Origin of the sequence: Citrobacter sp. wls714, assembly GCF_005281025.1 — a bacterium.
Lineage (GTDB): Bacteria > Pseudomonadota > Gammaproteobacteria > Enterobacterales > Enterobacteriaceae > Citrobacter > Citrobacter werkmanii.
The window spans coordinates 1-57,671 of record NZ_SZWZ01000089.1; the positions used below are offsets into that span (position 1 = coordinate 1).

The 57,671-nt window shown below is 50.0% G+C and carries 57 protein-coding genes, 1 pseudogene and 1 other annotated feature (1 of these 59 running past the window's edge); of the genes and pseudogenes, 25 read left to right on the forward strand and 33 right to left on the reverse strand.

Translation table 11 applies throughout. The features are described from left to right. Positions 1-111: 111 nt before the first annotated feature. Positions 112-531: a translesion error-prone DNA polymerase V autoproteolytic subunit gene (locus FDX11_RS17565; protein WP_137398307.1), complete on the forward strand. Its 420-nt coding sequence runs from the start codon at positions 112-114 to the stop codon at positions 529-531. Between the two features lies 1 nt (position 532). Continuing rightward, positions 533-1,801, forward strand: a complete 1,269-nt coding sequence (locus FDX11_RS17570) for a Y-family DNA polymerase (protein WP_137398308.1) — start codon at positions 533-535, stop codon at positions 1,799-1,801. Here FDX11_RS17570 and FDX11_RS17575 read toward each other — a convergent pair. Both FDX11_RS17575 and FDX11_RS17580 read right to left on the reverse strand, forming a co-directional pair. Beyond that, complete coding sequence (locus FDX11_RS17575) at positions 1,794-2,465, reverse strand: SOS response-associated peptidase (protein ID WP_137398309.1); 672 nt, start codon at positions 2,463-2,465, stop codon at positions 1,794-1,796. The genes FDX11_RS17570 and FDX11_RS17575 overlap by 8 nt on opposite strands. 151 nt (positions 2,466-2,616) lie before the next feature. Then, on the reverse strand, positions 2,617-2,913 hold the full coding sequence (locus FDX11_RS17580) for a YciI family protein (protein WP_042308055.1): 297 nt from the start codon (positions 2,911-2,913) through the stop codon (positions 2,617-2,619). 224 nt (positions 2,914-3,137) lie between these two features. Between FDX11_RS17580 and tonB the strand changes: the two genes are divergently transcribed. Further along, entirely contained in the window at positions 3,138-3,854 is a 717-nt protein-coding gene (gene tonB, locus FDX11_RS17585; protein WP_137398330.1) for a TonB system transport protein TonB, read from the forward strand. A gap of 87 nt (positions 3,855-3,941) precedes the next feature. On the opposite strand, the gene yciA is transcribed toward tonB, so the two are convergent. The 4 genes and pseudogenes from yciA to FDX11_RS25540 form a co-directional block, all read right to left on the reverse strand. Further along, positions 3,942-4,343, reverse strand: coding sequence for an acyl-CoA thioester hydrolase YciA (gene yciA, locus FDX11_RS17590; RefSeq protein ID WP_038640996.1), 402 nt, complete (start codon positions 4,341-4,343; stop codon positions 3,942-3,944). Positions 4,344-4,507: 164 nt separating this feature from the next. After that, entirely contained in the window at positions 4,508-5,047 is a 540-nt protein-coding gene (locus FDX11_RS17595; protein WP_042308056.1) for a septation protein A, read from the reverse strand. 54 nt (positions 5,048-5,101) lie between these two features. Then, positions 5,102-5,845 (reverse strand): YciC family protein, encoded by a 744-nt coding sequence (locus FDX11_RS17600; protein WP_042308057.1) that lies wholly within the window; start codon positions 5,843-5,845, stop codon positions 5,102-5,104. 28 nt (positions 5,846-5,873) lie between these two features. Next, positions 5,874-5,960, reverse strand: a pseudogene (locus tag FDX11_RS25540) (YkgJ family cysteine cluster protein); the annotation flags it as partial. A gap of 283 nt (positions 5,961-6,243) precedes the next feature. On the opposite strand from FDX11_RS25540, the gene ompW reads away from it, so the two are divergent. After that, positions 6,244-6,882 carry an outer membrane protein OmpW gene (gene ompW / locus FDX11_RS17605; RefSeq protein WP_042308058.1) on the forward strand — a complete coding sequence of 213 codons (639 nt, stop codon included), beginning with the start codon at positions 6,244-6,246 and terminating at the stop codon, positions 6,880-6,882. Between the two features lie 65 nt (positions 6,883-6,947). On the opposite strand, the gene FDX11_RS17610 is transcribed toward ompW, so the two are convergent. Then, entirely contained in the window at positions 6,948-8,528 is a 1,581-nt protein-coding gene (locus FDX11_RS17610; protein ID WP_042308059.1) for a phosphoethanolamine transferase, read from the reverse strand. A gap of 699 nt (positions 8,529-9,227) precedes the next feature. Here FDX11_RS17610 and FDX11_RS17615 point away from each other — a divergent pair. Both FDX11_RS17615 and FDX11_RS17620 read left to right on the forward strand, forming a co-directional pair. Further along, the gene (locus tag FDX11_RS17615) at positions 9,228-9,500 is read left to right on the forward strand and encodes a hypothetical protein (RefSeq protein ID WP_042308060.1); all 273 of its coding nucleotides are present in this window, start codon (positions 9,228-9,230) and stop codon (positions 9,498-9,500) included. Positions 9,501-9,694: 194 nt separating this feature from the next. Beyond that, positions 9,695-11,167, forward strand: a complete 1,473-nt coding sequence (locus tag FDX11_RS17620) for a GGDEF domain-containing protein (protein ID WP_137398310.1) — start codon at positions 9,695-9,697, stop codon at positions 11,165-11,167. Between the two features lie 32 nt (positions 11,168-11,199). Here the strand turns inward: FDX11_RS17620 and trpA are convergent, their stop codons facing one another. The 6 genes from trpA to trpL form a co-directional block, all read right to left on the reverse strand. Continuing rightward, a complete protein-coding gene (trpA, locus tag FDX11_RS17625; RefSeq protein ID WP_061381237.1) occupies positions 11,200-12,006 on the reverse strand; it encodes a tryptophan synthase subunit alpha in 807 nt (268 codons plus the stop codon). Further along, positions 12,006-13,199: a tryptophan synthase subunit beta gene (trpB, locus tag FDX11_RS17630; protein WP_042308063.1), complete on the reverse strand. Its 1,194-nt coding sequence runs from the start codon at positions 13,197-13,199 to the stop codon at positions 12,006-12,008. Before trpB ends, trpA begins: the two co-directional genes overlap by 1 nt. 10 nt (positions 13,200-13,209) lie before the next feature. Continuing rightward, positions 13,210-14,568: a bifunctional indole-3-glycerol-phosphate synthase TrpC/phosphoribosylanthranilate isomerase TrpF gene (gene trpCF / locus FDX11_RS17635; RefSeq protein ID WP_137398331.1), complete on the reverse strand. Its 1,359-nt coding sequence runs from the start codon at positions 14,566-14,568 to the stop codon at positions 13,210-13,212. 3 nt (positions 14,569-14,571) lie between these two features. Next, entirely contained in the window at positions 14,572-16,167 is a 1,596-nt protein-coding gene (gene trpD, locus FDX11_RS17640) for a bifunctional anthranilate synthase glutamate amidotransferase component TrpG/anthranilate phosphoribosyltransferase TrpD (RefSeq protein WP_038640980.1), read from the reverse strand. Beyond that, positions 16,167-17,729, reverse strand: coding sequence for an anthranilate synthase component 1 (locus FDX11_RS17645; RefSeq protein WP_042308066.1), 1,563 nt, complete (start codon positions 17,727-17,729; stop codon positions 16,167-16,169). Before FDX11_RS17645 ends, trpD begins: the two co-directional genes overlap by 1 nt. Positions 17,730-17,752: 23 nt before the next feature. Then, positions 17,753-17,847 (reverse strand) — a sequence feature (Trp leader region). Further along, complete coding sequence (trpL, locus tag FDX11_RS17650) at positions 17,824-17,868, reverse strand: trp operon leader peptide (RefSeq protein WP_012905981.1); 45 nt, start codon at positions 17,866-17,868, stop codon at positions 17,824-17,826. Its footprint overlaps the feature before it by 24 nt. Before the next feature lie 135 nt (positions 17,869-18,003). Between trpL and rnm the strand changes: the two genes are divergently transcribed. From rnm to rluB, 3 genes are all read left to right on the forward strand, one after another. After that, entirely contained in the window at positions 18,004-18,882 is an 879-nt protein-coding gene (gene rnm, locus FDX11_RS17655) for an RNase AM (RefSeq protein ID WP_137398311.1), read from the forward strand. After that, entirely contained in the window at positions 18,879-19,499 is a 621-nt protein-coding gene (locus tag FDX11_RS17660) for an L-threonylcarbamoyladenylate synthase (protein ID WP_042308069.1), read from the forward strand. The genes rnm and FDX11_RS17660 overlap by 4 nt, the downstream gene beginning before the upstream one ends. Before the next feature lie 100 nt (positions 19,500-19,599). Further along, positions 19,600-20,475: a 23S rRNA pseudouridine(2605) synthase RluB gene (rluB, locus tag FDX11_RS17665; RefSeq protein WP_038640972.1), complete on the forward strand. Its 876-nt coding sequence runs from the start codon at positions 19,600-19,602 to the stop codon at positions 20,473-20,475. 83 nt (positions 20,476-20,558) lie between these two features. Here rluB and cobO read toward each other — a convergent pair whose 3' ends face one another. Continuing rightward, positions 20,559-21,149 carry a cob(I)yrinic acid a,c-diamide adenosyltransferase gene (cobO, locus tag FDX11_RS17670; protein ID WP_137398312.1) on the reverse strand — a complete coding sequence of 197 codons (591 nt, stop codon included), beginning with the start codon at positions 21,147-21,149 and terminating at the stop codon, positions 20,559-20,561. Next, a complete protein-coding gene (locus tag FDX11_RS17675; protein ID WP_042308073.1) occupies positions 21,146-21,907 on the reverse strand; it encodes a YciK family oxidoreductase in 762 nt (253 codons plus the stop codon). The genes cobO and FDX11_RS17675 overlap by 4 nt, the downstream gene beginning before the upstream one ends. A gap of 222 nt (positions 21,908-22,129) precedes the next feature. Here FDX11_RS17675 and sohB point away from each other — a divergent pair, with 222 nt between their 5' ends. Continuing rightward, on the forward strand, positions 22,130-23,176 hold the full coding sequence (sohB, locus tag FDX11_RS17680) for a protease SohB (protein WP_137398313.1): 1,047 nt from the start codon (positions 22,130-22,132) through the stop codon (positions 23,174-23,176). 54 nt (positions 23,177-23,230) lie between these two features. Here the strand turns inward: sohB and FDX11_RS17685 are convergent, their stop codons facing one another. Continuing rightward, positions 23,231-23,482 carry a YciN family protein gene (locus FDX11_RS17685; protein WP_003020616.1) on the reverse strand — a complete coding sequence of 84 codons (252 nt, stop codon included), beginning with the start codon at positions 23,480-23,482 and terminating at the stop codon, positions 23,231-23,233. Between the two features lie 398 nt (positions 23,483-23,880). On the opposite strand from FDX11_RS17685, the gene topA reads away from it, so the two are divergent. From topA to acnA, 5 genes are all read left to right on the forward strand, one after another. Then, complete coding sequence (gene topA / locus FDX11_RS17690; RefSeq protein WP_137350289.1) at positions 23,881-26,478, forward strand: type I DNA topoisomerase; 2,598 nt, start codon at positions 23,881-23,883, stop codon at positions 26,476-26,478. Between the two features lie 208 nt (positions 26,479-26,686). Then, on the forward strand, positions 26,687-27,661 hold the full coding sequence (cysB, locus tag FDX11_RS17695; protein ID WP_042308079.1) for an HTH-type transcriptional regulator CysB: 975 nt from the start codon (positions 26,687-26,689) through the stop codon (positions 27,659-27,661). 314 nt (positions 27,662-27,975) lie between these two features. After that, complete coding sequence (locus FDX11_RS17700) at positions 27,976-28,116, forward strand: YmiA family putative membrane protein (protein ID WP_213083790.1); 141 nt, start codon at positions 27,976-27,978, stop codon at positions 28,114-28,116. A gap of 3 nt (positions 28,117-28,119) precedes the next feature. Next, entirely contained in the window at positions 28,120-28,287 is a 168-nt protein-coding gene (locus tag FDX11_RS25180; protein WP_170975145.1) for a hypothetical protein, read from the forward strand. Positions 28,288-28,595: 308 nt separating this feature from the next. Further along, on the forward strand, positions 28,596-31,271 hold the full coding sequence (acnA, locus tag FDX11_RS17705) for an aconitate hydratase AcnA (RefSeq protein WP_042308081.1): 2,676 nt from the start codon (positions 28,596-28,598) through the stop codon (positions 31,269-31,271). Positions 31,272-31,324: 53 nt separating this feature from the next. Here acnA and ribA read toward each other — a convergent pair whose 3' ends face one another. Beyond that, positions 31,325-31,915: a GTP cyclohydrolase II gene (gene ribA, locus FDX11_RS17710; protein WP_038640958.1), complete on the reverse strand. Its 591-nt coding sequence runs from the start codon at positions 31,913-31,915 to the stop codon at positions 31,325-31,327. Between the two features lie 201 nt (positions 31,916-32,116). Here ribA and pgpB point away from each other — a divergent pair, with 201 nt between their 5' ends. From pgpB to yciH, 5 genes are all read left to right on the forward strand, one after another. Beyond that, positions 32,117-32,881: a phosphatidylglycerophosphatase B gene (gene pgpB, locus FDX11_RS17715; protein WP_042308084.1), complete on the forward strand. Its 765-nt coding sequence runs from the start codon at positions 32,117-32,119 to the stop codon at positions 32,879-32,881. A 149-nt stretch (positions 32,882-33,030) separates the two neighbouring features. Next, positions 33,031-33,339 carry a LapA family protein gene (locus tag FDX11_RS17720; protein ID WP_006684318.1) on the forward strand — a complete coding sequence of 103 codons (309 nt, stop codon included), beginning with the start codon at positions 33,031-33,033 and terminating at the stop codon, positions 33,337-33,339. Between the two features lie 6 nt (positions 33,340-33,345). After that, a complete protein-coding gene (gene lapB, locus FDX11_RS17725) occupies positions 33,346-34,515 on the forward strand; it encodes a lipopolysaccharide assembly protein LapB (protein ID WP_038640951.1) in 1,170 nt (389 codons plus the stop codon). Between the two features lie 189 nt (positions 34,516-34,704). Then, complete coding sequence (gene pyrF, locus FDX11_RS17730; RefSeq protein ID WP_137350304.1) at positions 34,705-35,442, forward strand: orotidine-5'-phosphate decarboxylase; 738 nt, start codon at positions 34,705-34,707, stop codon at positions 35,440-35,442. Then, the gene (gene yciH / locus FDX11_RS17735; RefSeq protein WP_061381244.1) at positions 35,443-35,769 is read left to right on the forward strand and encodes a stress response translation initiation inhibitor YciH; all 327 of its coding nucleotides are present in this window, start codon (positions 35,443-35,445) and stop codon (positions 35,767-35,769) included. A gap of 88 nt (positions 35,770-35,857) precedes the next feature. Here the strand turns inward: yciH and osmB are convergent, their stop codons facing one another. The 7 genes from osmB to fabI form a co-directional block, all read right to left on the reverse strand. Then, positions 35,858-36,076, reverse strand: a complete 219-nt coding sequence (osmB, locus tag FDX11_RS17740) for an osmotically-inducible lipoprotein OsmB (RefSeq protein WP_038640946.1) — start codon at positions 36,074-36,076, stop codon at positions 35,858-35,860. A gap of 268 nt (positions 36,077-36,344) precedes the next feature. After that, a complete protein-coding gene (locus tag FDX11_RS17745) occupies positions 36,345-37,097 on the reverse strand; it encodes a DNA-binding transcriptional regulator YciT (RefSeq protein WP_042308090.1) in 753 nt (250 codons plus the stop codon). An 81-nt stretch (positions 37,098-37,178) separates the two neighbouring features. Continuing rightward, positions 37,179-37,361, reverse strand: coding sequence for a hypothetical protein (locus FDX11_RS17750; RefSeq protein WP_061381515.1), 183 nt, complete (start codon positions 37,359-37,361; stop codon positions 37,179-37,181). 183 nt (positions 37,362-37,544) lie between these two features. Next, a complete protein-coding gene (pdeR, locus tag FDX11_RS17760) occupies positions 37,545-39,536 on the reverse strand; it encodes a cyclic di-GMP phosphodiesterase (protein ID WP_079223970.1) in 1,992 nt (663 codons plus the stop codon). Positions 39,537-39,800: 264 nt separating this feature from the next. Then, positions 39,801-41,735: an exoribonuclease II gene (locus tag FDX11_RS17770; protein WP_137398314.1), complete on the reverse strand. Its 1,935-nt coding sequence runs from the start codon at positions 41,733-41,735 to the stop codon at positions 39,801-39,803. 89 nt (positions 41,736-41,824) lie between these two features. Further along, positions 41,825-42,967, reverse strand: coding sequence for a carboxymuconolactone decarboxylase family protein (locus FDX11_RS17775; protein ID WP_137398315.1), 1,143 nt, complete (start codon positions 42,965-42,967; stop codon positions 41,825-41,827). 212 nt (positions 42,968-43,179) lie between these two features. After that, positions 43,180-43,968, reverse strand: a complete 789-nt coding sequence (gene fabI, locus FDX11_RS17780; RefSeq protein ID WP_079223977.1) for an enoyl-ACP reductase FabI — start codon at positions 43,966-43,968, stop codon at positions 43,180-43,182. 443 nt (positions 43,969-44,411) lie between these two features. Between fabI and FDX11_RS17785 the strand changes: the two genes are divergently transcribed. After that, positions 44,412-45,101, forward strand: coding sequence for an EAL domain-containing protein (locus FDX11_RS17785; RefSeq protein WP_137398332.1), 690 nt, complete (start codon positions 44,412-44,414; stop codon positions 45,099-45,101). 90 nt (positions 45,102-45,191) lie between these two features. Here FDX11_RS17785 and FDX11_RS17790 read toward each other — a convergent pair whose 3' ends face one another. The 9 genes from FDX11_RS17790 to FDX11_RS17825 all read right to left on the reverse strand — a co-directional run bounded on the left by FDX11_RS17790 (position 45,192) and on the right by FDX11_RS17825 (position 55,680). Beyond that, entirely contained in the window at positions 45,192-46,541 is a 1,350-nt protein-coding gene (locus FDX11_RS17790; RefSeq protein WP_371414800.1) for a hypothetical protein, read from the reverse strand. A gap of 28 nt (positions 46,542-46,569) precedes the next feature. Continuing rightward, positions 46,570-46,875: a hypothetical protein gene (locus tag FDX11_RS25770; RefSeq protein ID WP_371414801.1), complete on the reverse strand. Its 306-nt coding sequence runs from the start codon at positions 46,873-46,875 to the stop codon at positions 46,570-46,572. Positions 46,876-46,878: 3 nt separating this feature from the next. Further along, the gene (gene rdrA, locus FDX11_RS17795; protein WP_137398316.1) at positions 46,879-49,398 is read right to left on the reverse strand and encodes an antiviral RADAR system adenosine triphosphatase RdrA; all 2,520 of its coding nucleotides are present in this window, start codon (positions 49,396-49,398) and stop codon (positions 46,879-46,881) included. Positions 49,399-49,675: 277 nt separating this feature from the next. Continuing rightward, a complete protein-coding gene (sapF, locus tag FDX11_RS17800) occupies positions 49,676-50,482 on the reverse strand; it encodes a peptide ABC transporter ATP-binding protein SapF (protein ID WP_016153235.1) in 807 nt (268 codons plus the stop codon). Between the two features lies 1 nt (position 50,483). Next, the gene (sapD, locus tag FDX11_RS17805; protein WP_003020556.1) at positions 50,484-51,476 is read right to left on the reverse strand and encodes a peptide ABC transporter ATP-binding protein SapD; all 993 of its coding nucleotides are present in this window, start codon (positions 51,474-51,476) and stop codon (positions 50,484-50,486) included. After that, positions 51,476-52,366 carry a peptide ABC transporter permease SapC gene (gene sapC / locus FDX11_RS17810; protein WP_016156640.1) on the reverse strand — a complete coding sequence of 297 codons (891 nt, stop codon included), beginning with the start codon at positions 52,364-52,366 and terminating at the stop codon, positions 51,476-51,478. Before sapC ends, sapD begins: the two co-directional genes overlap by 1 nt. Beyond that, the gene (gene sapB, locus FDX11_RS17815) at positions 52,353-53,318 is read right to left on the reverse strand and encodes a peptide ABC transporter permease SapB (RefSeq protein WP_061381249.1); all 966 of its coding nucleotides are present in this window, start codon (positions 53,316-53,318) and stop codon (positions 52,353-52,355) included. The genes sapC and sapB overlap by 14 nt, the downstream gene beginning before the upstream one ends. Further along, positions 53,315-54,958, reverse strand: a complete 1,644-nt coding sequence (sapA, locus tag FDX11_RS17820; RefSeq protein WP_137350281.1) for an ABC transporter substrate-binding protein SapA — start codon at positions 54,956-54,958, stop codon at positions 53,315-53,317. Before sapA ends, sapB begins: the two co-directional genes overlap by 4 nt. 329 nt (positions 54,959-55,287) lie before the next feature. Next, entirely contained in the window at positions 55,288-55,680 is a 393-nt protein-coding gene (locus tag FDX11_RS17825) for a YdeI family stress tolerance OB fold protein (protein ID WP_042308109.1), read from the reverse strand. Between the two features lie 131 nt (positions 55,681-55,811). Between FDX11_RS17825 and FDX11_RS17830 the strand changes: the two genes are divergently transcribed. The 4 genes from FDX11_RS17830 to FDX11_RS17845 form a co-directional block, all read left to right on the forward strand. Next, positions 55,812-56,315, forward strand: coding sequence for a hypothetical protein (locus tag FDX11_RS17830; protein WP_137398317.1), 504 nt, complete (start codon positions 55,812-55,814; stop codon positions 56,313-56,315). Between the two features lie 9 nt (positions 56,316-56,324). After that, entirely contained in the window at positions 56,325-56,771 is a 447-nt protein-coding gene (locus tag FDX11_RS17835; RefSeq protein WP_038640925.1) for a DUF421 domain-containing protein, read from the forward strand. 10 nt (positions 56,772-56,781) lie between these two features. Further along, the gene (locus FDX11_RS17840) at positions 56,782-57,297 is read left to right on the forward strand and encodes a 2-oxo-tetronate isomerase (RefSeq protein ID WP_042308115.1); all 516 of its coding nucleotides are present in this window, start codon (positions 56,782-56,784) and stop codon (positions 57,295-57,297) included. 176 nt (positions 57,298-57,473) lie between these two features. Further along, positions 57,474-57,671, forward strand: the 5' end (the start) of a protein-coding gene (locus FDX11_RS17845) for an SDR family oxidoreductase (protein ID WP_042308117.1). Its footprint extends 711 nt past the window's final position; 198 of the gene's 909 nt are visible here — the first part of the coding sequence; it begins with the start codon at positions 57,474-57,476; its stop codon lies off the right edge, out of view.

Consider the following 57,671-nt stretch of genomic DNA (forward strand, 5'->3'; position numbering starts at 1 on the left):
AATTCCTTTTGTCATAAACGAGTTCCACGGACATGCTTTAACTCCTCTTTACTGTGTTTAATGCCAGTATATACTGTATGTATAAACAGTATAAATGTGAGTGAGTTTATTATGAAGTTTTATTCACCAGCTGAGTTGCGCCAGATAGTTGCGCTTCCCTTATTTAGTGATCTTGTTCCATGCGGTTTTCCTTCTCCAGCGCAGGACTACGTTGAAAAAGGCATCGATCTCAATGACCTGCTGGTACAGCATCCCAGCGCAACCTATTTTGTTAAATCATCGGGTGATTCTATGGTCGGGGCGGGGATCGGAAATGGCGATTTGCTTGTAGTCGACCGTTCCAGAAAGCCTTCACATGGAGATATTGTTATCGCTGCCATCGATGGCGAGTTCACGGTTAAACGTCTTCAGTTACATCCAATACTGATGCTTGTTCCTGAAAACAATGCTTATGCACCCATTACGATAAACAGCGAAGATACGCTGGATATCTTTGGGGTGGTGACGTTTATCGTGAAAGCGGCAAGCTGATATGTTTGCCCTGGTTGATGTGAACTCGTTTTATGCGAGTTGCGAGACTGCATTCCGGCCAGATCTGAAAGGCAGGCCGGTAGTTGTTCTGTCAAATAACGATGGCTGCGTGATCGCCCGCAACGCTGAAGCCAAAAGAGCTGGTGTGAAAATGGGGGATCCGTATTTCAGGCAGAAGGACTTATTCCTTCGATATGGTGTGGTTTGTTTCAGCAGCAATTACGAGCTTTATGCAGATATGTCCAGCAGAGTAATGTCCACGCTGGAGGCAATGTCTCCCCGCTGCGAAATATATTCAATTGATGAAGCCTTCTGTGATCTGACAGGTGTAAGAAACTGCCGGGTTCTGCAGGAATTTGGGCAGGAATTAAAAGATGCCGTTTATCAAAATACGGGTCTGGCGGTTGGCGTTGGTATTGCCCAGACAAAGACGCTGGCGAAACTGGCGAATCATGCAGCCAAAAAATGGCAGAGACAAACGGGTGGGGTGGTGGACTTATCTAACCAGGATCGCCAGCGCAAACTGATGGCTGCACTGCCGGTTGATGAGGTCTGGGGAGTAGGGCGCCGTATCAGCAAAAAGCTGGAGGCAATGGGGATTAAAACGGTTCTGGATCTGGCTGATACTGATATTCGTTTTATCCGGAAGCACTTCAATGTAGTCCTCGAGAGAACGGTGCGCGAACTGCGCGGTGAACCCTGTCTTGAACTGGAGGAGTTTGCCCCCGTAAAGCAGGAAATTGTCTGTTCCAGATCATTCGGAGAACGTATTACGGATTATGACGCTATGCGACAGGCCATCTGCAGCTATGCGTCGCGCGCCGCAGAAAAGTTACGTGGAGAGCATCAGTATTGCCGCTACATATCTACGTTTGTTAAAACGTCACCCTTTGCGCTGAACGAGCCGTACTACGGTAACAGCGCGTCGGTGAAGCTGCTCACCCCGACACAGGACAGCCGGGATATCATTGCAGCAGCGACGAGGAGTCTGGATGCAATATGGAAAGACGGACACCGATATCAGAAAGCCGGGGTAATGCTGGGGGACTTCTTCAGTCAGGGCATCGCCCAGTTGAATCTGTTCGATGATAATGCGCCGCGCCGGGGTAGTGAGAAATTGATGGAAGTTCTGGATTATCTGAATGCAAAGGAAGGAAAGGGGGCGCTTTATTTCGCCGGACAGGGGATCCAACAACAATGGGCGATGAAGAGAGAGATGCTGTCACCACGATACACGACCCGCTATGAGGACCTTCTTCAGGTTAAGTAACAGGCTTAATTAAATCTGCTCCCTGATTTTTCACATTCCCGACGGCACGTGTTACGGCATGCCATATAAATTTATCAGCCGACACTGAACCGTCGGCAGCAATTTCCGCAGCATCTTTCCCTCCAATGTCCTGCCTCATCCATTCGCGAGCGGCTTCTGGTGAAAGTACCAGAGGCCGCCTGTCGTGTATATCTACCAGCCCTTTGTCGGCCGCAGCTGTCACTATCAGGAAACCTTCTGCTTCATCTCCACGTTCGAATGGTGTGCTGCCGATCGCCGCCATAAAAATTGGCTGACCGTCTGCCCGGTGAATAAAGTAGGGTTGCTTCTTGTCCCCTTCCTTTTTCCACTCAAACCATCCATCAGCAAAGCAAATCGCGCGGCCATGCTGCCAGAGTGGTTTAAACATTCTGCTGGTGGCCGCAGTTTCAGACCGTGCGTTAATGAGCGGCGGTTTATCCCACCAACCGGGGGCGTATCCCCAGATCACTGGATCAAGATGCAGCTGCTCATCACGTTCGCTCAGAAGCAGAACTTTTGTTCCTGGCGCTACATTGAATCTTCCGATGGGTTCTGGATCGTATGGAATATCGCGTTCTGATTCATCAGCGAGCAAGACAAGATAATCTTCACGTGTCATTGACTGTGCAAAGCGTCCACACATAGAAACCTCCAGCCATATGTCAGACTGAAAGTATAGGCGGTAACTAAAAGAGAGGGCGCGTAGGTTAATGTGTACCTAAATGCGCCCTTAATTTGAATTTTAGGTGGGTGTTTGTTTGTATTTATTTGAATTTAATGTGAATTAGTTAAATTTAAAAAACCTTCTTATAGGGTTTCACAGAAACCTGTGCGTACACGCCAGCGGCCACATAGGGGTCGGCTTCTGCCCACGCCTGCGCGGCCTCGATAGATTCAAATTCTGCTATCACCGTCGAGCCGGTAAAACCCGCGACACCTGGATCGTTACTGTCAACGGCTGGCATCGGTCCTGCCGTGAGCAGTCGTCCTTCGTCATGCAGGAGTTGCAGACGGGCCAGATGAGCAGGGCGCACGGAAAGGCGTTTGTCGAGAGAGTCTGCGATATCTTGAGCATAAATAACGTACAGCACGGGTAGAGCTCCTTAATCGGTAAAAGTCGTTAATTACGTTATTGGAAAGGCATGTCAACTGCAACGTAAAGATAACGGATTTGTTAAGACCACATTGTCATGAAGGTTTTTTTACATAAAATCGTGTTTTAAATGCAGCTTACCGTCCAGACCTTATTGAATATGATTGCTATTTGCATTTAAAATCAGGGCCTGGTTTTTTAACTGAAACGATTATGACTTCAATGACCCTTGATTTACCTCGTCGCTTTCCCTGGCCAACGTTACTCTCCGTCGGCATCCATGGTGCTGTAGTGGCGGGTCTATTGTATACCTCGGTACATCAGGTTATTGAACTGCCTGCGCCAGCGCAGCCGATCTCCGTTACGATGGTCGCGCCTGCCGATCTCGAACCACCTCAGGCCGTTCAGCCGCCGCCGGAACCCGTCGTCGAGCCTGAACCGGAACCAGAGCCGATCCCGGAGCCGCCAAAAGAGGCGCCGGTAGTGATTGAAAAACCGAAGCCCAAGCCTAAACCGAAGCCAAAACCGGTGAAAAAAGTGGTAGAGCAGCCCAAACGTGATGCTAAACCAGCAGAGCCGCGTCCGGCGTCCCCGTTTGAAAACACGGCGCCAGCGCGTCCAACGACCAGTAGCGCGCCGGCAACCAGTAAACTGGCGGTAAGTGCGCCAGCAGGCCCACGCGCTTTAAGCCGAAATCAGCCACAGTATCCGGCGCGAGCACAGGCGTTGCGCATAGAGGGGCGCGTCAAAGTCAAATTTGACGTTACACCAGACGGGCGTGTTGAAAATGTGGAAATACTGTCCGCGCAGCCGGCGAATATGTTTGAGCGTGAAGTAAAAAATGCGATGCGCAGATGGCGCTATGAAGCCGGTAAACCAGGTTCCGGACTGGTAGTGAATATCGTGTTCCGTCTGAACGGCGCAACGCAGATCGAATAAGGCGCAAGCCGGATTTGGCGGTTCGCCGCCATCCGGCAATAAGCAATGAATTGTGAGATTGCCGGATGGCGATGCTATCGTGACTTATCAGCCCAAGGTAGGGATTGGGCGAGGCTTACCGTCTTTATCAACGGCAACATAGATAAACAGGGCTTCGGTGGCTTTATAGCGCTGGCCGATAGGTTCTGAAGCAACTTTCTTCACCCAGACTTCAATATTAATGCTGATCGAAGTCGTCCCGCGCTTCACGCAGCGCGCATAGCAACAAACCACATCACCTACGGCAACCGGGCGTAAAAAGCTCATTCCTTCAACGCGCACCGTTACCACACGACCATGCGCGATCTCTTTGGCCTGAATAGCGCCACCTATATCCATTTGTGACATCAGCCAGCCGCCAAAAATATCACCGTTCGCGTTGGTATCGGCAGGCATAGCCAGAGTGCGTAAAACCAGTTCACCCTGGGGAGTATTATTCGTTGTTGTCATTGTTGAACCGACTATAGAGAAAGATTACAGGCGCGATGCTACTAGAATTTGCGCGTTGAGAACAGAGGGATGCGGCGTGCGGAGCGGAAGTTAGCCGGGTTAATGGCAATGAGGAACGTGAGGGGATAAAAATTCGCCAGATCGGTTGATCTGGCGAGCAAGTATTACGATTTATCTTCCTGCGGCAGATGGCGGTAAATATAGACACCGCTCAGCAGCGTGAACAATAAGGTCAGGGCTGTCAGGCCGAATACTTTAAAGTTGACCCAAATATTCTGCGGCAGCCAAAAAGCGATATAGATATTCGCCAGACCACACAGAATGAAAAAGATGGCCCAGGCTACATTAAGCTTCGACCACACTGGCTGCGGCAGGGTAAGCTCTTTGCCTAACATCCGCTGAATTAGCGGCTTTTTCATCACCCACTGGCTAACCAGCAGCGCACCGGCAAACAGTCCGTAAATCACCGTAACTTTCCACTTAATGAATTCATCGTTGTGGAAGAAGATAGTCAGGCCGCCGAATACGGCCACCAGAACAAAGGTGATTAACGCCATCTTCTCGACCTTGCGATAGCGAACCCAGCTGTAAATCAGAACCACAGCCGTCGCAACAATCAGTGCCGAGGTCGCCGCGTAGATGTCGTAAAGCTTATAAAAAGCAAAAAAGACAACCAGCGGTAAAAAATCAAGAAACTGCTTCATTCATCGATTCCGTCATCAAAAGCACCAGGCATGCGCCCGGTATGCGTTCAGGGTTTATTGGCGAATCAGCATGTACAGGCGGAACAAATAGATCAGCAACACGGCGGAGATCATATTGCTCAGCGTATTCGCCAATACCGCGCCTACGTTCGGCGTAAGTACCGCAAAACTTGGCGCAAAAAGCAACAGCAGCGTTTTTGCCAGCAGCCAACCGATCACTGCCGGCGCTACCAGTCGCATATTAGACCATGCCAGACGCACACTGTTGCGCATAGCGGCAAAGACACCCATTTTATCCTGTACCAACATCACCGGTGCGAGTGCTAACAGGATGGCCAGCAGAATACCGGGCACAACCACCAGCATAATACCGATTTGTACCAGCAGAGTAGTCAGAAAAATCAGAATAAACAGCTTAGGCAGTACTGGCGCACTGGCGCCGATGGCGCGTAACGCGCTGACCCGATGACCTGCTGAAATCAGCTGAATCATCAGGATGATACCTCCCGCGAGGATGGCATTACCAATCAGGCCTGAAAATGTCGACGCCGCGGAAGCGCGTAGCAGAATTTGCTGTTGCTCCGGGGTCATATTTTGTACCAGATCAAACAGACCCACGCTACTGGTTAACTGATCCCCTTCACTGAGTTGCGCAATTTGGGCGTCGGTGGGAGAAAAGGCATGCCCTAACACCACTGTGATAAACGCGCACAACAACGATACCAGCAAGATGGTAATGAATTGATTACGGAAAAAGTTTCCCGTGTCACGGTAAACGGATTTCGCCGTGATAGACATGCACTCTCCTTGAGTTTTGCAGGTGTTCATTTGCGGGCAATTGTACCCTGGATAACTCTACAGTGGCAGCATCGCACGATGTATGGAAAGGCATATCTTTGTAAAGCTCCGGTAATTTTTGGCTATGACTTCAGCGTTATGCAAGAACGCTGGTTGTTCTCTGCCCATCATGAGCAAATAAGCAACGCTTATCATCAGCGGGTGTCGGACACTTGCATGGCGAAAATATATCAAAATTGATCTGAATTAATTTAACCAGGATTTTGAATGCAAGTTCTAACTTAATCTGGATCAATAAATGTTAAATTATCAAAGTCAATGTGATCCAGGTAAGATCACTTATTACTCCAATGTGGGTATATTTGTTCCGCTTTTATAACCATAACGATGGAGCGGACATGAAAAAATTAACAGTTGCAGCATTGGCTTTAACAACTCTTCTCTCTGGTAACGCATTCGCGCATGAGGCTGGAGAATTCTTCATTCGTGCGGGTTCTGCCACCGTCAGGCCGACGGAAGGTGCGGGGGGAACGCTGGGAAGTTTAGGCGGCTTTGATGTCAGTAATAACACCCAGTTGGGGCTAACATTCACTTACATGGCAACCGACAATATCGGTGTTGAATTACTGGCTGCGACGCCCTTCCGTCATAAAATTGGGACTGCCACGACGGGCGATATTGCCACTGTGCACCACTTACCGCCGACGTTAATGGCACAATGGTACTTCGGCGACTCCAGCAGCAAACTGCGTCCTTACGTTGGCGTCGGTGTGAACTACACCACCTTCTTCGATGAGGGCTTTAATGATAACGGCAAAAAAACCGGCTTATCGGACCTGAGTCTGAAAGATTCCTGGGGTGCGGCAGGGCAAGTCGGTATGGACTATCTGATTAACCGCGACTGGCTGATTAACATGTCGGTCTGGTACATGGATATCGATACCACAGCAAGTTACAAACTGGGTGGCGTCCAGCAGCGAGACAGCGTACGCCTCGATCCGTGGGTGTTTATGTTCTCTGCGGGTTATCGTTTTTAAATTTTTCTGTAAAGCCATTCTGCAAAACTGGTCGTTTTACGACCAGTTTTGCTAACTCTTCAGCATTAACGAACATCATTCCAGTTGTATTTTTTTCCTGTGGTATCCATGACGAAAATCTCCTTTTTGTAGTTTATTAACCAGGATTTCATAGACTTTTTCGCATTACCCTGACGATGGATGCCAAGCCACAATTCTGCAAGCGAATTAAGATCATCGGAAGACCACGGAGTATTATAATCTCCGGTGAACTTTGTTTTTTCATCAACTAACTGGCTGTACCAAATATACATGGGGATTTGTAATGCCTCTTTAGGCGGTCTGACACCACCGTGGGAATAAACCACAGAGCGTGCAGGATCGCGGATCAGCGCATGGTCGGAAAAATACATTACTGATGAGCGAGTGTTTTCCAGTTCATTGAATATATTACCCATAAGTTTATCGGTATAGCGAATTGAATTGTCATAACAGTCATCGGCTTTGCTTTGACCAAATAAGACAGTATCACTTTCTGGAAAACGTTGACAGGAAGGCTCATGACTGCCATATAAATGCAGGACAATAAGTTTCTTACCTGGTTTCTGTAATGCCTGATGCAATAACGGTAGCAAGGCCTCATCATAGCCATATTCTACCCATTCATGTTGATGTGCATTCATGGCAATCCCGGTAATTATATTGTTATGCGCACCTCCATTTCCCTGGCGACTGTACCAGTATGTATCATAGCCAGCCTGGTTTGTGATATTAATAATATTATCGCTGTAGTTACGAGGGTTACGGGTTTGCACTGAGTCAGCAGTAAGTGCCAGGGGGACGGCCATGATTGTTACCGGTGCAGGCGCAATCGCGTTCTGAAACAGTAAAAGTTGCTGCTTTTGTTTGATAAGTTCAGGTGTGGTATCCCTTGCGTATCCATAAATCCCCATGTTTAACGTACGCGCAGATTCCCCGATTATCAATATATAGTTTTCGATTCCTGTATCAGTTACTGTTATCTTATAATTGGGAATGTTTGTACCGATATCAGAAATTATGGCGTTATCTTGCATCGCCTGCATAAACTCTTTTCCGGTACTTACCGGAGTGGAACGGATCACTCGTTGTACCAAACTTTCAACATTACTTTTTCTTATCTGGTGGAGATAAGCTTGCGAAAATAAAAGAAAAATTATTAATCCCAAAATAACCATTGGGTAGTGGCGAAATCGATAGGGTACAGGTCTCGCGCCAGTGTTTATAGAGTAAATAAAAAATATTACAAGTGTAAAGAACGTAACACAGTCACGCCAATATAATCTCAGCATCGCCACTGCTTCGCTGGGCGTTGTATTCAAAATACTTAACGCAAATCCATAACTAAATTCTGAACTGTAATTATTCCAGGCATGCAGTTGAAGAGTAATGTCACCTGCGACGGGTATTAAAATTAAAGCGGCCAGAATATTTCTGAAAAAGACATACTGTATGCATCGCAATGAAAGCATGATCATGAAAAACACAAGCGTCCGATTAATTACAGCGTTATATTTTGCACTCAAAACATTAACGACTGCAATAATTAAAACGGAAATGATTAGCGGGGTAATATTAAGTGGGCGCAAACCACTTCTGACCATTTGAAGGTTAAGCTGGATAGACATGATTTTTAATTTACGGACCCAAATATCCTGGCAAAGAAAATATTTTTAAGCATAAGAATTTCCTTCTTATGCGCTTTTATTGTTTATTCATGTAATTATTAAGGGTAAATAAGTTACATGTGGCAACCTCACAGACCTGTCCAGGGTGTGATTGCCTTTATGTCGCTTTATTCAATGCTATTTAGTCGTTGTCCTGTGGTTTGATTCCTTTGGCTATTGAAAATTGTACGGAGTAGATTTGAGTTAAGTAAAAATAGCATTTGCTATGCTTTATATCTGCATAACAATTAAGTTACGATTTGGTAACATAACCTAACTGAAATTATGATGGCCTTGTAAAAAATAACTGCATAACTCTGACACTATAATGATTTTAGCCTTGATGAGCCAATGCAATATTCATATTTAATATGATTTACCTGCAAATCATCACCAAAACTTTATGATATTGCTGCGTCAGCGTTTCTATGCTCATCTCTTACACATTAAAAACAACGACCACATCTGAGATCAAATGTGGGTTGGGCCAGAGTCATTCGCTACCTGCGGATATGGACCTTAAAAGCACGAGGAAACCGCGCTCGGTCACAGCCATAACTGTGGCTGTGGTCAAGATTTGCCGCCAGAATCCTCAGCGCGTACTTCTCCTTTTCGATGTAATGCTATTCTTTAAGCAAACTGGCTTTAAGAGTATTGACGATGTTAACCCGCCATCAGCTCCAGCAAAAAATCACACTTCTGGAATCATTCACCGGCGATGATACGGCTGAGTTTGCCCTGACTGTGGCGCGTGAGTTGCTGAATTGCATGAATAAAATTGAGATTATAGAGAAACGTATTGCCACTCCGGTTAAACTGCCCTATTGCAGCGCCAGTCCAGTTTGTGAGATCGAAGCAGGGTATGCCGCCGGTGTGAACGACTGTAGAGAGGCTATTCGTCGGGCAGGGTATCCCATTGAAGGGGAGGATTAGTTTGCATTTATGTTAACAAAAATGTGCTTTTATTGTATAAGGTTGTAACTTTAATTCACGCCCAAGAGCGACGCTATTTCAAATCATCATTAGTCTCAGGAAGGTTAACATTCTCTATCAACATACAGCATCGTTATGCAGCAACATAATCGGATAACCGGTTTGGCAATACTGTTAACTATCAGGGTGGGCTCGTGAAGATTGTGCAGGATAAGCTCAGAAACAGGCAGGCACTGCTGGTATCGGGGCTGATTACTCTGGTATTTACCTCGTTGTTTCTGTTTATCATCTACGAACAGCGTATAGCCACCACCAGTGAAGGCATTAACCGCCTGCAAGCTCGGATGCTGGATATTTTCAATGACAATGAACTGATCGCTGATGCGATTGGTGAACGTTATCATCACATCAAAAACGACGATCAATGTGGCAATATATCGCAATTCACCCCCAGGAATAAAGATGAATGGGGAATTAACGCCGACCCAAAGCGGGTGCATTCGGCAACGGGGACAATCATTACCCAGCAAACCAGCCGTGGCGCTTTGTGTATGTATGCGGCGGCGGAGTTTATACGTGGCATGGTGAATGAGTTAAACCCGGGCAGTTTTGATGCGCATCGTTACATCATTGCTAAAAACTCGGATTATTTTTACTGGTTCATGGCGTCTGACTCGCGCCATTTCAGCTTCTCCAGTTCTGACATGGCGCGGGATATCACCAACTTTTTCTATCCGCCCGTCGATTTCTATACCCGACTGTTGCAAAAAAACGTCAAAAACAAAGCCCTTAGCTCCACGAACTTCTATACCGATAAAATTACCGGCGAAAAAGCTTACAGCGTGGTGAGCTATATCTACGATCTGTCTGGCAAAGAAATATCAGATCAAATCGTGGCCTATCTGGTCTATGACCATTCAAAGCCTGAGTTGCAGGAGGCGCTGGCTAATGCATTTGACTATCAAATGCCACAGAGTCTGAACGTGGCGCTGGTGAATTTAACCAACAATGAAAGCCTCTGTTTATCCGGTAAATGCGTGGATAAAACGCGCCTGATGGTGCGCAAGTTATCAGATAAATATGCATTGCACTATTCGCTGTCATTAGGCCGTTTTATGACACGCGACACACAGGCTGGGATCGTGATTCTGCTGGCGCCGTTCTTTTTTATCATGATCAGTTTCTCACTAAAATCCTGGCTGAATGAAAGCGACCTCAAGGTTTATATAGACACGCTGACCGGCTGCTTTAACCGCCGAATTCTCGATATCATCAAACGTCGTGATTTATCGCACTGCTCGGTGGTGCTACTGGATTGCAATAAGTTCAAGACTGTAAATGATACCTGGGGTCATGCGGCAGGCGATCGGGCGCTGCAAATTATCGCTAACAGAATGCTGTCTAACACTCGAACCAGTCACGATATCGTGATTCGTACCGGCGGGGATGAGTTTATGATCCTGTTGTTTCGCTCGCAGGCAAGTGACGCTACGGCAATTGCGCAACGCATTAGCGGGCAGGTGACCAGTCATGTGTTTGTGGTGGACGGTCATACTGTGCCATTGTCAGTATCGTGGGGGATTGCGGAAGTGAACGGCGAGTTGGATGTGGCAATTCAGAATGCGGATAACGCCATGTATAAAATGAAGCACAAGAAAGAAGGGTAAAACCGCCAGGAGTCTCTGGCGGTTGATTTAGCTTAGTAAGGCGTGGCCGCTTTCATCGCGCTGACAAAGGCTTTCAGCTCCGCCAGCATCTGCTCAGGTGCGGCAACATTCTTCTCAATGATTTTCACAATCGCTGAACCGGAAATTGCCCCGGCAGCACCGGCTTCAATCGCGCCGGTCACCTGGTCAGGTGCAGAGATACCAAAGCCCTGTAATGACGGAGGAGCACCATATTCTTTCAGCTTTTGGACCAGATGATGCAGCGGTAACGCCGCACGATTTTCAGCGCCAGTCACGCCGGCACGCGAAAGCAGATAGGTATAGCCGCAACCGTAAGAGGCAATCTGGCGCAGCAGTTCTTCATCAGCGTTCGGCGGGCAGATAAAAATAGGCGCAATGTTGTGGCGGAGCGCCGCAGCTCTGAATGGCGCAGACTCCTCAACAGGCACATCTGCCACCAAAACAGAATCCACGCCGACTTTCTCGCACTGAGCGTAGAATTCGTCAATACCCTTGCTGAACACCAGGTTGGCATACATCAGCAGACCAATTGGAATGGTGGGGTGTTTCTGACGAATCAATGCCAGCATCTCAAAGCATTGTGACGGTGTCACGCCCGCGGCAAATGCCCGCAGTGTAGCTTCCTGTATGGTCGGACCGTCCGCCAGCGGATCGGAGAACGGAATGCCGAGTTCAAGCGCATCAGCGCCAGCTTCAATCAGCGTATCAATGATTTTCAGTGACTGTTCGACCGACGGATCGCCCAGGGTTACGAAGGGGACAAAAGCACCTTCTTTGCGGTCCTTCAGCTGTGCAAAAAGATTTTCGTAACGTTCCATCAGATTTCCCCTCGCGCTTTCAGAATATCGTGTACGGTGAAAATGTCTTTGTCGCCGCGACCGGAGAGATTAACCACCAGTAACTGCTCTTTTTCCGGATTCTCACGCATCATTTTCAGGGCGTGTGCCAGGGCATGGGAGGATTCCAGCGCCGGGATGATCCCCTCGTGCAGACACAGCGTTTTAAAGGCTTCCAACGCTTCATCGTCAGTGATTGAAACATAATCGGCGCGACCGATGCTGTTCAGGTAGGCATGCTGCGGCCCGACAGACGGGAAATCCAGACCTGCGGAAACAGAGTAAGACTCTTCAATTTGTCCTTCTTCAGTCTGCATCATCGGGGATTTCATGCCAAAGTAAATCCCGACACGACCATGTTTCAGCGGTGCGCCGTGTTCACCGGATTCGATCCCGTGACCGCCTGGCTCTACGCCGATCAGACCGACGCTGGTTTCATTAATAAAATCGGCAAACATGCCGATGGCGTTAGAACCACCGCCCACGCAGGCGATAACAGCGTCCGGCAAACGACCTTCTTTTTCCAGAATCTGCGCTTTTGTTTCTTCGCCGATCATGCGCTGGAACTCACGTACAATGGTCGGGAAGGGATGCGGTCCCGCCGCTGTCCCGAGCATATAGTGTGCGGTATCGTAGCTGCCAGACCAGTCGCGCAGGGCTTCGTTACAGGCGTCTTTCAGCGTTGCAGAACCGCTATGAACAGGAATGACTTCTGCTCCCATCAGACGCATACGGAAAACGTTAGGCGACTGACGCTCAACGTCTTTCGCACCCATATAAATACGGCATTTCAGACCCAGCAATGCACTGGCCAGCGCCGATGCAACGCCGTGCTGACCCGCGCCGGTTTCGGCGATGATTTCCGTTTTCCCCATACGCTTCGCCAGTAACGCCTGACCCAACACCTGGTTAGTTTTGTGCGCACCGCCGTGCAATAAATCTTCACGCTTAAGATACAGCGTGGTGTTGGTCCCGTTAGTAATGTTCTGGCATTTGGTCAGCGCGGTTGGACGACCAGCATAGTTTTTCAGCAGATCGGTAAACTGCGCCTGAAACTCAGGATCTTTTTGCGCGCTGACGAAAGCTTCTTCCAGTTGACGCAGGGCAGGCATCAGAATTTGTGGCACATACATACCGCCAAATTCACCAAAGTACGGATTGAGTAATGTTGTCATGTCCTTTTCCTTAATATGCGCGCAGCGTCTGAAAGACCGAAGCCAGGAGTCGTGCATCTTTGATGCCCGGCTGTGACTCTACGCCAGAATTAAAATCGAGCCCGGCACAGCCGGTTTTTGCCGCGTTGACACAGTTATCGGCGCCAAGTCCGCCAGCCAGTAAAACGTTATCCAGCGATTGCCCGCCTAAAAGCGACCAGTCGAAGCGTTGACCGCTACCGCCCTGGCCGTTGTCGAACACGTACTTATCGACATGCTGATAATCCCTGGCTGGCAATGTTTCGCTCACGCTCAGCGCTTTCCAGATTTGCACCTGTTTGGGCAGCGCATCGCGCAGGGCGTCAACATAGGTCTGATCTTCGCTGCCATGCAATTGCACTGCACTCAGTCCCAGGGCCAACGCTTTGTCGCACACCTCGGTAATCTCGGTGTTACGGAACACGCCGACATACTGCAATGGCGCACCGCTTATCACTTCTCGCGCCTGCTCAACGCTAACCGCGCGCGGAGATGAGGGCACGAAAATCAACCCGCCATATATTGCGCCCGCTTCATATGCCGCGTTTGCATCCTGAGCCCGGGTCAAACCGCAAACTTTGTTCTCGCCAAGCAGAACCCGACGCACGGCGGCGTGCAGGTCATCATGCGACATCAGCGCAGAGCCAATCAGAAAACCGTTGGCGAAGTGGCTGAGTTCGCGTACCTGGCCGTAGGTATTAATACCGGACTCGCTGATGACGGTTACGCCATGACCCAGACGAGGCGCCAGTTGGCGGGTGCGATTCAGGTCAATCGACAGATCGCGTAAATCACGGTTATTGATACCAACAACTTTGGCGCCCAGAGCGATAGCACGCTCCAGCTCTTCTTCGTTACTGACTTCGGTCAGAACACCCATCTTCAGACTATGGGCCACGGCGGCGAGTTGACGATATTGCTCATCGTCCAGCACTGACAGCATCAGCAGGCAGGCGTCCGCCTGGTAGAAACGCGCCAGGTAAATCTGGTAAGGATCGATAATAAAGTCCTTACACAGGATGGGCTGCGACACGATACGGCTGACGATGGGCAGGAAATCAAAGCTGCCCTGGAAATATTTTTCATCGGTCAGCACGGAAATCGCAGATGCGTAATGTTTATACACGTCCGCAATCAGTGCCGGGTCGAAGTCATCACGGATCACGCCTTTCGATGGCGAGGCTTTTTTGCACTCCAGAATAAAGGCGGTACGCGCGCCTTGCAGCGCATCGTAGAAATCACGAGCGCTGGGTTGTACGTCATTTTGAAAGCTGGTCAGCGGTTGTTGTTGTTTCCGGGCTTCTACCCAAATCGCCTTGTCAGCGACAATTTTCGCTAAAACGGTTTGCATCATTTACCCTCTTGCTGCCAGCGCAGTGACACGGTCATAGGCCGCGCCGCTACGCAGCACATTAATCACGGTTTGCGCATTGGTTTTTAAATCTTCTTCACCGTGCAGGCGCATTAACATGGCGACATTCGCGGCAACGGCTGCTTCATGAGCGGCTTCACCTTTACCTTGTAACAAGCGACTAAGAATGTCACGGTTTTCTTCCGGCGTGCCGCCCGCCAGCTGTTCCTGATGGTAAGGCGTCAGGCCAAAGTCTTCCGCCGTCAGTTGATAGCTCTTGATTTCGCCATCATGCAGCTCTGCCACAATAGTCGGCGCATGCAGCGAAACCTCATCCATGCCGCCGCTATGTACGACCGCGGCACGCTGATATCCCAATACGCGCAGCGTTTCGGCAATCGGCAGCACCAGTTCCGGGCTGTAAACGCCGATCAGCGCCAGCGGTGGATGCGCCGGGTTAATCAACGGACCGAGTACGTTAAACAGCGTGCGGGTTTTCAACTGTTGGCGTACCGGCATGGCGTGGCGAAAACCGGTGTGGTATTTCGGTGCAAACAAGAAGCACACACCAAGATCGTCAAGCGCCTGACGGGATTTATCGGCGTTCATGTCCAGATTAATGCCAAATGCCGCCAACAGATCCGAAGAGCCAGATTTGCTGGAGACGCTGCGGTTGCCGTGTTTGGCCACTTTCAGTCCACAGGCCGCCGCAACGAAAGCGCTGGCCGTGGAGATATTGATACTGTTACTACCGTCACCGCCGGTACCGACAATATCGGCAAACAGATAATCAGGGCGCGGGAACGGGGCGGCGTTTTCCAGCAGCGCGGTTGCCGCACCGGCAATTTCATGCGGGTGTTCGCCACGAATTTTCATGCTCACCAGTGCCGCAGCGAGTTGTTCCGGCTTCAGTTCACCGCGTACTACGGCAGAGAACAGCTGGTGGCTTTCCTGTTGGGACAGCGTCTGAGCCTGATACAGTTTCTCCAGAATAGGTTGCAGCGTATTGGTCTGCTCGAGTTTCTGTTGCGCCCAGGCCAGCGTTTGCTCCAGCAGAAGCGCGCCCTGGGTGGTGAGGATCGATTCCGGATGGAACTGGAAGCCACACACGCGATCGGTATCGTGACGGACCGCCATCACCATGCCGTTAAAGTGGGCGTTGATGGTCAATCCGGCCGGAACGTTGCTGCCTACAAGCGAGTGGTAACGCGCTACCGGCAATGGATTCGCCAGACCGCTGAACATTGCCTGACCGTCGTGTTCAATGCTGGACGCTTTACCGTGCAGGATCTCGCCTGCCTGACCGACATAGCCGCCGTAGGCTTCAACAATCGCCTGATGCCCCAGACAAATACCGATAATCGGTAACTTGCCGCGCAGGCGAGTTAACAGCTCCGGCATGCAGCCCGCTTCGCTTGGCGCACCGGGCCCCGGAGAGAGCATCAGCACCGGGTTTTTCATGGTTGCTAAGCGGTCAATTAACGTCTGGGCCGGAATATGGTTGCGGTAAATCACCACGTTATGACCGTTAGTACGCAGCTGATCCGCCAGGTTATAGGTAAATGAGTCGATGTTATCGAGCAGCAGAATGTCAGCCATTAGAAAGTCTCCTGTGCGTGGTGCGCGGTGGCGATAGCACGCAAAACCGCACGCGCTTTATTACGGGTTTCATCGGCTTCAGACTGCGGAACAGAATCCAGAACAATCCCGGCACCGGCTTGTACGGTGGCAATACCGTCTTCCACGAGGGCGGAACGAATCACAATACAGGTATCCAGATCGCCATGGGCGGTAAAGTAGCCTACCGCGCCGCCATAGCTGCCACGGCGACGACCTTCGGCCTCGGCGATAAGCTGCATGGCGCGAACTTTCGGCGCACCGCTTAGCGTGCCCATATTCATACAGGCGCGGTACGCATGCAGCACATCCAGATCGCTACGCAGTTCGCCGACTACGCGGGAAACCAGGTGCATCACGAAGGAGTACCGATCCACTTTGGTGAGGTCTGCAACGTAGCGGCTACCCGGCGTGCAGATGCGCGCCAGGTCGTTACGCGCAAGGTCAACCAGCATCAGGTGCTCGGAAAGTTCTTTATGATCGGTACGCATCTCCAGCTCGATACGGCTGTCGAGATCGCGGTCCAGCGAGCCATCCGCCCGGCGACCGCGCGGACGCGTTCCGGCAATCGGGTAGATCTCAATCTGCCGGCTGGTGGCATCATATTTCAGCGAGCTTTCCGGAGAGGCGCCGAACAGCGTGAAATCGTTGTCCTGCATGAAAAACATATACGGGCTGGGATTACTTTTCTTCAGCACATAGTAGGCCGCCAGCGGTGACGGGCAGGGCAATGAGAAACGGCGGGACGGAACTACCTGGAAAATCTCGCCTGCGCGAATGGCTTTTTGCATCCCGCGCACCACAGCGCCAAATTCTTCATCGCTCTGGTTACATTCGCAGCGCATCTGCGGAATTTCTGTCACGGGCAGCGGCGGTGCAGGCTCGGTAAGCTGCTGACTCAGTTGCGCCAGACGAGCGTTCAGACGCTGTTTTTCGCCATCGCTGGGGGTAAACACGCTGGCCTGAATGCGGGTACTTTTCTTCTGGTGGTCGATGACCATCAGCGTCTCTGCCAGATAAAAGCAGTAGTCCGGGCAACGATTGCCCGCCTCAAGCTGAGGTAAATCCTCAAAACCGGCAACCAGGTCATAGGAAAACAGACCGCCGAAGAACATCGCTTCACGTTCTTGCGCAGGGACATTGACCAGTTCCTGTAATAAACGAAAAGCGTCAAATACGGAAAGGGAACATAAGCGGGCGTCCTCATCCAGCAACGGGCTTACATTGGGAAATTTCAAATGGCGAATGTTCGGCTGTTGTTCGTTTTCAACGCCAGCAGGCAGCGCAGCATCCAGCAGGGGTAGCAGCGATGCGCCGTTCGCGGATAGGGCCTTGATAGTGACAGTGTCACCCAGAGCGGTGATGCGCAACGCGCTGTCGACCAGCAACAAGCTCTTCAGATCATCTTTGCTATTAATATCTGCGGATTCAAGCAGCAGCGTCGCTGGACGCGCGCCACACACCTGATGAAACAGCGCTGTTGGATTCTCACGGTAGGCGGCATCGCAGGTAAGCAGTTCGAGTGTCGGTTTTTGTGTTTGCATCGTTGTTCTCATTAATTTTGTTCAAAAAAAAGCCCGCTCAGTTGGCGGGCCGGGTATCTGGTTGCATATTGCAGACGTAAGACACTGCCCGAAATCAGGAAGTGCGCCACCAACCGTGCAGGACAAATGTTGCTTTCATCTCAGATACCTTCTTCATGTGAACTTGCGTACTAGTTAACTAGTTCGATGGAGTAAAGTCAACACCTGATTTCAGTAAATTTGTCGAAACCGCTATGATGGGCGCGTTACGACATTTATTTAAACGGGAGCCGCCTTGAGCGACACGAATTACGCAGTGATTTATGACCTGCACAGTCATACTACAGCCTCTGATGGGCGATTAACCCCTGAAGCCTTAGTACACCGTGCGGTAGAGATGCGAGTCGGTACACTGGCGATCACCGATCATGACACCACGGCTGGTATTGCGGCGGCAAGAGAAGAAATTTCACGTTCGGGTTTAGCGTTAAATCTGATCTCAGGTGTTGAGATTTCTACGGTGTGGGAAAATCATGAGATCCATATTGTGGGTCTGAATATTGATATTTCTCATCCACTGATGTGCGAGTTTTTGGCGCAACAAACGGAACGTCGTCAGCAGCGCGCGCGCCTGATTGCTGAACGACTCGATAAAGCGCATATTCCCGGCGCATGGGAAGGCGCGTTGCGTCTGGCTGATGGCGGGGCGGTCACTCGGGGTCATTTTGCGCGTTTTCTGGTGGAGTGCGGAAAAGCCACGACAATCGCGGATGTTTTTAAAAAATACCTTGCCCGTGGGAAAACCGGTTACGTTCCGCCGCAGTGGTGTACAATAGAACAAGCTATTGATGTCATTCATCATTCTGGCGGTAAGGCAGTTCTGGCTCATCCTGGGCGGTACGATCTTAGCGCTAAGTGGCTGAAAAGACTGGTTGCATACTTCGCTGAACACCGTGGTGACGCGATGGAAGTGGCGCAGTGCCAACAGTCTCCCAATGAACGCACCCATCTGGCGACGCTTGCGCGCCAGCATCAATTGTGGGCATCGCAGGGATCTGATTTTCATCAGCCCTGCCCGTGGATTGAACTGGGTCGTAAACTCTGGTTGCCCGCGGGCGTAGAAGGCGTCTGGCAACTTTGGGAACAGCCTGAGATTACAGAGAGGAAAGTATGAGCCAGTTTTTTTATATTCATCCCGAAAACCCGCAGCAGCGGCTGATCAATCAGGCCGTTGAAATCGTGCGTAAGGGCGGGGTGATTGTCTATCCAACCGATTCCGGCTATGCGTTGGGCTGCAAAATTGAAGATAAAGGTGCAATGGAGCGCATTTGTCGCATTCGCCACCTGCCGGATGGACACAACTTTACGCTGATGTGCCGTGACCTGTCCGAACTGTCGACCTATTCGTTTGTCGATAACGTGGCTTTTCGTTTGATTAAAAATAATACGCCAGGCAACTACACCTTCATCCTGAAAGGGACGAAAGAAGTGCCGCGCCGTTTGTTGCAGGAAAAACGTAAGACCATCGGCCTGCGTGTGCCGTCGAATCCGATTGCGCTGGCGCTGCTGGAAGCACTGGGCGAGCCGATGCTCTCTACATCGCTGATGCTGCCGGGCAGTGAATTTACCGAGTCTGACCCGGAAGAGATTAAGGATCGTCTGGAGAAGCAGGTGGAGCTGATTATCCACGGCGGCTATCTCGGCCAGCAGCCGACCACGGTCATCGATTTAACTGACGATTCCCCGGTGGTCTTGCGTGAAGGCGTCGGCGACGTTAAACCTTTCTTATAAGGGCGCGAACCGCTATACTACGCGGCCTTAAAATGGCGCTGACTGGCGCCGTTGATTCTCCTGTTCGACGCCTGTGAAGGCGACATCTAAAGGAAGCTCTATGAGCGAAAAGTTACAAAAAGTGCTGGCGCGCGCCGGCCACGGTTCTCGCCGTGAAATTGAAACCATTATTGCCGCGGGCCGTGTGAGCGTTGATGGCAAAATTGCCACGCTCGGCGATCGCGTTGAAGTGACGCCGGGTCTGAAAATCCGTATCGACGGTCATCTGATTTCAGTTAAAGAGTCTGCGGAACAAATCTGTCGCGTTCTGGCCTATTACAAACCAGAGGGTGAACTGTGTACCCGTAACGACCCGGAAGGTCGTCCGACCGTATTTGATCGTCTGCCAAAACTGCGCGATGCGCGCTGGATTGCCGTGGGACGTCTGGATGTGAATACCTGCGGTTTATTGTTGTTCACTACCGACGGTGAACTGGCAAACCGTCTGATGCATCCAAGCCGTGAAGTTGAGCGTGAATATGCGGTGCGTGTGTTTGGTCAGGTTGATGACGCGAAACTGCGCGATCTGAGTCGTGGCGTACAGCTGGAAGATGGTCCGGCGGCGTTTAAAACAATCAAGTTCAGCGGTGGTGAAGGGATCAACCAGTGGTACAACGTCACGCTGACTGAAGGACGTAACCGTGAAGTACGTCGCCTGTGGGAAGCTGTAGGCGTGCAGGTAAGTCGTCTTATCCGTGTCCGTTACGGCGATATCCCGCTGCCGAAAGGCCTGCCGCGTGGCGGCTGGACGGAGCTTGATCTTGCGCAGACCAACTATTTACGTGAACTGGTGGAGCTGAAGCCGGAAACGACCTCTAAAGTTGCCGTCGAGAAAGATCGTCGTCGTATGAAGGCGAACCAGATCCGTCGTGCGGTGAAGCGCCACTCACAGGTCGGCAGCAGCCGTCGTCCGGGCGGTCGCAGCAACAACGGTTAATCATAACCAGGCCTGATAAGCAAAGCGCCATCAGGCGTTAGCGTGGAGCCGGATGCGGCAAAAGCGCCTTATCCGGCCTGGTGTCAGTAATCAATTCCCATCTGAGCCTTCACGCCCGCTTCAAACGCGTGCTTAACCGGGCGCAGTTCGCTCACCGTATCCGCTAACTCCAGAATATCGCGATGACATCCCCGACCGGTGATAATCACCGTCTGATGGGCAGGACGCGCATTTAAGGCATTGATAACCTCTTCAAGCGGCAGATAGTCGTAGGCCACCATATAGGTCAGCTCGTCCAGGATAACCATATCCAGTTCAGCATCAGCCAGCATTCGCTTTCCATGTTCCCATACGGCCATACAGGCTTCGGTATCCGACTCGCGGTTTTGCGTGTCCCAGGTAAATCCTGTCGCCATAACCTGAAACTCTACCCCATGGGGTTCGAGTAAGTTTCGTTCACCGTTTGGCCAGGTACCTTTAATAAACTGCACCACGCCGACTTTTTTACCATGGCCCACCGCGCGCGTGGCGGTCCCGAACGCAGCGGTGGTTTTACCCTTACCGTTTCCGGTGAACACGATAATGATCCCGCGTTCATCCTTTGCAGCGGCAACGCGGGCATCAACCCGCTCTTTAACGCGCTGCTGGCGCTGCTGGTAGCGTTCTTCACTCATTGAGCTATTCCTGGTTTACGGCCCGGCTGGGCATCGAAAGTCATACCGGTTTTACGGCGGCTGTCATCGCCCATCAGCCACAGGTAGAGCGGCATAATATCGGCGGGGGTTTTCAATTTTTGCGGATCTTCAGTTGGAAATGCACTGGCTCGCATCCCGGTACGCGTACCGCCTGGATTGATACAGTTTACGCGCAGGTGACGGTTCTGATATTCATCTGCCAGAACCTGCATCATGCCTTCGGTAGCGAATTTGGAGGTAGCATATGCGCCCCAATTGGCGCGTCCCTGGCGACCGACGCTGGAAGAGGTAAAGACCAGCGATCCGGCATCGGATTTCAGCAATAGCGGCAGCAATGCCTGGGTCAGCATAAAGGTGGCATTCACATTTACCTGCATGACATCTTGCCAGATCTGCGGATTTTGTTCACTCATTGGGCAAATATCGCCGAGTAATCCGGCGTTATGCAGTACGCCATCCAGACGCGGGAATTGTGCGGCAATGCGCTGCGCAAGCTGGTGGCATTCTTCAGAGGTACAGGTCAGTAAATCCAGTGTAAACCACTGTGGGTGTGTTCCGTTTTCATCGGCGATAGTGCGGGCAACCTGACGCAGTTTTTCTTCGTTACGCCCAAGCAGGATAACGGTCGCGCCATAGCGTGCATAGGTCTGCGCGGCTTCGCGTCCGATACCATCACTGGCACCGGTAACCAGAATAATGCGGCCCTGTAAAAGGTCTTGTTTAGGTTGGTAATGCACGGCTACTCCTCGGCGACGCCCTGGCCATCTCGTTCGCAATAACTTTTGGGCTTTATGCCTTAAACCCTGTTCTTTTTCAATCAGCCAAAGGCAATAACACCGCAAAATGAACGCTTTGTCATGCTTTTTGCTGATTCAGCACCAGGATGGATGAAGCAAGACGGGTTAAGCAGCCTGTTGTACACTGAGCGGGAATAGCGTTGTTTAACCAAGGTGGGTCTCGTGGAATTGTTGTCTGAATATGGGCTGTTTTTGGCAAAAATTGTCACTGTCGTGGTGGCTATTGCGGTAATTGTGATGCTGATTGTGAACGCGACACAACGCAAGCGTCAGCGCGGGGAGCTGCGGGTTGTTAACCTCAGCGAGCAATATAAAGAGATGAAGGATGATCTGTCGCTGGCATTACTGGACGGGCATCAGCAAAAATTCTGGCATAAGGCGCAGAAAAAGAAACAGAAACTGCAAGCGAAGGCAGCCAAGGCAAAAGCGAAACTGGGAGACAGTACGTCATCTGATAAACCACGTGTATGGGTGCTGGATTTTAAAGGCAGCATGGACGCCCATGAGGTCAGCGCGTTACGTGAGGAAGTGACGGCAGTGCTGGCAGTGGTTAAACCGCAGGATCAGGTGGTGGTTCGTCTGGAAAGCCCGGGCGGCGTGGTTCATGGTTATGGCCTGGCTGCGTCGCAGTTACAGCGTCTGCGCGATAAGCAGATCCCGTTGACCGTAACGGTGGATAAAGTCGCCGCGAGCGGTGGGTATATGATGGCCTGCGTAGCCGATAAAATTGTCTCGGCACCGTTTGCTATCGTCGGGTCGATTGGCGTCGTGGCGCAGATCCCGAACTTTAACCGCTTTCTGAAAGGGAAGGATATTGATATCGAACTGCACACCGCCGGACAGTACAAGCGTACGCTGACGCTGCTGGGTGAAAACACGGAAGAAGGGCGGCAGAAATTCCGCGAAGATCTGAATGAAACCCATCACCTGTTTAAGGATTTTGTGCAGCGCATGCGTCCGACTCTGGACATTGAGCAGGTTGCCACCGGCGAACACTGGTTTGGGCAACAGGCGCTGGCGAACGGGCTGGTGGATGAAATCAATACCAGTGATGAAGTGATCCTCGGGCTAATGGAAGGGCGCGAAGTGTTGAGCGTTCGCTATATGCAGCGCAAAAAACTGATGGATCGCTTTACCGGGAGTGCGGCCGAGAGCGCCGATCGTTTGCTGCTGCGCTGGTGGCAGCGGGGACAGAAACCGCTGATGTAAAATTGTCATTGCCGGATGGCGTGAACATCGCCATCCGGCAAATCATTTCTTGTATTAATCGATCAAGTGATACTTTTCAGAAAGTACGTGTGCCAGGTGCTTAAACATATTAAACACTGCCGTACTTTTGGGCGTCGGAAGCCCTTGCTCGTCTAAAAAGTAATCGCCGCTGAAAACCAGCACGCCATTTCGCTGCGTAACGCCGGTGGCGACAATCCCCGCCAGCGTGTCCTCATGCTCACGAATGATTTTGTTGGCTTCAATCAGCAGCGTTTCGCGGTCGATAGGTTGCGTGTCTTTATGCATTATTTACTCCTTAAACAAGGACATTAGTCTACGCCGAGCCCGGCTTATGGGCAAATATTCCCTGACATAAATGAAGGTCTTACGTCAGGGTTGCAACTGGCGAGATTTGTTTTTGCATGCTAATAAAGTTGCGTAACGCATTTTATCAGGTACAGTGTGACGCTTTCGTCAATCTGGCAACAGATTTGCTTGACATTCGACCAATACTTCGTCGTGCTATAGCGTTTGTGAGCAAAAAAGCCTGTCAACTCAGTTACATGAGAGTTACATTACAAGCGCGAATCAGTTTAAGGGGTTGATATCCGCCGACGCAGAGACCATATCGATGTCTCGTCGCCAGTGGAAGGTGAATCAACGTGCGACGCATTCTGGAAGAATCAAATTAGGTAAAGGTGAATATGGGTAAAGCTCTTGTCATCGTTGAGTCCCCGGCAAAAGCCAAAACGATCAACAAGTATCTGGGTAATGACTACGTGGTGAAATCCAGCGTCGGTCATATCCGTGATTTGCCGACCAGTGGCTCAGCAACTAAAAAGAGCGCCGACTCAACCTCCACCAAAACGGCTAAAAAGCCCAAAAAGGATGAACGTGGCGCTCTCGTCAACCGCATGGGTGTTGACCCATGGCACAACTGGGATGCGCGCTATGAAGTGCTGCCTGGTAAAGAGAAAGTTGTTTCTGAACTGAAGCAACTGGCTGAAAAAGCCGACCACATCTATCTCGCAACCGACCTTGACCGCGAAGGGGAAGCCATTGCATGGCACCTGCGGGAAGTGATCGGCGGCGATGACACCCGCTACAGCCGCGTGGTGTTTAACGAAATTACCAAGAACGCTATTCGTCAGGCGTTCGAAAAACCGGGCGAACTGAACATCGACCGGGTTAACGCGCAACAGGCGCGCCGCTTTATGGACCGCGTGGTGGGCTATATGGTGTCGCCGCTGCTGTGGAAAAAAATTGCGCGTGGTCTGTCTGCAGGTCGCGTACAGTCGGTTGCTGTACGTCTGGTGGTTGAGCGTGAACGTGAAATCAAAGCATTTGTCCCAGAAGAGTTCTGGGAAATTGGTGCTGACACGACCACGCCTGGTGGCGATGCTTTGCCGCTTGAGGTGACGCATCAGAATGATAAACCGTTCCGCCCGGTCAACCGGGAACAAACGCTTGCCGCTGTTAGCCTGTTGGAAAAAGCGCGCTATAGCGTTCTGGAACGTGAAGATAAACCGACCAGCAGCAAGCCGGGCGCGCCGTTTATTACCTCCACGCTACAGCAGGCTGCGAGCACGCGTCTGGGCTTTGGCGTGAAGAAAACCATGATGATGGCACAGCGCTTGTACGAAGCGGGTTATATCACCTATATGCGTACGGACTCAACAAACCTGAGTCAGGACGCCGTCACCATGGTTCGCGATTACATCAGCGATAATTTTGGTAAAAAATATCTGCCGGAGAGCGCGAACCAGTACGCCAGCAAAGAGAACTCTCAGGAAGCGCACGAAGCTATCCGTCCCTCCGATGTCGCCGTACAGGCGGAATCACTGAAAGACATGGAAGCTGATGCGCAGAAACTGTACCAGTTGATCTGGCGCCAGTTTGTTGCCTGCCAGATGACGCCGGCGAAATACGATTCCACCACCTTAACCGTGGGCGCGGGTGATTTCCGCCTGAAAGCGCGTGGTCGTATTCTGCGTTTCGATGGCTGGACCAAAGTGATGCCTGCGCTGCGTAAGGGCGATGAAGACCGTATCTTACCGGCGGTGGATAAAGGCGATACGTTGACGCTTGTCGAACTGACGCCAGCGCAACACTTTACCAAACCGCCTGCGCGTTTCAGTGAAGCCTCGCTGGTTAAAGAGCTTGAAAAGCGTGGTATTGGTCGTCCATCAACGTATGCGTCGATTATTTCCACGATTCAGGATCGCGGCTATGTTCGCGTTGAGAACCGTCGCTTCTATGCTGAAAAAATGGGTGAAATTGTCACCGATCGTCTGGAAGAAAACTTCCGCGAACTGATGAACTACGATTTTACCGCGCAGATGGAAGACAGCCTCGACCAGGTGGCAAATCACGAAGCCGAATGGAAAGGCGTACTCGACAACTTCTTCACCGATTTTACTCAGCAACTGGATAAAGCTGAGAAAGACCCTGAAGAAGGCGGTATGCGTCCGAATCAGATGGTGCTGACCAGCATTGATTGCCCGACCTGCGGACGCAAGATGGGTATTCGTACCGCCAGCACCGGCGTTTTCCTCGGCTGTTCCGGCTATGCGCTGTCGCCGAAAGAGCGCTGCAAAACCACCATTAACCTGGTGCCGGAAAACGAAGTGCTGAACGTGCTGGAAGGCGACGACGCGGAAACGAACGCTCTGCGCGCCAAACGTCGTTGCCAGAAGTGCGGCACGGCGATGGACAGCTATCTTATCGATCCTAAGCGTAAGCTGCATGTATGTGGTAATAACCCTACCTGCGACGGCTATGAGATCGAAGAGGGTGAATTCCGTATCAAGGGTTATGACGGTCCTATCGTTGAGTGCGAGAAATGTGGCTCTGAAATGCACCTGAAAATGGGACGTTTCGGTAAGTACATGGCGTGTACCAACGACGAGTGCAAAAACACCCGTAAGATCCTGCGTAACGGTGAAGTCGCTCCGCCGAAAGAGGATCCGGTTCCGTTGCCAGAACTGCCGTGTGAAAAATCTGACGCGTATTTCGTGTTACGTGATGGTGCTGCGGGTATCTTCCTGGCGGCAAATACGTTCCCGAAATCACGTGAGACCCGCGCGCCGTTAGTGGAAGAGCTGTACCGCTTCCGCGATCGTCTGCCGGAAAAACTGCGTTATCTGGCAGACGCGCCGCAGACGGACCCGGACGGCAACAAGTCCATGGTCCGTTTCAGCCGTAAAACCAAGCAGCAATACGTTGCCGCTGAGAAAGACGGTAAGGCGACCGGCTGGTCCGCGTTCTTTGTTGACGGTAAATGGGTTGAAGGGAAGAAATAACGGCATTCCGCCTGAATTTCTCCTTAAAGGGTCGCGTAAGCGACCCTTTTTGTTTCTGGCGTATTATTTTTTGTCATGCCTATACAGCTTACATAGAAATGATATAGTGGTTATAGTTAACACGTTTTTTATTATTAAATCGTATTAGCAGCGCTAACGAGCCTGCTTTGAAACGATGATCTGATGGCATAAATCGGGATGGCTTAACATGAAATTACAGCAGCTTCGCTACATTGTTGAGGTGGTGAACCACAACCTTAATGTCTCCTCAACGGCGGAAGGGCTTTATACCTCCCAGCCAGGCATCAGTAAGCAAGTTCGTATGCTTGAAGATGAACTTGGCATCCAGATTTTTGCCCGTAGCGGTAAGCACCTGACGCAGGTTACGCCAGCGGGGCAGGAAGTCATCCGTATTGCGCGTGAGGTACTGTCGAAGGTGGATGCCATTAAGTCCGTTGCCGGCGAACATACCTGGCCGGACAAAGGCTCGTTATACATCGCGACGACCCACACACAAGCACGTTACGCACTGCCAAACGTGATTAAAGGTTTTATTGAGCGATACCCTCGCGTCTCTTTGCACATGCACCAGGGATCGCCGACGCAAATCGCCGAAGCCGTTTCGAAAGGGAATGCAGACTTTGCCATTGCGACAGAAGCCCTGCATCTGTATGACGATTTGGTGATGCTGCCTTGCTATCACTGGAACCGCTCGATCGTCGTGACGCCGGATCATCCGCTGGCGGGAAAAGCGTCCGTTTCTATTGAAGAGTTAGCGCAGTATCCGCTGGTCACCTACACCTTCGGTTTTACCGGGCGTTCGGAACTGGATACCGCGTTTAACCGTGCGGGTCTGGAACCGCGGATAGTTTTTACCGCGACCGATGCCGATGTCATTAAAACCTATGTCCGTCTGGGCCTCGGCGTGGGGGTGATTGCCAGCATGGCGGTTGATCCCGTCTCCGACCCTGATCTTGTACGTGTTGACGCGCACGATATCTTCAGTCATAGCACCACCAAAATTGGTTTTCGTCGCAGCACGTTTTTACGCAGTTACATGTATGATTTTATTCAACGTTTCGCGCCACATCTGACGCGAGATGTGGTGGATACTGCGGTGGCGCTGCGTTCTAATGATGATATCGAAGCCATGTTTAAAGATATTAAATTGCCTGAGAAATAATACCAGCTGTTACCTCGTCGGTATCCTCCGGCATAAAGCGATACCGACGGGAAACACTGAACTAATTGATAATTTACAGTGAATAAATTAACCATATATAGTTTATGGAAAAGATTCTCTAAAGTAGTTTCAAATTAGTCAGCTTGCCAAAAATTCCTTTCAAATATTTATAACCGATCAAACAATCGATTTATTTATCAGGACGAGTCAGAAAATTAACTGGCTTTTTTTCATCTTTTTTATTAGGATTTCTCCTATCTGATGATTAATTGTACCGATTGTTTGGTGCCTAAATGATAAGTGATTTCGATAGTATGAGGTTAGCGATGCCTTCAGGAAACCAGCCTGCACGCAGGGATCCCGCGATGAAACGTAAAGCCTGGTTTGCTGTTTTTCTCGGCTCCGCTGTGTTCTGGATTGTCGTCGCGCTCGTGGTCTGGCAAGTGTGGGGGTAGGTCATGTCCGCACCGGAACAACACGCCACCGTAACGCCATCTCCTCATGAAAATGAACAAGAGAGCAATAGCGGCGCAGAGAATGGGCCGGAAATCCCCACCTCCTGGACGCTTTCCCCTGAACAACGCGCGTTTATTGATCTGTTTACTGATGATGAACAGAAACAGTAATTAATACGAATTTTATTGTCATTATTATTTGCCCTCTGTCTGATACTTCGTATGACTTATTACATGCAATCGCGATGTCCCCGCTAATCAGCATATTATCGATTGCATACATACCTGTTACACATTAAGCCTCATAGCCTTCGCTCTCGAACCTTCTCCTCGTAATTTACGCCACACTCCGCTTTTCCTATGTTTTCCACTTTTATCAATTTGAGTTGTTATCAAAGCGTTACATTTTGTTTGTGTTATCTTTAATACTAACCCTGAAGAAAATCAGGGGATCCAACCCTGTCATTTAAGGAGGAGCTATGTCGTCGACCCTACGCGAAGCCAGTAAGGATACATTGCAGGTTAATGATAAAACCTACCGTTACTACAGCTTGCCTCTGGCCGCACAAACACTGGGTGATATCACCCGCCTGCCTAAATCGTTAAAAGTTTTGCTGGAGAACCTGCTTCGCTGGCAGGACGAAAATACCGTTACCGAAGACGATATTCATGCCCTGGCGCGTTGGCTGGAAACCGCGCATGCCGATCGTGAGATTGCCTATCGACCCGCTCGCGTTTTGATGCAGGACTTTACCGGCGTACCCGCAGTGGTCGATCTGGCCGCTATGCGCGAAGCGGTAAAACGTTTGGGCGGGGATACGGCAAAAGTGAATCCGCTTTCGCCAGTTGATCTTGTCATAGACCACTCCGTAACGGTGGATCGTTTCGGTGATGATGACGCTTTCGAAGAGAACGTCCGTCTGGAAATGGAACGTAACCATGAGCGCTATGTGTTTCTGAAATGGGGACAGCAAGCATTCAGTCGCTTCAGCGTTGTGCCGCCGGGAACGGGGATTTGTCACCAGGTTAACCTTGAATATTTGGGTAAAGCCGTCTGGAGCGAATTACAAAACGGTGAATGGGTGGCTTATCCAGATACGCTGGTCGGTACCGATTCCCATACTACGATGATAAATGGTCTCGGTGTGCTGGGCTGGGGCGTCGGGGGCATTGAAGCCGAAGCCGCGATGCTGGGCCAGCCGGTCTCAATGCTTATCCCTGACGTGGTGGGCTTCAAGCTGGTAGGTAAACTGCGGGAAGGTATCACCGCAACCGATCTGGTGCTGACCGTCACCCAAATGCTACGTAAGCACGGTGTGGTTGGGAAATTTGTTGAATTCTATGGCGATGGTCTGGACACCTTACCTCTGGCCGATCGGGCAACCATTGCGAACATGTCGCCGGAATATGGCGCAACCTGTGGTTTCTTCCCGATTGATGACATCACTCTTGAATATATGCGCCTGAGCGGACGCAGTGAGGAACAGGTCGAACTGGTCGGCGCTTATGCTAAAGCGCAGGGGATGTGGCGTAACCCAGGCGATGAACCCGTATTTACCAGCTCGCTGGAGCTGGATATGGGGAGTGTGGAGGCGAGCCTTGCCGGGCCGAAACGTCCGCAGGATCGGGTTGCACTCGCTGATGTCCCGAAAGCGTTCTCGGCGAGTAACGAGCTTGAAGTGAATAGCTCGCTAAAAGATCGTCAGCCAGTGGACTATACTATGAACGGGCATCAATACCAGTTGCCGGATGGCGCGGTAGTGATTGCGGCGATCACCTCCTGTACCAACACCTCTAACCCAAGCGTATTGATGGCGGCGGGGCTGCTGGCGAAGAAAGCGGTTACGCTCGGTCTGAAACGTCAACCCTGGGTTAAAGCTTCACTGGCGCCTGGCTCTAAAGTCGTTTCTGACTATCTGGCGCAGGCCGGGTTCACACCGTATCTCGATGAGTTGGGCTTTAACCTCGTGGGTTATGGCTGTACCACCTGTATAGGTAATTCCGGACCGTTGCCCGATCCTATTGAGACGGCGATCAAAAAAGGCGATCTCACGGTTGGCGCAGTGCTTTCCGGCAACCGTAACTTTGAAGGACGCATCCATCCGCTCGTCAAGACGAACTGGTTGGCGTCTCCGCCGCTGGTAGTAGCTTACGCGCTGGCGGGGAATATGAATATCAACCTGACGAAAGATCCGTTAGGTCATGACAGAAAAGGCGATCCCGTTTACTTGAAAGATATCTGGCCAACTGCGCAGGAAATCGCCCGAGCCGTTGAGCAGGTGTCTACCGCTATGTTCCATAAAGAGTATGCCGAAGTGTTTGAAGGCACGCCGGAATGGAAAGCGATTCAAGTTGATCGGGCTGACACCTATGGCTGGCAGTCGGACTCGACCTATATCCGTTTGTCGCCGTTCTTTGATGGTATGCAGGCTACGCCGGATCCGGTGCAGGACATTCATGGCGCCCGCATTCTGGCGATGTTAGGCGACTCGGTGACCACCGACCATATTTCTCCGGCAGGTAGCATTAAAGCGGATAGCCCGGCCGGTCGGTATTTGCAAAGCCACGGCGTTGAGCGCAAAGACTTTAACTCCTACGGCTCCCGACGCGGAAACCATGAAGTGATGATGCGCGGTACTTTTGCCAATATTCGTATTCGTAATGAGATGGTGCCAGGCGTGGAAGGCGGGATGACGCGGCATTTACCGGGGACGGAAGTGGTGGCAATCTATGATGCCGCCATGCAGTATCAACAGGAGAATGTTCCACTGGCGATCATTGCCGGTAAGGAATATGGTTCTGGCTCCAGTCGTGACTGGGCTGCGAAAGGCCCACGCTTGCTGGGGGTGCGCGTGGTTATTGCTGAGTCCTTTGAGCGAATTCACCGTTCTAACCTGATCGGCATGGGGATTCTACCGCTTGAGTTCCCTCAGGGGATTACGCGTAAAACGCTGGGATTAACCGGTGAGGAAGCGATTGATATTACGGACCTGCAAAACATTAAACCGGGGGCGACAGTTCCGGTGAGTTTGTCTCGGACTGATGGGCGTAAAGAGGTGATTTTGTGTCGTTGCCGCATCGATACCGCGACGGAGTTAACGTATTACCAGAACGACGGTATTCTCCACTATGTCATTCGTAATATGTTGAAATAACATGTAAAAAAGCCTGCGTGAGCAGGCTTTTCTCTGTACCGGGTAAACGGAAATTATTTATTTAACAAATGGCCCATCTTCGCGGCTTTGGTATCCAGATAATGTTCATTATTCGGATTACGACCCACAATCAGCGGCACGCGTTCAACGATATTGATACCCGCTTCGGTCAGAATTTCCACTTTCTTCGGGTTATTGGTCAACAAACGTACCTCGTCAACGCCCAGCAGCTTGAACATGTCCGCACACAGCGTGAAATCACGCTCGTCTGCCGCAAATCCTAACTGATGATTGGCTTCAACCGTATCATAACCCTGGTCCTGCAACGCATAGGCGCGGATTTTATTTAGCAGGCCAATGTTGCGTCCTTCCTGACGATGATAGAGTAGAATGCCACGCCCTTCTTCAGCAATGTGGGACAGGGCCGCTTCGAGCTGGAAACCGCAATCGCAACGTAGGCTAAACAGCGCATCGCCAGTCAGACACTCAGAGTGGACACGCGCCAGGACAGGCGTTTGGCCTGTAATATCGCCAAAAATCAGCGCGACATGATCGTGTCCGGTTGCCAGTTCTTCAAATCCCACCATCAGGAAATCGCCCCAGGGGGTTGGCAGTTTGGCTTCTGCCACACGTTTAAGCTGCATGTAATTCTCCAGATTATGCTGGCACTGTCGTGCCGTCGCCTGTTGGCTTCTGTTCTGTATTGCACTATTTTGCCATAAGCCAGCGATGTTCACCTAATTGCGACAACGGATTCGCTTTTGGAATGGCACAAAATTGTCAATTTTTCCGGCGTGCGCATTTTTCAGTTATGATTGTGAGACTTATCGACGAAAGGAGAGGCAATGCTTTCAATTGCAAAGCGCACCGCAGTCGGCGCCGGGCTGCTGCTTATCATGCCGGTTGCTGTATGGGTATCAGGTTGGAGTTGGCAACCAGGGCATAATGTCTGGTGGTTAAAATCCTTGTACTGGGTAACGGAAACGGTGACACAGCCATGGGGAATTATCACTCATGTAGCGCTCTGTGCATGGTTTTTGTGGTGTTTGCGTTTTCGTCTGAAAGCAGCGGTAATGCTGTTTGCGATCCTGGCAGCAGCGATTTTAGTTGGGCAGGGCGTGAAGTCCTGGGTTAAAGACAGGGTGCAGGAACCGCGGCCATTTGTCGTATGGCTGGAAAAAACGCACCATATTCCGGTTGATGAGTTCTACACTTTAAAACGTAAAGATCGTGGGAACTTAGTCAAAGAACAATTAGCCGAACAGCGGGACGTGCCAACGTTTCTACGTAAGCACTGGCAAAAAGAAACAGGGTTTGCTTTTCCATCCGGACATACGATGTTTGCTGCCAGTTGGGCTTTGTTGGCGGTAGGATTGCTGTGGCCACGCAGACGTACGCTGACTATTGCATTCTTGCTCATCTGGGCGACGGGTGTGATGGGGAGCCGTTTGCTGCTCGGAATGCACTGGCCCCGTGATTTGGTGGTCGCAACGCTGATTTCCTGGCTGTTGGTGACCCTGGCAACCTGGCTTGCGCAGCGGATATGCGGGCCTTTAACACCGCCAGTACAGGAGACAAAAGAAATTGCGCAGCGTGAACAAGAAAGTTAGCTATGATTGATTTTTCGAATTTTGCCCTTAAATCAGAAGGCATAAAGCGCTTTTCCATTTCGCACTCGGTGTGAAAATGGTAATTTAAAGGGCTCAACGCGGTAAGTTGGACACGATTTATTCGCTCAAACCACATAACGGGAAGTAATGTGAAATATTTACTCATTTTCTTACTGGTGTTGGCGATTTTTGTTATTTCGGTGACATTAGGTGCGCAAAACGATCAACAGGTTACGTTTAATTACCTGCTGGCTCAGGGTGAGTATCGTATCTCTACGCTGCTTGCTGTATTGTTTGCCGCAGGTTTTGCGATTGGTTGGCTAATTTGCGGCCTTTTCTGGCTGAAGGTTCGAGTGTCTCTTGCGCGCGCCGAACGTAAAATCAAACGACTGGAAAACCAGCTTGCGCCTGCGACCGACGTTGCGGTATCCGCCGATTCGTCGGTTGTAAAGGAATAATTATTTATGTTGGAGTTGTTGTTTCTGCTTTTACCTGTAGCCGCTGCCTATGGGTGGTATATGGGTCGCAGAAGTGCGCAACAAACAAAGCAGGATGAAGCTAACCGACTTTCCCGTGACTATGTCGCCGGGGTTAACTTCCTCCTGAGCAACCAACAAGATAAAGCGGTGGATCTGTTCCTCGATATGCTGAAAGAGGATACGGGCACCGTTGAGGCTCATCTCACCCTCGGAAACCTGTTCCGTTCGCGCGGTGAAGTCGATCGTGCAATCCGCATCCACCAAACCCTTATGGAAAGCGCCTCGCTGACCTACGAACAGCGTTTGCTGGCAGTGCAACAACTGGGCCGCGATTACATGGCCGCCGGCCTGTATGACCGTGCGGAAGATATGTTCAATCAGCTGACCGATGAAACCGATTTTCGCGTTGGCGCATTACAGCAGTTGCTGCAAATTTATCAGGCAACCAGCGAATGGCAAAAAGCCATTGACGTTGCAGAGCGTCTGGTAAAGCTTGGCAAAGACAAACAACGCATTGAGATAGCGCATTTTTACTGCGAACTGGCGTTACAGCAAATGGGCAACGACGATATGGATCGTGCCATGACGCTGTTGAAAAAAGGGGCGGCAGCAGACAAAAACAGCGCCCGCGTTTCCATCATGATGGGGCGCGTATATATGCTGAACGGCGATTACTCCAGGGCGGTTGAAAGTCTGCAACGGGTGATTTCTCAGGATAAAGAGCTGGTCAGTGAAACGCTGGAAATGCTGCAAAGCTGCTACCAGCATTTGGGCAAAAACGATGAGTGGGCAGAGTTTTTACGCCGTGCGGTTGAGGAAAACACAGGTGCCGCCGCTGAACTGATGCTTGCAGATATCCTTGAGGCGCGTGAGGGGACTGATACCGCTCAGGTTTATATCACTCGTCAGCTGCAACGCCATCCTACGATGCGTGTATTCCACAAGCTGATGGATTATCATCTTAACGAAGCAGAAGAAGGGCGCGCTAAAGAGAGCCTGATGGTGCTGCGCGATATGGTCGGGGAGCAGGTACGTAGTAAGCCGCGCTATCGCTGTCAGAAATGTGGGTTCACGGCTTATACGCTGTACTGGCATTGTCCATCCTGTCGTTCATGGTCAACCATTAAACCTATCCGCGGGCTTGATGGACTGTAATTTTTAAAAAAACTTCAATTTAGTTACAACATCCTCATGATGTATAACCATCCCATCATCAACCTCCGCTGCCAATTCGCTGGGCAGAAATGTAATCGTGCCTGTTAATTTTCTATTGCCGCAGGTAGAATGCTCGCCGTTTACCCATTTTGCGCCGCCGGTGGCGCCCATCCTCAGGAAGGTCTGGTCATGACGTTTACTGCTTCATCTTCTTCTCGTGCTGTTACTGATTCTCCTGTCGTTGTCGCTCTTGATTACGCAAATCGTGATAAAGCATTAGCTTTTGTCGACAGAATTGATCCTCGTGATTGCCGTTTGAAAGTGGGCAAAGAGATGTTCACGCTTTTTGGGCCTCAGTTGGTTCGTGAACTACAACAACGTGGTTTTGATGTCTTTCTGGATTTGAAATTTCATGATATTCCCAATACAACTGCACATGCCGTAGCTGCAGCTGCCGACCTCGGCGTGTGGATGGTTAACGTACACGCCTCTGGCGGGGCGCGCATGATGACGGCTGCCCGTGAGGCCCTGGTGCCTTTTGGTAAGGATGCGCCATTGCTAATTGCTGTGACGGTTCTGACCAGCATGGAAGCCAGCGATCTCGCCGATCTCGGTGTGACGTTGTCACCTGCGGAGCATGCTGAAAGACTGGCGCGTTTAACCCAACATTGCGGGCTGGACGGAGTCGTATGCTCTGCCCAGGAAGCGGTACGTTTCAAACAGGCGTTTGGACAGGCATTTAAGTTAGTGACCCCGGGTATTCGTCCTGAAGGCAGTGAGGCGGGCGATCAGCGTCGTATTATGACGCCAGAGCAGGCGCAGTTAGCCGGTGTGGATTACATGGTGATTGGTCGTCCGGTCACGCAGTCTGCTGACCCGGCGCAGACGCTGAAGATGATCAATGCCTCTCTGAAACGAGGTGTGTAAATGAGCGATTCAAACTCTCGCCTGGTCTATTCAACCGACTCCGGGCGCATTGAAGAACCGAAGGCCGCCCCTGAGCGTCCAAAGGGTGATGGTATTGTCCGCATTCAACGCCAGACCAGTGGCCGCAAAGGCAAGGGCGTGTGCCTTATTACCGGTATTGATCAGGATGATGCTGAACTGGCTAAATTAGCCGCGGAACTGAAGAAAAAATGTGGTTGCGGTGGGGCGGTAAAAGATGGTGTGATTGAAATTCAGGGCGATAAACGTGACCTGATAAAATCATTGCTGGAAGCCAAAGGCATGAAAGTTAAACTGGCTGGCGGTTAATAAAAAGCCACGGAGATAATCCGTGGCTTTTTAAAATACAGAGCTGAAAAAGTAAACGTTTAATTATATCGAGCGGGTCAACCGTAAATTATTTACCTACCTGATGGCCAATAATACCACCGACAGCAGCACCACCCAGCGTACCCAGCGCGCTGCCATCCGTCAGGACTGCACCACCTACTGCACCCGCACCAGCCCCTATAGCGGTGTTACGGTCGCGTTTGGACCAGTTAGAGCAGGCGCTCAGAGACATTGCCAGAGTAAGCGCCAGAATGGCTGCGGTCATTTTTTTGCTCGTTACTAACATAATACTTTCTCCTGAATTATTGATTCACGGAATCCAGTGTTCTTTAAGGATAGCGCTAAATCGTGACTATCAAAGATATTTCCGTGTAACCGTTTAGCGAAAGCATGACAACCAATATCCTGCAGTTGGATGTTCGCTCCTGTTATATCGCTAACATTAATTTTACGAGTTTATCCTGTTAACAACAGGTAAAAAGTCTTAATTGGGTTGTCAGATAACTCTCAGAGAAGAGATGATTTGCCTGCCGACAAATCATCTTGCGCAGGTATTATGCGTTGGTATCAATGATATTGACGGTTAATCCTGAATGCTCAAGCTGCATTTGTACGCTGGCGCTGAGCTTAGAGTCCGTCACGACGCGGCTGAACCGCTCTAAAGGCCCCAGGGTGTAAGGGTGAATAGCGTCGAATTTTGAGCTGTCGGTAAGCACAATAACCTCTGCGCCTTTTTCCAGTACCGCATTAACCACATCAGAACGCATCATATCGCGTCCGGTGAAGCCGGTATCTGCCTGCCAGCCATCAATGCCGATAAAGGCCTTACTGAAGTGTACCTGCTGGATAAACTGGCGAGTTAAGGGGCCGACCATGCTCTCACTTTTTTTCTGATAAATCCCACCAAGGAGAATCACTTCACAGGGCGTTTCTTTGAGCAGGTGAGCGATGTAGCTGCTCACCGTAATGATAGTGACATCTTTTTGCTCCGCCAGCGTTCTGGCCAGGAGCGCGTTGCTGCTGCCGTTCTCAATGAATACAGACTCGCCGGGGCTGACCAGAGATGCAGCGAATTCAGCCAGCTCACGTTTTAGCGTGAAATTGGTCATCATACGCGTTTCCACATCATCGCTGTTTAACGAAACAGCAAATCCGTGCGCACGGCGTAAATAACTCTGTTTTTCCAGCGTATTCAGATCCTGTCGAATCGTCACTTCTGAAACGCCGGTGATCTTTGCCAGATCGGCGACGCTCATCTGACCTTTATCGGTCACCATCTGCAAAATAGATTGTTGTCGGGAATTCATAGTATTAATTTTTATAGCAATGTCGTATCGGAAAATAAACGGAAGTCTGCTGATAGCAGTAACATCAAGAGAGCGATGTCATCAGATCTCCCACGGAGCTTTGTGTTTTGTTGACAAAGATTGAGTATCTTCTTTGACCGTGTTTAACAGTTCAGCCTTCAGAATTTCGAGATTGTGGATGGCTGAGTGGTAATCACCTGCAACGAGGATATCCAGCACGGTATCAATGCGTTCGGCCAGACGCTGAGCGTCGATATCAGACATGATCATCATCCAAAGGGCAAATAGAGTTTGAATTTCATGATGCAGAATTTCATGGCAAAAGAGAAGGGAAAAATAGTATTAACCTGAATGATTGAAGAATATTATATATTCTGTGATTACATACAGATAGGAACATCACGAATTGTCCATTTATGGCTATTTTCCTCGATCAATCTTTCTGCATTATCGCGTATTTTTGTTCAGGTGTCGTCGATACCATCGTTCAAACGCCGCTGCAGGCATTGGCTTGGCGAATAAAAATCCCTGACGCTCATTGACGCCATTCTTGGTCAGAAACGCATCCTCTTTTGCACTTTCAACGCCTTCGGCGATGACCTGTAGGTTGAGCGCCTGCGCAACCGCGACAATGGCCCGCACCAGCGACTGCGAAATAGGTTGCTTGTGCACATCTCTGACAAAGGTTTGATCCAGTTTTATGGCATCAAGCGGGAAGCGGGCCAGTTGAGACAGCGACGAATAGCCGGTGCCAAAATCATCCAAATGGATTTGTGCCCCCAACTGGCTAAATTGCTGAATGACGGATAGCGCCAACTGCTCATTTTCAATCAAACTGCTTTCCGTTAATTCAACATCGATGGGGCAGTATTCAAAGTTGAGATCGTGAAGCACCTGCTTGAGAGCGGTAAAAAGCGTCTGGTCGGCGAGCTGGCGCGCAGACACGTTTACCGCCACGCGTAGATTTATTCCCTTGGCACGCCATTTTGCCACCTGGCGCACAACGTCCAGAATAACCCATCGGCCGAGTGGAACAATGAGCCCTGATTCTTCGGCGTAAGAGATAAACTCTAACGGCGGTATGAGGCCACGTTCCGGGGACTGCCAACGAACCAAAGCCTCAAGACTCCGTACTTCACCGCGCCAGGTTATCTTGGGCTGATAGTGGATAACCAGTTGATCGTTTTCCAGCGCCTTACGCAGATTGGTATCCAGCCACAGATATTCAAAAACCCGCTGATTCATTTCCGGAGAGAAGACGCAAAACTGACCACGACCGCCTTCTTTTGCCGTATACATGGCCGTATCCGCGTTACGGATGACGCTCTCGCCATCCTGTCCATGCTGTGGTGCGAGAGAAATACCGATTGAACATCCGGTATAGACCTCTATTAGTCCAATGCGAAAAGGTTGACGCAGGCGCGTCAGAATACGCGATGCCGTAGCTTCCAGCGCGCCCTGAGACGTTTCGGTGGCAAGGACAATAAATTCATCACCGCCAAACCTTGCCAGTAGTTGGTTGTCGTCGAGGCAACTGAGGATTGCCAGCGATACACTCTGTAACAGCTGATCGCCAAACATATGTCCGTAGGCATCATTAACTTTTTTAAAGTTATCTAAATCGAGATATACAATCCCGACCTGGGTATCACCCGCGTTTTCGATGGCGTTGCTGATCAGCTCGTGAATTGCGTTGCGATTCGGTAAACCGGTGATGGAGTCGGTATTTGCCAACACCCGTAGACGTTCCTGCGCGCGGCGCTCTTCAGTGATATCGGTACCGGAACAGATCAGAAATATTTCGTTCTTACCGCTACCGTTATGCACAAACTTATTGCGGAACAGAAACAGACGCTGGCCTTTGCAGGTTTTAACCCAGCGTTCGACCTCATAAGAATTACCATCGCGAAAAAACACCTCAATGTTGCGTCTTGAGGCTGCGGCTTCGCGCCGGCTCATAAATAGCGTGAAAACGCTTTGGCCAATCACTTCACGCTCTTTGAGACCGGTGTACTCTTCGCACAGGCGATTAAAGCGCTGGATGTTGCCCATACGGTCAAGAATGACAATGACGGCGTTAGCTTCAGAAACAACCTGCTCAGCGAAGGAGAGGCCGTGAGCCAGGTCGCGCGCGACGGAAGGGGTGTCATCCCAGGCGGATGCGCTACCGGCCCATTCGCGCTTATTGATTTTCCTGCCGACCAGATGGACGGGAATGTCGTCATCTTCAATTGGGAGTGTCATCAACAGGCTCGACGTAATCACCGTCATTTCACGAATGCGGTCGGCTTGCTCAACTGACAATTCGACGGTCTGATCGGCTGCTGACGCTTCGTCGATAGAGAAATGCAGGATGTTGCAATCCTCTGACAGGCGCCAGTAGGGGTTATGAGTGCCCACATAGCTATACAACGTAACCCGCTCCCGGACGTCTTTCATGATGTGTACTATCCCGCTTAAAGCGCATAGAGCCTCAAAAGTATAGGTAGCCATGATTCATACAGGGTGATTATGGCTGAACGTATTGTTTTATTTATATATTGATATGTAATCCAGAATCTAAAAAAAGCAAAGCTAGCGGAACTGAAAATAGTAAAAAAATAAATTAGACCGGATGAAAGAAGTGTAGTGCGTGGTGGAGATTTGGGAGAGAAAAGAAAACGACCTTTCACAAGAAGAGAAAGGCCGTTAGCTTCATCGATGTTACGCGGCTGGACGAGCGATAACGCTGCGGGTTTCCATCCGCACTTCAGCAATGGTGACATCAATCACATCTGTGACTTTGTAAACCACTTCACCTTTGATTTGTACGGTACCGCTTTCCTGGCTGCATACCAGTTCGTCACGAACAGCATGCAGGAACGGGGCTGGAATAAATGCGACTGCACCATTATCCACTAAACGCACTCGCATACCGCCGCGGCTGACGTCAATGATCTCGGCAGCGAAGCGGGCATCGGTGCCTGCTTTGTCGCTCAGGAAGCGGGCGTATAACCAGTCACCCACATCGCGTTCGGCCATGCGGTTCAGGCGACGACGTTCGGCCATTTGCAGGGTCGTATCATCCTGCGGACGGGCAATTGTTTCGCCTTTGATGACCGCCTTAAGCAGACGGTGGTTGATCATGTCGCCATACTTACGAATAGGAGAGGTCCAGGTGGCATATGCTTCCAGACCCAGCCCAAAGTGCGGACCTGGCTCGGTACTGATTTCAGCATACGACTGGAACCGGCGAATACGGCTATCGAGGAAACCGGAAGGCTGCGCATCCAGTTCTCGGCGCAGTTTGCAGAAGCCTTCCAGCGTCAGAACCTCTTCGGCATCTACGTGCATACCATGGGTTTTCAGCAGTGCAGCCAGTGCGTCGGCGTTTGCCGGATCAAATCCCATATGGACGTTATAAATGCCGAAGCCCAGCGTGTCGCGAAGTACGCGTGCAGCACAAATATTTGCCGCAATCATTGACTCTTCCACGATACGGTTAGCTATGCGACGCGGTTCCGCCACAATATCCAGCACTTCGCCTTTTTCACCGAGGACAAAACGGTAATCCGGACGATCTTTAAATACCAACGCGTGGTTGTGACGCCATTCACCACGGCTCAGACAAATACGATGCAGTAGACGGATTTGTTCAGCAATTGCGTCATTTTCAGGCTGCCAGTCGCCGGTGCCTTCCAGCCAGTCTGAGACGTTATCATAGGCCAGCTTCGCTTTAGACTCGATAGTCGCTGCAAAGAAGGTGATGTTATCCTCAATCGTACCGTCGGCGGTAATGTTCATACGGCAAGCCAGAACCGGACGCACTTCGTTCGCGCGCAGAGAGCACAGATCGTCAGACAGCTCACGTGGCAGCATCGGGATATTGAACCCCGGAAGATAGTTGGTAAACGCACGAATTCTCGCCGTTTTATCCAGTTTGCTGCCTTCTGCAATCCAGGCGGTAGGATCGGCAATAGCGACGGTTAACTGTAGCTTGCCATCGGCCAGTTCTTCGGCATACAGCGCATCGTCCATATCTTCGGTGCTGGCGCTGTCGATGGTGACGAAATTAAGGGCAGTTAAGTCCTGACGCACCAGACCTTCGTCCAGCATTTCAGTTGCTACGCCGTCCGGTGCTTCTTTTTCGAGATTATGGCGCGCCAGCGTGACCCACCACGGGACAAAGTGATCGTCCGCAAAGGTGATAAATTGGGTTAATTCAGCGTAGAAGGTGCGATCGCCTTTTAGCGGATGGCGGCGCATTTCTGCCACGGCCCAGTCACCTTCTTTAAATTCATGCTCAACACCACGGGCGGCGCGACAAGGGATCGCATCTTTCAGTAACGGATGATCCGGCACAATGGACAGACGGTCATTTTTGCCCTGAATTTTACCCACGAAGCGCGTCAGGAAGGGTTCGATAAGTTCTTCCGGCTCCGCAGACTCACGATCTTTTTCCGTATGGATCACCGCAACAATACGGTCCCCATGCATGACTTTTTTCATCTGCGGCGGTGGAATAAAATAGCTTTTTTGTGCATCGACTTCCAGGAAGCCAAAGCCTTTTTCCGTGGCTTTTACCACCCCTTCAGCACGCGGCGTCTGGGAATGTAGTTGCTGTTTAAGCTGCGCTAGCAGCGGGTTGTCCTGAAGCATAATTGTCTATTTTCGTGGCTAAAAGAGCGGCTGACAGTTTTACGCGATTCTGCCAGTTGCAGCAAGCGCTCTTTAAGTAAGTGGATCGGTTAATACGTCTCGCCCAGCGCGATTTTCAAGCGATTTAACCATCCGCATAATCCACTCCAGGCCAGCAGGTTAATCGCCTGTTCTGAAGAGATACCCTGATCGAACAACGGTGTTAACAGTGCGGCGCTAAAGCGGTCGGGCGCTCGGGTAAGCCATTGTACCGCCTGCAGGGTGACGCGCTCAACCGGATGTCGTTGTTCCCAGCGCTGCAATTCACGTTCATCCTGACGAAGGACAGTGATGATGTCAGTTAATTCATGTGCGGTATGCGCGTGTTCATTAAAGCAGGCCACGCTGCCGTTAATGCGTGATGTCATCAGGGTCGTCAGAGAAAATGCCCGCGCCGGCTTATCGCTGCGTTGTATGCTGGAAATCAGTGAACTGAGTACATCTAATGCGTCAGGTGAATGTGTTAGCAAGGGGAGCAGCGCGTGCAGTTCGTTGGGGTAACCCGCTATTGGTTCAACGTAGGCATGCTGTTTTTCGAGCGATAATGGCGCAGGGTGCCAGATTGAGTTTGCGGCGCTAAATGGCGAAGCGTACGCGAATTGCTGTATATCCAGGCCCGGTATTCGACGTACCGGGTGGGCGCACCAGGCCTGAAGTAATGCGACTACCCGCGCCTGAAAACCAACAAAGCCGATGATTTGATTCATCAGAATGTTATCGCAGGTGGTCAGCCCGACCGCATCAAGGTGCTGACGATCGCGCTCGCCAATCACAGCAGGTGAGCTGGCGAGCTGGCGCGCATATTGGGTAATTTGCGCCAGTCGGTGATTACTTTCACGAGACGAATCAGGGCCCGGCAGCGGCGTTAAACGTGCGGCATAGTGATTACACAGTCGCTGCACGCCATATACCTGAGCGACGGTCAGGGCGGTACTCATCCGTTCATAGGCGTTGAATGTATGCATCTGATCCCTGTCTACGTGAGCAGGGAAAAGAAGTTGGGCAAGTTTACGGGCAGGGGGTAACCAGGATTGAAAGGGCAAAAGTACGTCATCAGATATCGCCAGGTCCAGTAAAAAGCTGTCGTCAACATGAGCGGCCTCCGGCACCAGCGGCAGAACATCTTGCGGATACGTGCTGGATTGCGTCTCATGATACCAGTGGCTTTTGCCTACAATTCGGCGTTGTTCCATGGGCGTTCCTTGGTCTAAAAAGTGGCGACCCGGACACGTCGTCATACACCTACGCCGGATCGTTTGCGCTGCAATATCCTGACGTAAGCCGATGGGGGGATGAAAGATTGTTACGTGATAATAAATATCGGAAAAGTATATATGGCGCAGGGCAGTAGCGGAGGCGGTGAAAATCATGGGCGACGGTAGGCCGCCCATAGAGGACTAAACGATTATTTCAGATCCAGCTCGTTCATCGCTGCAATGCTGAAGCCACCATCAACGTGAACGACTTCACCAGAGATGCCGGCAGACAGATCGGAGCACAGGAATGCTGCGGAATTGCCCACATCTTCAATCGTCACGGTGCGGCGAATCGGCGTCACCGCTTCACAATGCGCCAGCATTTTACGGAAATCTTTGATGCCGGAAGCGGCAAGAGTGCGGATTGGACCTGCGGAGATGGCGTTCACTCGTACACCTTCAGGACCCATTGCGTTAGCCATGTATCGGACGTTTGCCTCCAGAGAGGCTTTCGCCAGACCCATCACGTTGTAGTTAGGGATCGCGCGTTCTGCGCCCAGGTAGGATAGCGTCAGTAGCGCAGAGCCTGGGTTCAGCATAGAGCGGCAAGCTTTTGCCATCGCAACAAAGCTGTAAGCGCTGATGTCATGAGCAATTTTAAAACCTTCGCGGGTGACCGCATTCACATAGTCGCCATCCAACTGGTCAGCAGGCGCGAAACCGATGGAATGCACGAATCCGTCGAATTTCGGCCAGGACTGGCTCAGTTCAGCGAACATCGCATCGATGCTGGCGTCTTCGGCAACATCACATTGTAGTACGATGCTGGACTCCAGTTGAGCGGCAAATTCTTCCACACGGCCTTTTAGTTTGTCGTTCTGGTAGGTGAACGCCAGCTCAGCGCCTTCGCGATGCATGGCCTGAGCGATTCCCCAGGCAATGGACAATTTACTGGCAAGACCTGTCACCAGAATACGCTTACCGGAAAGAAAACCCATAGCTTTAATCCTTATGATCAGTGCTTCTTCGTAGCAATCAATGCGTGATGATTGCCATCTCAAAAACACGCGAAATTGGTCTGAAATTATATCCTACTCATTGTTCCTTTTTGAATGGTTATCAACCCTAAATGACTCTTGCCATTCATTGCAAATGGCGAGGATATTACTTCCTCTGGTTGTGCCTTGCCCGACCCGTATTCCATTGAAGACAATGAGAAAATACAAGGCTTTAAAGGCATTAAAATGGTATTATTAAGGCGCTAGCTGATGTTAATAAACATAGCAAGGTAAGAACTTTCTTAAAACAAAAAACATGCATATATTCAGTTTGTTATGATATATTGTTTTTATCGATCAATATCGATACATTGATCGATATTATTGATTGATTGTGATTAAAAGTGCATTATCAGGAAGTTATGATCAATTGGAGTGGTCTTATGCACTATCATTTCATCGCGGAACCGATGAGAGACACAACAAATAAGTTGCTGGGTGTGGAGATGATCGCCCGGTTTGCTGCAGATACGGTTCGCCCATTGCATGCAGATATCATCGTTTCAGCGTGGGATAGCGAACAAAAGCGTAATTTCATGCTCAAGCAAATTCAATTAATTGCCGAAAAGCGTGATTGGTTTGAGAGCAACAATCTGCTCTGCACCCTTCATCTTATTGATGAAATGGCGCTTCTGGCGATAGGTGATCCGGTCATCAAGTCGGCCCTACACGCAATGCCCTTTATTGCACTGGAGCTGTCAGAGCGTTTTCTGTCGAGTACGATTTGCCTGAATAATCTGCTGATTAATTCACTCTGTGATGGCCCAAACGCGCTATGGCTGGGCGATCTCGGCTCCGGTAACGTCGGGGCAAGTCCGCTGGTTTGCGGTCATTTTGACGTGGTTAAATTGGATCGCGGTTTTTTCCTTGAGCAGGTAGAAAAGCCGATGTTTCCGGTGCTTATCAAAAATATCCGGGAATATTGCGATCGCGTCGCGATGGAGGGGATTGACGACGCCTGGTTAAGCGATGTGCTGATCAATGCGGGCATTTGGGCCGTGCAGGGCGGTATTTTCCCGTCCGTTGCGTTTAACGATATAGAAGCATTGCTACCAGCAGATATTTTCCACTGACGTTATCAGAAGTCCTCCATTAGAGGAGGACTTCTGCCACGCTTGCGATCTTGTCGCCGGGCATCCACCCAAGAGAAATGGAACGTCTGGTTAGCGCCTATCCTGTTTTATATGGTTAGCTTCAAATATTGAAATCCCTTTCTGACGAATAGAATCAATCCACAAATCTGCCATCCATGCGCCAATAGCAAAATGCTGAATGGTACATTCACGCATAAGACGGTGCTCGTTCGCTATTGTTGTTGGCATCAACGCACTGTCATCCGTGTTCAGACATACCGATAGCGGGCCGGAGCGCAAGCCATATTTGTTGAATTTATCACCAGGTTTTAACCATTCTGGATTAGGCGGGTTCCAACGAAACAGGGGATGCTCATGGTATTTTTCAAACCGCCCGATGTAAATATTTGAGGTGGGGCAGGCTTCAATGACCAGCCCGATTCGACTGTATTTCTCAATGAGATAGTCCTGGATGGCTTCGTATAATCGGAGTTCGCCTGGCGAAATAATGTCCTCATCGTCGCAGGTATGTGCCACAAAACTTTCAGTGTCGCCCGGTAGACAGTTGACGGAAATTATACGATTAACGGACGGATTTTTATCGCTATCTAAATAACGTTCCCATAGCTTCTTTGCTGTCACTTTAGTTAGTGGATTTTGACCTTCACAAGCAAACATATTCCAGTCCGGAACCCATTCCTGTTGGGTGGCTATTTCAGTTTCCAGGAAAGAATAGTCGGGCCAGTTTCGGCGGAGTAACCATGCCCGGTACAAAAGGTCGGGAGTATAAATATCTTCATGCAACAATTGAGACCAATAGTGGATCTTATCCCTTAATTCATGCATCACAGGGATATGTTCAACGGTATGCTGTGAAAGTAAAACAGCCTGGTGATATGCCCAGACAAGATTATCAAGATGTTGTCCTGCGGTAATGTAGGCACGACGTTGCCGTTTTGCCCAATCGTAAACATCTACCCCTAGTGCTAATCCATGTCCTATTCGATCCCCTTCACTGAGCTGACAAAATTCGACTGCTTCATCCATTGAACGCAGCCCACATAACAGGTGGCTGTAATCTTCTCCGGCATGAACGGTGATAAATGGTCTTGGTAATCTTACCGACCAGTGTTCTCCGGCACGATACTTGGCGGCACGTAATACGCGTAACGCTGGAGCAAACACCTCAACAGGTACGTCGTTTTCATTACCCGCAACATCATAACCACGAATCAATTTACGCACATCAATCTTTTGTTCGGGACTACCGAGATTGGTCTGGTAATCCGTTTCCTGAATGGTGACCGATGCGGAAAAACTCTCTAGCGCGCGTACCTGCGCCAGTAACTCATTACGCAGTGTTTCCAATCGACGATCGTTACGCGGGTGCTTACCGTATCCCCGACGAAAGTGCACAACGATATGCGCTTGCTCAGACATTGCCCGCTGATCGTGGCGCATAAAGAAGTCAGTGAGTATTGCCGCGCCAGACTAAGAAATCATCCGCTAACTTGGCAATGAGTTTTAGATAGTCGCCATCTGCACAGGGGATCTGCCAGAAGCGCATATTGTTCTGAATATCTTCTTTACGAAGATGTCCGCCGAAGTAGAACTGGTAGTCCAGCGCAGCTTGAGAAACAATTTTTTCCTCTGTATCTGTAGGACTTCTTGTGACTTCCTCTTCGCCGTGGTGGCGCATGAGCTGGTGATAGAACACCCGGTCAGATGCGAGCAATACGGAAGGTATCAGCCAGTGAGGATCTTGGTTATACATGATTTAGTTATTGACCTCTTCTCCGACGCCCTGGATAAGACCACGATAGAACCATGAAACTTGGTTATTTTCTTTAAGTAGCGACTGCATTACGCGTGAGGAATGCATGCATTTAAGAATATTATGGGCAATTTCGATATTGCTACTTGCCCACAGTTTAACTTCCTGTGTTTTGATTGTCGTATTGCCCGTCTGTTTATAGTAAAAATCGCGAATGTCAGTAAACGTCATTTTTGAAAAATAGTTTTCATTAAAGAGATCCGTCGCGTTGTTATCGCCAATAGGATAACATTCCGGAGGGTCGATATTGAATATGGGATGGCACCACATAGAAATAACAAGTTCAGCATGTTCACTTTCGTTGATTGTTTTAAGATTTAGAATGTTATCATCATCAACAGTCAAATCGACAACTCCACTGAGATTGCGTGATAAAGTACGGTCATATTTTGTGAACTCAGTGTAATCTCTGACTATTGATGCTCTGGCGCCAGTGGCTACGTTAGTATTAACAACAAGTCCATCTTTAGTGAATGTTAATAACGCATTGATAAATATATACTCAAAGCGCCGCGCCAGATCTGACAGAAGTTCTTCCCGTGACTTTTTCTTATCTATCAAATTCATCCTAAGCACGGACAGTTGAGAAAAAACTTTATTAAAAATAACGCTGAGTAGCGGTATTAGGTTTTTACCTTTAAGCTCTGTTATTTTTCTGTTTTCACACCAGTTATAAATTTTTTCTATTAACTCATTGATATTGCTGGAGTAGTCGATAGGATTGTCGGGGCGATTCAGACCATCATCACTTTCTTCTATTTCCCGGGTGTGATTCATCGCGAAAATTGAATAGAAGGGGGCTCGTAAGAAAGTATCCTGAAAAAGGGCTGTAAATTTATCTTTTTGATAAAAGGTGTCTGGCAAATTTCCGGTTATAGCCAGTAGGGACCATCCAATGATTTCAAAGGCCCGGCTAAAAAAGATATGATGTCGTCGATTTAGCTGCCGGCTATAGTAATCATGGTGTGTATAGAGTGCCAGCAGCAGAGAATTACCATTTTTAGCCTCTGACACCGATTTGCTTATAAACATTGGCTCCATGATAAATTCTAAGGCTGGCATACTGCGTAAAATATCCGAACTATTTTTTACTGATTCTAAGATACTTTGGTTGGTGTCATGGGCTTTCATGTCCGCGGCTATATCGCATTGCTGACTAATAAATTCTTTGCTTGCCCAATGGCATCGATTCATTTGTAAGACTGGGTTGAATGCGATCAACTGGCTAAAATTAAGCTGTGCCACTTGTTGTGCCAGTTGAATATGTAGATAGGTTTCCATATTCGTGAGGGCAACACCATCGTGATGTATTTCAGCCCAGTAAGCATATTTCTGCCAGATGTCAGGCGTGGTGTGTTCTCGTTCCTGTAGCAATGAAGGCGGTAAGCTTCTAATTAGTTGGGTGACTTCTCTGGCGCTAATAGGGTGAACCCATTCAGTACTGCGTTCTTGCCCATTGCATAAACTATAGAAGGTGTTTTTTAATAGATCTTCATATTGCGGGAAGGTCAGGTTTGATATTTTTCTGGTGTTTTCTATTTCTGAATATTTATAGCGAATTTCCAGTTTTGGTAATATTTGTTCAATGGGTTGTAAGGGCAGGCGAATATGATTCGGGAAGACTTTTGTCAGATAGGCATCGGATAAACTCTCTGCCATATAACCAACACCGAATATATTATTAGGACCCTTAGAAAATGCTTTTTGCGTAATGTGACGATAGAGTTGATCGTCACCGCTGACTAATGGGAGGATTAGCGGACAGGAGAGTAAACAACGGATGTCATCCAACACGGCGAAACCATTGTCAATTTTCATGTCAACATCATCAATGGGCAATACTAACGCATCACAACCCAACAGGTTTACAGTGGCAATCAAGAAACGATGAAAATCCCGTTCGAGATGAATACCGGAACGGTACTTTTGAATTCTATCAATACCCCGAAGTTCATCTATTTCTTGTGGCTTTCCTAATGCACCGGCCAATGTTCTTAAAGCCTGGAAAAAAGCCTCTTTTATTGACTGGCTAATCTCAGGTTGGTTCAGTTTACCTTCAACGGAAGCATAAATAGAGGCAATAATGACTTCGGAGAAGCGGTCATCAATGTTCAATAATGTTGGATCAATAACATCGATAAAGTGCAAGTCGGGGAATTGTGACGATTTTGCGGTGTAGTTAGCCCATGCGGCGCTGGCATTGCGTAAGAAGACGGTTTTTCCCGCTCCACGTGGACCATTGATAAAAATGGCATGATGGTAACTGGTGAGCCGGGCTGTTTTGGGATCTTGTAAATCATTTTTATACTGTCGAGCCTCCAGTCCCATACGAGCCAGGTTCTCAAGCATTTTTTGAGTCGCCTGCTGTTGCCACAGGTTATTTTTCTCGCCTTTGGTGCCATCGCCACAAAAATCATCACGGTATTCGGGTAAATCTAGATCGAGTATTATCTCACTGGCCATAAGTCCCTCATGAAATTAAATCCCAAAGCATGCCGCTGTGGTTAACTAAAAGTATGCAGGAGGTGACCAGATATAACTAAAAACTGAATGGCGCATGCTTAACTAAGAGATCGATTATGTCCAGTTAAGGCCGTCTACACCTCCGTATGATGAGGCAATACTAGCATAGGTATTATGCCTAACCTACTGTTTTGGAATAGTAAAATCAATCCGTCAAGCGGTGAAGAACTTCAGGCCACAGGAAACAGAAGGTTCCTGTGCCCAAAGAGGATGTCAGTTAGCGATCTTTCCGCCAGGCGTCGGCGGTAAGCGCCTCGCCAAAATGCCCTGCAATCAGACGACGAGTCAGCTCATGTAGTGGGGAGGCCAGAACATCCGCGGTACTGCCGCGCTCAACAACTTCCCCCTGATGCATGACTAATACTTGATCGCTAATGTGCTTCATCATGCCGATATGCTGAGTCACATAGATATATGAAATCCCCTGTTTTTCCTGTAATTCCAGCATCAAATTGATGAGCTGCGAACGCATCGACATGTCGAGAGAGGCAAGGGCTTCGTCGGCGATAATCACTTTAGGTCGCAAAATGAGCGCGCGGGCAAGCCCCAGGCGCTGTTTTTGCCCCGGCGCTAACATATGCGGATAATAGCTCACATGGTCAGGCAGCAGGCCGACCATGCGCATCGTTTCTATTATCTGTTTGCGACGCTGTTCAGGTTCCAGGTCGGTGTTCAGACGCAGCGGGAAATCAAGGATCTGTGAAATACGCTGACGAGGGTTAAGCGATGTTGACGGATCCTGAAAAATCATGCGGATCCGCTGACTACGGAATGAGTAATCACCATACTTTAGCGGGTGATCGTCAATCAGCAGTTCACCGCTGGTGGGTTCAATCATGCCAGCTAACATCTTTGCCAGTGTGGACTTACCGGAACCATTTTCACCAATGACGGCGAGCGTCTGACGTTCGCGCAGGGTAAAGCTGAGTGGCTTAACGGCCTCAACGGTCTGTCGGCGAAATAAACCCGTCCGGTAGCGAAAGGTTTTGCTCAGATTGCGAACTTCGAGCAGGGTTTCTACCATCTCACTCTCTCTCCATATTCAGCGGGAAATGACAGGCGTAGAGATGATTCTTTGCTCCGGTCAGTCGTGGGGTTTCAATACATTCACGTTGAGCATAAGGGCAGCGCGGCCCCAGACGGCAGCCGATGGGTAATTGTTCCAGCAATGGAATCGCTCCTGGCATGGTATTCAAACGACTTTTATGCGGCATGGCGCTACCAAAATCAGGAATGGCGCGGATCAACGCCTGCGTATAAGGATGATGTGGAATCGTCACCAGATCTTTACTGGGCGCGGTTTCCACCGTTTGTCCGCAGTACATTACGTTGATTTTGTCTGCCCACTGGCTGAGCATTTGCAGGTCATGGCTGATCAACAAAATGGTGGTATTGCTGTTTTGGTTCAGCCGGGTCAGCAGGCGAAATATTTGCGCCTGGGTCGTTGGCTCCATCGCGTTCGTCGGCTCATCAGCAATCAGCAAGCGCGGCTGATTAGCCAGCGCGATAGCGATCATTACCTTCTGACACTCGCCGTCGGTCAGTTCATACGGGAAGCTGCGCATGGCATCTTTATGGTCTTTTATCCCGACGCGGTGCAAAAGCTCAATCGCCCGGCGTTTGCGCCAGCCGATGCGCTGCCACCAGCGGCCCTTGTAGGTCCAGGCTGGAATATTTTGCATCAGCTGTCGTCCAATACGCTCGGACGGATCAAGGCACGATTGCGGTTCCTGAAAGATCATGGAAACGTTATGACCGACCAGCTTGCGTCGTTCACGCGCGGAAAGGCGCAGGAGATCGATATCATCAAAGCGCATACGGTCGGCGGTTACGCGCCAGTTATCTTTAGCGACGCCGCAAATGGCCTTGGCGATCAGGCTCTTGCCGGAGCCAGACTCGCCAACCAGTCCGCGGATTTCACCCTCATTGAGGGTCATGCTGACGCGGTCAACTGCTTTTACCCAGTCGTCACCGGTTCTGAATTCAATGGTCAGGTTGCGGATATCGAGTAATGGCATTATTCCACCCCCGCAATAATTGCGCGGCGCACGCCATCACCCAGCAGGTTAACCAACAGCACGCTTATCATGATCGCCGCCCCTGGCAGCATGACAGTCCACGGTGCGACATAAATCAGTTCCAGCGCGTCGCCGAGCATGGCTCCCCATTCCGGTGATGGCAATTGTGCGCCCAGGTCGAGAAAACCCAGCGCGGCGATATCCAGGATCGCCATCGACAGCGCACGGGTGATTTCAGTGATAAGCCCGGCGGTAATATTGGGCAGAACAGCGAACCACAGGATATTGAGCGTGGTTGCGCCATCAAGGCGAGCGGCGATGACATATTCTTTTTCCAGCTCGTCATGCACCATGCTGTAGACGGAGCGAACCATCCGCGGTAACAGCGCCAACCAGACGGCAAACATCGCGTGCGTCAGATGCGGCCCGGCAAAAGCCACCACAATAATCGCCAGCAACAGCGAAGGGATCGACAGCAGGGTGTCCAGAATGTGATTGAGCACCGCGGAACGCAAACCGTGTGTTGCCCCGGCAACCACGCCAAGCAATAAACCACACAGCGTGGCGGCAAGGGTGACGACAAACGCGCCGCCCACGGTTGGGGCCGCACCGCTGAGCAGGCGGCTTAAAACATCACGCCCCAGATCATCAGTCCCGAGGAAGAAAGAGACTTCGCCATAGCGCGACCATGACGGTGGCAAAAGCTGGTAGCCGAGAAACTGTTGGTCGATGCCATAAGGCGCGAACCAACCACCAAAAATACACAGAATCGCCAGTCCCGCACAGCCATACAGGCCGATCATTGCGGTTGCATCGCCGTAAAAATTGCGCCATGCGGTGCGCAGCGTACCTGGCGGGCGCTTTTCGCTGTAGACGCTATCGTAAGGCATACCATTCCTTATGTTTCAGAGGGTTAGCCATAGCACCCAAAATATCAGAGATGACGTTAACAATGATAACCAATGAGCCTATTACCATCACACCCGCCGAAATAGCCGCGTAATCTTGCTGGCGAATCGCGTTAATCAGCCAACGGCCAAGACCTGGCCAGCTAAAGACCATCTCGGTGATCATCGCCAGCGTCAGCATGGTGGAAAACTGTAACCCTAGGCGCGGGATAACCGGTGGGAGAGCGTTGTGCAGTACGTGACGGCGTAAAATCGTTAACCGTGACAAACCGCGAGTAGCCGCCGCTTTAACATAGTTTTGATCAAAGACCTCAATGGTGCTGATACGCATCAGACGAATAACTTCCGTCGTCGGTGCCACGGAGAGCGTTAATACCGGAAGCACCATATGACGGATCGCACTGACCAGCATTTCGTCGCGCCAGGGCGAGTCGGTGATCCACGCATCAATAATGGCAAATCCGGTAACGGGCTTAACTTCGTAGAGCAGATCAAAACGCCCGGAAACGGGCAGCCAGCCGAGGGTCAGTGAGAAGAGCAACGTCAGCAGCAGCGCCAGCCAAAAAACCGGAATAGAAAAGCCCATCAGAGCCAATGCGCTGATGCAACGATCCTGCCATTTATTACGTGTAATGCCCGCCAACATGCCGATGGGGATCCCGACCATAAGTGCAAAACCAAAGGCCAGAATGCACAGTTCCATCGTCGCCGGGAACACCTCTTTCAGTTGTTCTGAGATCAACTGACCGTTAATACTGGACACACCAAAATCCCAGTGAATCAGGCCATTGAACCAGAATACCCAGGCGTTCCACAGCGATGCGCCCTGTAACGGCGCATGAGGTGTGAAGTAGCTCAGGCTGAACCCAATAAAAGTCAGGAAGAACAGGGTGACCAGCAGTAATAAAAAACGGCGCAGGGTGAAGATAATCATGGTTTTTTCACCTCTTCAGCCTTTTCCCTGGAAACCCCGGCAAAAGAAGCGTTGCCGAACGGACTGAGCACCAATCCTTTGATGTCATAGCGATAAGCCTGCAAACGAAGCGAAGAGGCCAGCGGCAGGATCGGCAACTCGCGCGCGAGAATATTTTGCGCTTCGTCGTAGGCATCAATTCGCGAGGAGAGTTGTTGCGAAGAGAGGGCTTTGCGCAAAATGCTGTCAAACTCCGGATTGCACCAGTGGGCAAAGTTGGTCTGTGAGTTAATGGCGGCACAACTGAGCATCGGTCGGAAAAAGCTGTCAGGATCGTTACTGTCAGTTGCCCAGCCGGACAACGTCAGATCATGGTTCATATCCATTAATCGCGCCTCCTGAAAACGACCCTCTACCGGGATGATCTTCACTTTCACACCCACCTGAGCCATATCAGCCTGAATCAGCTCTGCGGTTTTCAGCGGACTGGGGTTCCAGGCCTGAGAGCTTGTGGGGACCCAAAGTTGTAACGTCAGATTTTCCAGCCCCAGCGCTTTTAACTGCTCGCGCGACTTTGCCGGGTTGTACTCAGTAATTTTAGCTTCGTTGTCATAAGCCCACGAGGCGCGGGGCAAAATAGATGCCGCGGTTTCCGCCGTACCGTAGTAAATAGATTGCATTAACCGTTGGTTGTTAATAGCCAGCGCTAACGCATGTCGTACGGCAGGGTTGTTCAATGGCGGTTTATCCGTGTTGAACGCCAGATAGGCGATATTCATCCCCGGACGCAGCGTCAGACGCAGTCGAGGATCATCACGCAATATGCTGAGCTGGCTGGCAGCGGGCCAGGCCAGGACATCGCACTCGCCGGTCAGTAATTTCGATAAACGTCCGGTTCCGCCAGAGCCGAGATCCACCACGACCTGCGGCATCAAGGGGGTACCACGCCAGAATTTTTCATGCCGTTGTAGGCGAATATATTGGCCTGCACGATTTTCTGAAAGTTGGTACGGTCCAGTGCCGACGGGTTGTCTGTCGAGTAATTCCTGGCGATCCTGTTTTGCTAATTTGGCAGCATATTCTGCCGACATCACAGAGGCATAATGTGTGGCAAGGTGCCACAAGAAAGAAGCGTCGGGTTGATTTAAGCGAAATTCAACGGTGTTGTTGTCCAGCTTGCGCACGCTTTGGACGTTATCGGCGAACTGCAGGCTGTCAAAATAAGGAAAACTGCTGCCATTGACATTGTGCCACGGATGCTGGCGATCAAAGATGCGCTCGAAGGTAAATACCACATCGTCCGCATTCAGTTTGCGGGTGGGCGTGAACCAGGCTGTCTTTTGAAACGGAACATCGCGACGTAAATGAAAGCGGTAGGTTGCGCCGTTATCCATGACTTCCCAGCTTTCAGCCAGTTCTGGCACCAGGCGATAGGTATAGGGATCGACATCAAGTAGTCGGTCATACAATTGGGCCGCTAATGTGTCTACGATGAGACCGCTGCTCGCTTTTTGCGGATTGAACGTATTGACCTGCCCACTAACGCAATAGACAAAGCCACTGTCACGAATATCAGCGTACGGGGCCTGCTCAGGCGCAGCTACAGCCTGACCACTCAGAAATCCAGCCATCACGATCAGAGATGATAAAACCAGGCGCATAATTTTAAAGGGTTATATATAAAGAAGCTATCTTACTAATACTTAATGACATTTGCCATTACCGTTTGTGTTTGGGGCTGCAGGGGTGATGACCGCGAATTCAACATCGTCAGTTGGTCAAAATTCATACCTGCTATCCACGTTGCATATACTCTATTAGCTATCTTAGCATTTTCATGGCACCTCTGACTCGCTTAAACGCCGGATTCAATGGCGGGAGGTGTCTGACGGGAAAAATGAGTCTGTTGTGTGGGAGGAATGTCTGCAGAATCAGAGGAAAATAAACAAGAATGAGGCCGGGAAGAGTGAATATCTTCCCGGATGTCGAATTACTTCTGGATTTTATTAACGCGTACCACCGGCGGTTGCATTTTAGCGTCAAGGCTACCGTTAATCCTGATCATTTGATCGGGTTTTACCGTTCGGCCATCAAAGACGGCAAGCGGGATTAGCGTATTGATAGTGCCGGTTTTGTCCCGGAAGATAAACTTATCTCCTCCTTGAGCCTCAATGAGATTACCTCGTAAAGAGATGGTCGCACCGTCATGCATGGTTTTAGCTTGTTGGACGGTCATGATTCTTGCATCTTCAGTGCCACGATACCCTTCATCCAGTGCGTGCGCAGGTGGCGGGGCGGTATCTTTTTTTAATCCGCCATTATCATCGGCAAACGCTGTGGGCAATAAAAAACAACACAGTAAGGGGGCGAGAGATATTTTCATAGAGCCTCCATTAAAATTGATTTGACTTATTAAGTTTTGTAGCTATTTATTAATTTGGCGAGTGGGATAAGTCTCAAATTGTAATTTTTCAATAAAACAACGGCTTGGTGTTATATAAGCGAGGCGGGGAGATGAACAGAGAGAAAGCCCATTTGCAAGGCGTAAAAGAGAGCCAGCGTTTTCTGAATTTTGAATCTGGCTTTCACAAGATTGGTTTTATCTGTTTGCTCTGCATTGTTTTACTTGCTATGGCGGGATCGTTTTCCAAGGGATATTTAAGTGAGGTAACGAGAAAAAATAGCTTAAAGACAACAGAGTTACAATACGAAAGGTTTGGGCGTTTGCAAACGGAATTTAAAATTAACATCTCTGCACAAAAGTATGATTCTGTGAACAAGGCGTTGCGCATTGGCGGCGATTTCAACAAATTTTATGAGATGGAAAATATTTGGCCGCAGCCAGACAGCATGTACAGCAAGGGTAATGATCTTTACCTTGTCTACAATGATTCTGAAGCAACGCAGGACTTTACTATCTGGCTGCAGGTTACGCCCGTGAAGCCAGGAAGTGTAATGAGTTTTCTCCAGCTAAATGGCGAACCTGAAATCCGCTTCAGACAATTTATTTATCCCTAGGAGGTGAGTATGGAGATGGTCTTCCGGGCATTAGCCATTTACCTTATTTTGCTGGTAGTTTTCAAAATTGCAGGTCGCCGGGCATTGTTACAAATGACCAGCTTCGATCTGATTTTATTACTGATTATCAGTGAAGCAACTCAACAAGCCTTATTGGGTAATGATTTTTCGCTAACCGGCGCCATGATCACGATTGTCACACTGGTTACTATTGATATTCTGTTTGGTTTCATTAAGAAAAAGGTAGGTGGGGCAGAATCCGTGCTGGATGGCTCTCCGGTTATCCTGCTTGATCACGGGATACCTTTGTTGGATAAAATGAAGAAAGTGGATGTTTCTCTTGACGATATATTAGTCGCTGCACGACAAAATCAGGGGATTACCGAATCCAGTAAAATCAAGTATGCCATTCTGGAACGTAACGGACATATTTCTGTCATTCCTGAAGAGAATTAGCGAGGCGGTAATGAACACGGAGTACAATGACGCAAAAACACGCAATGAACTGACGAAACGGGTTGCAAAAACGCTTATTGATCGCGGTTTAACGTTGACTACCGCAGAATCTTGTACAGGAGGAAACTTGGCCGCCGCGCTTTGTGCACAGGCGGATACCGCAGAATTTTATGATATCGGCGTTATAACCTTTAGCGATCGTGCCAAGCAGAAAATGCTCGGCGTGCGGGCCAGTACGCTGGAGAAATATAGCGCCGTTAGTGAGCAAACGGTCAGTGAGATGTCTGTAGGGATACGTGAGCAAGCCGGAACCGATATCAGCATAGCCATTAGCGGATATGCGGGGCCGGAGGGTGGGGAGGATGGTACTCCCGCAGGAACGGTGTGGTTTGCGTGGAATTTCCGCGGGCGGATAATAACAAAACGGGAATATTTTTCCGGTGATTGCCAGGACGTTATAGAAAAGGCGGTACGTTTTAGCCTGGCGGTATTGGTTGAAGAAGTTTCAGTCTGGAAGAACAAATAAATAAACCAGGACTTATCCGAGTAAATATCTCAACGCAATGTGAAGTTATCATCGTAAGGACCAGGTTAATATTTGGCAAAAATGAAGTTGTGGGTAAATTATAAAGGTCATGTCATTCATTTTGTTCTACGCTTATTAGTCTTTGCGATGAATGATGACTCATGAGAGGTGATTGAATGACTGACCTAAATAAAGGAAAACAGACCACCAATAAAACTAATTCAGAACGTTTTCCGCAGCCGCCTTTTCCACATCAAAAACAACCTTTTCCGGGTCTGGCTGGAAAAATGCAACCGCGTCCCGATCATGGCGAAGAAAGCTATCAGGGAAGCGGTAGGTTAAATGGTCGCAAGGTATTAATTACCGGAGGTGAT

What these genes read in the sequence shown, in the direction of transcription:
- sapB (WP_061381249.1), bottom strand. Translation starts at nt 53,318, where the DNA reads ATGATTATCTTCACCCTGCGCCGTTTTTTATTACTGCTGGTCACCCTG.
- FDX11_RS17745 (WP_042308090.1), bottom strand. Translation starts at nt 37,097, where the DNA reads ATGAATTCCCGACAACAATCTATTTTGCAGATGGTGACCGATAAAGGT.
- FDX11_RS17565 (WP_137398307.1), top strand. Translation starts at nt 112, where the DNA reads ATGAAGTTTTATTCACCAGCTGAGTTGCGCCAGATAGTTGCGCTTCCC.
- FDX11_RS17615 (WP_042308060.1), top strand. Translation starts at nt 9,228, where the DNA reads ATGTTAACCCGCCATCAGCTCCAGCAAAAAATCACACTTCTGGAATCA.
- fabI (WP_079223977.1), bottom strand. Translation starts at nt 43,968, where the DNA reads ATGGGTTTTCTTTCCGGTAAGCGTATTCTGGTGACAGGTCTTGCCAGT.
- pyrF (WP_137350304.1), top strand. Translation starts at nt 34,705, where the DNA reads ATGACGTTTACTGCTTCATCTTCTTCTCGTGCTGTTACTGATTCTCCT.
- FDX11_RS17775 (WP_137398315.1), bottom strand. Translation starts at nt 42,967, where the DNA reads ATGGAACAACGCCGAATTGTAGGCAAAAGCCACTGGTATCATGAGACG.
- trpA (WP_061381237.1), bottom strand. Translation starts at nt 12,006, where the DNA reads ATGGAACGTTACGAAAATCTTTTTGCACAGCTGAAGGACCGCAAAGAA.
- FDX11_RS17610 (WP_042308059.1), bottom strand. Translation starts at nt 8,528, where the DNA reads ATGTCTATCCAGCTTAACCTTCAAATGGTCAGAAGTGGTTTGCGCCCA.
- tonB (WP_137398330.1), top strand. Translation starts at nt 3,138, where the DNA reads ATGACCCTTGATTTACCTCGTCGCTTTCCCTGGCCAACGTTACTCTCC.
- FDX11_RS17595 (WP_042308056.1), bottom strand. Translation starts at nt 5,047, where the DNA reads ATGAAGCAGTTTCTTGATTTTTTACCGCTGGTTGTCTTTTTTGCTTTT.
- sapC (WP_016156640.1), bottom strand. Translation starts at nt 52,366, where the DNA reads ATGCCTTACGATAGCGTCTACAGCGAAAAGCGCCCGCCAGGTACGCTG.
- lapB (WP_038640951.1), top strand. Translation starts at nt 33,346, where the DNA reads ATGTTGGAGTTGTTGTTTCTGCTTTTACCTGTAGCCGCTGCCTATGGG.
- trpB (WP_042308063.1), bottom strand. Translation starts at nt 13,199, where the DNA reads ATGACAACATTACTCAATCCGTACTTTGGTGAATTTGGCGGTATGTAT.
- pgpB (WP_042308084.1), top strand. Translation starts at nt 32,117, where the DNA reads ATGCTTTCAATTGCAAAGCGCACCGCAGTCGGCGCCGGGCTGCTGCTT.
- FDX11_RS17660 (WP_042308069.1), top strand. Translation starts at nt 18,879, where the DNA reads ATGAGCCAGTTTTTTTATATTCATCCCGAAAACCCGCAGCAGCGGCTG.
- FDX11_RS17700 (WP_213083790.1), top strand. Translation starts at nt 27,976, where the DNA reads ATGAGGTTAGCGATGCCTTCAGGAAACCAGCCTGCACGCAGGGATCCC.
- ribA (WP_038640958.1), bottom strand. Translation starts at nt 31,915, where the DNA reads ATGCAGCTTAAACGTGTGGCAGAAGCCAAACTGCCAACCCCCTGGGGC.
- acnA (WP_042308081.1), top strand. Translation starts at nt 28,596, where the DNA reads ATGTCGTCGACCCTACGCGAAGCCAGTAAGGATACATTGCAGGTTAAT.
- pdeR (WP_079223970.1), bottom strand. Translation starts at nt 39,536, where the DNA reads ATGAAAGACGTCCGGGAGCGGGTTACGTTGTATAGCTATGTGGGCACT.
- FDX11_RS17785 (WP_137398332.1), top strand. Translation starts at nt 44,412, where the DNA reads ATGCACTATCATTTCATCGCGGAACCGATGAGAGACACAACAAATAAG.
- FDX11_RS17840 (WP_042308115.1), top strand. Translation starts at nt 56,782, where the DNA reads ATGAACACGGAGTACAATGACGCAAAAACACGCAATGAACTGACGAAA.
- FDX11_RS17600 (WP_042308057.1), bottom strand. Translation starts at nt 5,845, where the DNA reads ATGTCTATCACGGCGAAATCCGTTTACCGTGACACGGGAAACTTTTTC.
- ompW (WP_042308058.1), top strand. Translation starts at nt 6,244, where the DNA reads ATGAAAAAATTAACAGTTGCAGCATTGGCTTTAACAACTCTTCTCTCT.
- FDX11_RS17790 (WP_371414800.1), bottom strand. Translation starts at nt 46,541, where the DNA reads ATGTCTGAGCAAGCGCATATCGTTGTGCACTTTCGTCGGGGATACGGT.
- FDX11_RS25770 (WP_371414801.1), bottom strand. Translation starts at nt 46,875, where the DNA reads ATGTATAACCAAGATCCTCACTGGCTGATACCTTCCGTATTGCTCGCA.
- rdrA (WP_137398316.1), bottom strand. Translation starts at nt 49,398, where the DNA reads ATGGCCAGTGAGATAATACTCGATCTAGATTTACCCGAATACCGTGAT.
- trpD (WP_038640980.1), bottom strand. Translation starts at nt 16,167, where the DNA reads ATGGCTGACATTCTGCTGCTCGATAACATCGACTCATTTACCTATAAC.
- FDX11_RS17750 (WP_061381515.1), bottom strand. Translation starts at nt 37,361, where the DNA reads ATGTCTGATATCGACGCTCAGCGTCTGGCCGAACGCATTGATACCGTG.
- rluB (WP_038640972.1), top strand. Translation starts at nt 19,600, where the DNA reads ATGAGCGAAAAGTTACAAAAAGTGCTGGCGCGCGCCGGCCACGGTTCT.
- yciH (WP_061381244.1), top strand. Translation starts at nt 35,443, where the DNA reads ATGAGCGATTCAAACTCTCGCCTGGTCTATTCAACCGACTCCGGGCGC.
- FDX11_RS17570 (WP_137398308.1), top strand. Translation starts at nt 533, where the DNA reads ATGTTTGCCCTGGTTGATGTGAACTCGTTTTATGCGAGTTGCGAGACT.
- sapF (WP_016153235.1), bottom strand. Translation starts at nt 50,482, where the DNA reads ATGGTAGAAACCCTGCTCGAAGTTCGCAATCTGAGCAAAACCTTTCGC.
- FDX11_RS17835 (WP_038640925.1), top strand. Translation starts at nt 56,325, where the DNA reads ATGGAGATGGTCTTCCGGGCATTAGCCATTTACCTTATTTTGCTGGTA.
- FDX11_RS25180 (WP_170975145.1), top strand. Translation starts at nt 28,120, where the DNA reads ATGTCCGCACCGGAACAACACGCCACCGTAACGCCATCTCCTCATGAA.
- FDX11_RS17770 (WP_137398314.1), bottom strand. Translation starts at nt 41,735, where the DNA reads ATGCTTCAGGACAACCCGCTGCTAGCGCAGCTTAAACAGCAACTACAT.
- FDX11_RS17645 (WP_042308066.1), bottom strand. Translation starts at nt 17,729, where the DNA reads ATGCAAACACAAAAACCGACACTCGAACTGCTTACCTGCGATGCCGCC.
- trpCF (WP_137398331.1), bottom strand. Translation starts at nt 14,568, where the DNA reads ATGCAAACCGTTTTAGCGAAAATTGTCGCTGACAAGGCGATTTGGGTA.
- FDX11_RS17830 (WP_137398317.1), top strand. Translation starts at nt 55,812, where the DNA reads ATGAACAGAGAGAAAGCCCATTTGCAAGGCGTAAAAGAGAGCCAGCGT.
- FDX11_RS17575 (WP_137398309.1), bottom strand. Translation starts at nt 2,465, where the DNA reads ATGTGTGGACGCTTTGCACAGTCAATGACACGTGAAGATTATCTTGTC.
- topA (WP_137350289.1), top strand. Translation starts at nt 23,881, where the DNA reads ATGGGTAAAGCTCTTGTCATCGTTGAGTCCCCGGCAAAAGCCAAAACG.
- FDX11_RS17825 (WP_042308109.1), bottom strand. Translation starts at nt 55,680, where the DNA reads ATGAAAATATCTCTCGCCCCCTTACTGTGTTGTTTTTTATTGCCCACA.
- osmB (WP_038640946.1), bottom strand. Translation starts at nt 36,076, where the DNA reads ATGTTAGTAACGAGCAAAAAAATGACCGCAGCCATTCTGGCGCTTACT.
- sapA (WP_137350281.1), bottom strand. Translation starts at nt 54,958, where the DNA reads ATGCGCCTGGTTTTATCATCTCTGATCGTGATGGCTGGATTTCTGAGT.
- FDX11_RS17685 (WP_003020616.1), bottom strand. Translation starts at nt 23,482, where the DNA reads ATGCATAAAGACACGCAACCTATCGACCGCGAAACGCTGCTGATTGAA.
- yciA (WP_038640996.1), bottom strand. Translation starts at nt 4,343, where the DNA reads ATGACAACAACGAATAATACTCCCCAGGGTGAACTGGTTTTACGCACT.
- cysB (WP_042308079.1), top strand. Translation starts at nt 26,687, where the DNA reads ATGAAATTACAGCAGCTTCGCTACATTGTTGAGGTGGTGAACCACAAC.
- cobO (WP_137398312.1), bottom strand. Translation starts at nt 21,149, where the DNA reads ATGAGTGAAGAACGCTACCAGCAGCGCCAGCAGCGCGTTAAAGAGCGG.
- sapD (WP_003020556.1), bottom strand. Translation starts at nt 51,476, where the DNA reads ATGCCATTACTCGATATCCGCAACCTGACCATTGAATTCAGAACCGGT.